54 protein-coding genes and 3 tRNA genes (1 of these 57 running past the window's edge) are annotated in these 55,618 nt (G+C 73.0%); 23 read left to right on the top strand and 34 right to left on the bottom strand.

The window, feature by feature from the left end; translation table 11 throughout:
- The 3 genes in view from BLQ67_RS03705 to BLQ67_RS03715 are tightly spaced (each overlapping or abutting the next) and all read left to right on the top strand, a layout consistent with a single transcriptional unit that may run on beyond the window.
- Positions 1-1,106, top strand: the 3' portion of a protein-coding gene (locus BLQ67_RS03705; protein ID WP_157674659.1) for an MATE family efflux transporter. It extends 118 nt beyond the left edge of the window; 1,106 of the gene's 1,224 nt are visible here — the last part of the coding sequence; its start codon lies off the left edge, out of view; the stop codon is at positions 1,104-1,106.
- Complete coding sequence (locus tag BLQ67_RS03710; protein WP_092502561.1) at positions 1,103-2,455, top strand: O-antigen ligase family protein; 1,353 nt, start codon at positions 1,103-1,105, stop codon at positions 2,453-2,455. Before BLQ67_RS03705 ends, BLQ67_RS03710 begins: the two co-directional genes overlap by 4 nt.
- On the top strand, positions 2,452-3,603 hold the full coding sequence (locus tag BLQ67_RS03715) for a glycosyltransferase (RefSeq protein ID WP_092502563.1): 1,152 nt from the start codon (positions 2,452-2,454) through the stop codon (positions 3,601-3,603). The genes BLQ67_RS03710 and BLQ67_RS03715 overlap by 4 nt, the downstream gene beginning before the upstream one ends.
- Before the next feature lie 28 nt (positions 3,604-3,631).
- Here the strand turns inward: BLQ67_RS03715 and BLQ67_RS03720 are convergent, their stop codons facing one another.
- From BLQ67_RS03720 to BLQ67_RS03750, 7 genes are all read right to left on the bottom strand, one after another.
- Positions 3,632-5,356, bottom strand: coding sequence for a polysaccharide biosynthesis tyrosine autokinase (locus BLQ67_RS03720; protein ID WP_172802244.1), 1,725 nt, complete (start codon positions 5,354-5,356; stop codon positions 3,632-3,634).
- Between the two features lie 49 nt (positions 5,357-5,405).
- Entirely contained in the window at positions 5,406-6,056 is a 651-nt protein-coding gene (locus tag BLQ67_RS03725; protein WP_092502567.1) for an arsenate-mycothiol transferase ArsC, read from the bottom strand.
- Between the two features lie 58 nt (positions 6,057-6,114).
- The gene (gene galU, locus BLQ67_RS03730; protein ID WP_092502569.1) at positions 6,115-6,999 is read right to left on the bottom strand and encodes a UTP--glucose-1-phosphate uridylyltransferase GalU; all 885 of its coding nucleotides are present in this window, start codon (positions 6,997-6,999) and stop codon (positions 6,115-6,117) included.
- 43 nt (positions 7,000-7,042) lie between these two features.
- Positions 7,043-7,861: a hypothetical protein gene (locus BLQ67_RS03735; RefSeq protein WP_092502571.1), complete on the bottom strand. Its 819-nt coding sequence runs from the start codon at positions 7,859-7,861 to the stop codon at positions 7,043-7,045.
- Between the two features lie 127 nt (positions 7,862-7,988).
- Positions 7,989-8,064, bottom strand: a tRNA-Ala gene (locus tag BLQ67_RS03740).
- 56 nt (positions 8,065-8,120) lie between these two features.
- Positions 8,121-9,107 (bottom strand): hypothetical protein, encoded by a 987-nt coding sequence (locus BLQ67_RS03745; RefSeq protein WP_092502573.1) that lies wholly within the window; start codon positions 9,105-9,107, stop codon positions 8,121-8,123.
- Between the two features lie 93 nt (positions 9,108-9,200).
- Complete coding sequence (locus BLQ67_RS03750; RefSeq protein WP_407922484.1) at positions 9,201-9,854, bottom strand: GNAT family N-acetyltransferase; 654 nt, start codon at positions 9,852-9,854, stop codon at positions 9,201-9,203.
- A gap of 29 nt (positions 9,855-9,883) precedes the next feature.
- Here BLQ67_RS03750 and BLQ67_RS03755 point away from each other — a divergent pair, with 29 nt between their 5' ends.
- Genes BLQ67_RS03755 through mscL form a run of 3 tightly spaced genes read left to right on the top strand, consistent with a single transcriptional unit; the run spans position 9,884 to position 11,243 of the window.
- Complete coding sequence (locus BLQ67_RS03755; protein WP_092502575.1) at positions 9,884-10,456, top strand: 5-formyltetrahydrofolate cyclo-ligase; 573 nt, start codon at positions 9,884-9,886, stop codon at positions 10,454-10,456.
- A gap of 14 nt (positions 10,457-10,470) precedes the next feature.
- Positions 10,471-10,782, top strand: a complete 312-nt coding sequence (locus BLQ67_RS03760) for an FmdB family zinc ribbon protein (RefSeq protein ID WP_092502577.1) — start codon at positions 10,471-10,473, stop codon at positions 10,780-10,782.
- A 44-nt stretch (positions 10,783-10,826) separates the two neighbouring features.
- A complete protein-coding gene (gene mscL / locus BLQ67_RS03765; protein ID WP_092506760.1) occupies positions 10,827-11,243 on the top strand; it encodes a large conductance mechanosensitive channel protein MscL in 417 nt (138 codons plus the stop codon).
- 113 nt (positions 11,244-11,356) lie between these two features.
- Here mscL and BLQ67_RS03770 read toward each other — a convergent pair whose 3' ends face one another.
- The 6 genes from BLQ67_RS03770 to BLQ67_RS03795 all read right to left on the bottom strand — a co-directional run bounded on the left by BLQ67_RS03770 (position 11,357) and on the right by BLQ67_RS03795 (position 19,597).
- Entirely contained in the window at positions 11,357-12,286 is a 930-nt protein-coding gene (locus BLQ67_RS03770; RefSeq protein WP_157674660.1) for an endonuclease domain-containing protein, read from the bottom strand.
- A gap of 81 nt (positions 12,287-12,367) precedes the next feature.
- Complete coding sequence (locus BLQ67_RS03775; protein ID WP_092502581.1) at positions 12,368-13,387, bottom strand: LLM class flavin-dependent oxidoreductase; 1,020 nt, start codon at positions 13,385-13,387, stop codon at positions 12,368-12,370.
- Positions 13,388-13,442: 55 nt separating this feature from the next.
- Positions 13,443-13,622 (bottom strand): hypothetical protein, encoded by a 180-nt coding sequence (locus BLQ67_RS03780; protein ID WP_157674661.1) that lies wholly within the window; start codon positions 13,620-13,622, stop codon positions 13,443-13,445.
- Between the two features lie 35 nt (positions 13,623-13,657).
- On the bottom strand, positions 13,658-17,590 hold the full coding sequence (locus tag BLQ67_RS03785) for a hypothetical protein (RefSeq protein ID WP_092502585.1): 3,933 nt from the start codon (positions 17,588-17,590) through the stop codon (positions 13,658-13,660).
- An 85-nt stretch (positions 17,591-17,675) separates the two neighbouring features.
- Positions 17,676-18,557 (bottom strand): aldo/keto reductase, encoded by an 882-nt coding sequence (locus BLQ67_RS03790; protein WP_092502587.1) that lies wholly within the window; start codon positions 18,555-18,557, stop codon positions 17,676-17,678.
- Positions 18,557-19,597 (bottom strand): lipid II:glycine glycyltransferase FemX, encoded by a 1,041-nt coding sequence (locus tag BLQ67_RS03795; RefSeq protein WP_092502589.1) that lies wholly within the window; start codon positions 19,595-19,597, stop codon positions 18,557-18,559. Before BLQ67_RS03795 ends, BLQ67_RS03790 begins: the two co-directional genes overlap by 1 nt.
- Positions 19,598-19,715: 118 nt before the next feature.
- Here BLQ67_RS03795 and BLQ67_RS03800 point away from each other — a divergent pair, with 118 nt between their 5' ends.
- Complete coding sequence (locus tag BLQ67_RS03800) at positions 19,716-20,525, top strand: DeoR/GlpR family DNA-binding transcription regulator (RefSeq protein WP_172802245.1); 810 nt, start codon at positions 19,716-19,718, stop codon at positions 20,523-20,525.
- A 45-nt stretch (positions 20,526-20,570) separates the two neighbouring features.
- On the opposite strand, the gene BLQ67_RS03805 is transcribed toward BLQ67_RS03800, so the two are convergent.
- On the bottom strand, positions 20,571-21,440 hold the full coding sequence (locus BLQ67_RS03805; protein ID WP_092502593.1) for an aldo/keto reductase: 870 nt from the start codon (positions 21,438-21,440) through the stop codon (positions 20,571-20,573).
- 128 nt (positions 21,441-21,568) lie between these two features.
- Between BLQ67_RS03805 and BLQ67_RS03810 the strand changes: the two genes are divergently transcribed.
- The 4 genes from BLQ67_RS03810 (at position 21,569) to BLQ67_RS03825 (ending at position 26,406) form a co-directional block, all read left to right on the top strand.
- Positions 21,569-22,360, top strand: coding sequence for a class I fructose-bisphosphate aldolase (locus tag BLQ67_RS03810; protein WP_092506761.1), 792 nt, complete (start codon positions 21,569-21,571; stop codon positions 22,358-22,360).
- Entirely contained in the window at positions 22,357-23,397 is a 1,041-nt protein-coding gene (locus tag BLQ67_RS03815; protein ID WP_092502595.1) for a zinc-dependent dehydrogenase, read from the top strand. The genes BLQ67_RS03810 and BLQ67_RS03815 overlap by 4 nt, the downstream gene beginning before the upstream one ends.
- 65 nt (positions 23,398-23,462) lie before the next feature.
- Positions 23,463-25,028: an FGGY-family carbohydrate kinase gene (locus BLQ67_RS03820; protein WP_092502597.1), complete on the top strand. Its 1,566-nt coding sequence runs from the start codon at positions 23,463-23,465 to the stop codon at positions 25,026-25,028.
- Between the two features lie 19 nt (positions 25,029-25,047).
- Positions 25,048-26,406 (top strand): sn-glycerol-1-phosphate dehydrogenase, encoded by a 1,359-nt coding sequence (locus tag BLQ67_RS03825; protein WP_092502599.1) that lies wholly within the window; start codon positions 25,048-25,050, stop codon positions 26,404-26,406.
- Positions 26,407-26,410: 4 nt separating this feature from the next.
- On the opposite strand, the gene BLQ67_RS03830 is transcribed toward BLQ67_RS03825, so the two are convergent.
- From BLQ67_RS03830 to BLQ67_RS03855, 6 genes are all read right to left on the bottom strand, one after another.
- On the bottom strand, positions 26,411-27,118 hold the full coding sequence (locus BLQ67_RS03830; RefSeq protein WP_092502601.1) for a hypothetical protein: 708 nt from the start codon (positions 27,116-27,118) through the stop codon (positions 26,411-26,413).
- A gap of 83 nt (positions 27,119-27,201) precedes the next feature.
- Entirely contained in the window at positions 27,202-28,497 is a 1,296-nt protein-coding gene (locus BLQ67_RS16805; RefSeq protein ID WP_231945154.1) for a helix-turn-helix transcriptional regulator, read from the bottom strand.
- A gap of 53 nt (positions 28,498-28,550) precedes the next feature.
- A tRNA-Arg gene (locus tag BLQ67_RS03840) sits at positions 28,551-28,622 on the bottom strand.
- Positions 28,623-28,724: 102 nt separating this feature from the next.
- Complete coding sequence (locus tag BLQ67_RS03845; protein WP_197674628.1) at positions 28,725-29,480, bottom strand: NlpC/P60 family protein; 756 nt, start codon at positions 29,478-29,480, stop codon at positions 28,725-28,727.
- Positions 29,481-29,596: 116 nt separating this feature from the next.
- Positions 29,597-30,367 (bottom strand): C40 family peptidase, encoded by a 771-nt coding sequence (locus tag BLQ67_RS03850; RefSeq protein ID WP_092502603.1) that lies wholly within the window; start codon positions 30,365-30,367, stop codon positions 29,597-29,599.
- Between the two features lie 179 nt (positions 30,368-30,546).
- Positions 30,547-31,221: a metal-dependent transcriptional regulator gene (locus tag BLQ67_RS03855; protein WP_092502605.1), complete on the bottom strand. Its 675-nt coding sequence runs from the start codon at positions 31,219-31,221 to the stop codon at positions 30,547-30,549.
- A 91-nt stretch (positions 31,222-31,312) separates the two neighbouring features.
- Here BLQ67_RS03855 and serC point away from each other — a divergent pair, with 91 nt between their 5' ends.
- A complete protein-coding gene (serC, locus tag BLQ67_RS03860) occupies positions 31,313-32,410 on the top strand; it encodes a phosphoserine transaminase (protein ID WP_092502607.1) in 1,098 nt (365 codons plus the stop codon).
- A gap of 49 nt (positions 32,411-32,459) precedes the next feature.
- On the opposite strand, the gene BLQ67_RS03865 is transcribed toward serC, so the two are convergent.
- Together BLQ67_RS03865 and BLQ67_RS03870 are read right to left on the bottom strand one after the other, a co-directional pair.
- Positions 32,460-32,978 (bottom strand): DUF3027 domain-containing protein, encoded by a 519-nt coding sequence (locus BLQ67_RS03865; RefSeq protein ID WP_092502609.1) that lies wholly within the window; start codon positions 32,976-32,978, stop codon positions 32,460-32,462.
- On the bottom strand, positions 32,978-33,361 hold the full coding sequence (locus BLQ67_RS03870) for a cold-shock protein (RefSeq protein WP_092502611.1): 384 nt from the start codon (positions 33,359-33,361) through the stop codon (positions 32,978-32,980). The genes BLQ67_RS03865 and BLQ67_RS03870 overlap by 1 nt, the downstream gene beginning before the upstream one ends.
- A gap of 64 nt (positions 33,362-33,425) precedes the next feature.
- Between BLQ67_RS03870 and BLQ67_RS03875 the strand changes: the two genes are divergently transcribed.
- The 6 genes from BLQ67_RS03875 to BLQ67_RS03900 all read left to right on the top strand — a co-directional run bounded on the left by BLQ67_RS03875 (position 33,426) and on the right by BLQ67_RS03900 (position 39,719).
- Positions 33,426-33,701: a hypothetical protein gene (locus tag BLQ67_RS03875; protein ID WP_092502612.1), complete on the top strand. Its 276-nt coding sequence runs from the start codon at positions 33,426-33,428 to the stop codon at positions 33,699-33,701.
- Position 33,702: 1 nt separating this feature from the next.
- Positions 33,703-35,319 (top strand): helicase-associated domain-containing protein, encoded by a 1,617-nt coding sequence (locus BLQ67_RS03880; protein ID WP_092502614.1) that lies wholly within the window; start codon positions 33,703-33,705, stop codon positions 35,317-35,319.
- A gap of 31 nt (positions 35,320-35,350) precedes the next feature.
- On the top strand, positions 35,351-36,979 hold the full coding sequence (locus tag BLQ67_RS03885; protein WP_092502616.1) for a DNA repair helicase XPB: 1,629 nt from the start codon (positions 35,351-35,353) through the stop codon (positions 36,977-36,979).
- A gap of 81 nt (positions 36,980-37,060) precedes the next feature.
- Positions 37,061-37,759: a response regulator transcription factor gene (locus tag BLQ67_RS03890; protein ID WP_092502618.1), complete on the top strand. Its 699-nt coding sequence runs from the start codon at positions 37,061-37,063 to the stop codon at positions 37,757-37,759.
- A 76-nt stretch (positions 37,760-37,835) separates the two neighbouring features.
- A complete protein-coding gene (locus BLQ67_RS03895; RefSeq protein WP_157674662.1) occupies positions 37,836-39,386 on the top strand; it encodes a sensor histidine kinase in 1,551 nt (516 codons plus the stop codon).
- A 42-nt stretch (positions 39,387-39,428) separates the two neighbouring features.
- Positions 39,429-39,719: a WXG100 family type VII secretion target gene (locus BLQ67_RS03900; protein WP_092502622.1), complete on the top strand. Its 291-nt coding sequence runs from the start codon at positions 39,429-39,431 to the stop codon at positions 39,717-39,719.
- Positions 39,720-39,914: 195 nt separating this feature from the next.
- On the opposite strand, the gene groL is transcribed toward BLQ67_RS03900, so the two are convergent.
- The 5 genes from groL to BLQ67_RS03925 all read right to left on the bottom strand — a co-directional run bounded on the left by groL (position 39,915) and on the right by BLQ67_RS03925 (position 43,803).
- The gene (gene groL / locus BLQ67_RS03905) at positions 39,915-41,534 is read right to left on the bottom strand and encodes a chaperonin GroEL (protein WP_092502624.1); all 1,620 of its coding nucleotides are present in this window, start codon (positions 41,532-41,534) and stop codon (positions 39,915-39,917) included.
- Positions 41,535-41,669: 135 nt separating this feature from the next.
- Entirely contained in the window at positions 41,670-42,713 is a 1,044-nt protein-coding gene (locus BLQ67_RS03910) for a DUF3048 domain-containing protein (RefSeq protein ID WP_092502626.1), read from the bottom strand.
- A gap of 30 nt (positions 42,714-42,743) precedes the next feature.
- Entirely contained in the window at positions 42,744-42,956 is a 213-nt protein-coding gene (locus tag BLQ67_RS03915) for a cold-shock protein (RefSeq protein WP_092502628.1), read from the bottom strand.
- Between the two features lie 92 nt (positions 42,957-43,048).
- Complete coding sequence (locus BLQ67_RS03920) at positions 43,049-43,564, bottom strand: LytR C-terminal domain-containing protein (RefSeq protein ID WP_092502630.1); 516 nt, start codon at positions 43,562-43,564, stop codon at positions 43,049-43,051.
- Positions 43,561-43,803 carry a DUF3263 domain-containing protein gene (locus tag BLQ67_RS03925; RefSeq protein WP_092502632.1) on the bottom strand — a complete coding sequence of 81 codons (243 nt, stop codon included), beginning with the start codon at positions 43,801-43,803 and terminating at the stop codon, positions 43,561-43,563. Before BLQ67_RS03925 ends, BLQ67_RS03920 begins: the two co-directional genes overlap by 4 nt.
- A 76-nt stretch (positions 43,804-43,879) precedes the next feature.
- Here BLQ67_RS03925 and msrB point away from each other — a divergent pair, with 76 nt between their 5' ends.
- Positions 43,880-44,278, top strand: coding sequence for a peptide-methionine (R)-S-oxide reductase MsrB (gene msrB, locus BLQ67_RS03930; RefSeq protein WP_092502634.1), 399 nt, complete (start codon positions 43,880-43,882; stop codon positions 44,276-44,278).
- Positions 44,279-44,291: 13 nt separating this feature from the next.
- Here msrB and BLQ67_RS03935 read toward each other — a convergent pair whose 3' ends face one another.
- Positions 44,292-45,221, bottom strand: coding sequence for a DMT family transporter (locus BLQ67_RS03935; RefSeq protein ID WP_092502636.1), 930 nt, complete (start codon positions 45,219-45,221; stop codon positions 44,292-44,294).
- Positions 45,222-45,304: 83 nt separating this feature from the next.
- Between BLQ67_RS03935 and BLQ67_RS03940 the strand changes: the two genes are divergently transcribed.
- Positions 45,305-45,377, top strand: a tRNA-Thr gene (locus tag BLQ67_RS03940).
- 240 nt (positions 45,378-45,617) lie between these two features.
- Here the strand turns inward: BLQ67_RS03940 and BLQ67_RS03945 are convergent.
- Together BLQ67_RS03945 and BLQ67_RS03950 are read right to left on the bottom strand one after the other, a co-directional pair.
- On the bottom strand, positions 45,618-46,598 hold the full coding sequence (locus BLQ67_RS03945; RefSeq protein WP_092502638.1) for a DsbA family protein: 981 nt from the start codon (positions 46,596-46,598) through the stop codon (positions 45,618-45,620).
- Positions 46,598-47,518, bottom strand: a complete 921-nt coding sequence (locus tag BLQ67_RS03950; protein ID WP_092502640.1) for a DsbA family protein — start codon at positions 47,516-47,518, stop codon at positions 46,598-46,600. Before BLQ67_RS03950 ends, BLQ67_RS03945 begins: the two co-directional genes overlap by 1 nt.
- Before the next feature lie 160 nt (positions 47,519-47,678).
- Here BLQ67_RS03950 and BLQ67_RS03955 point away from each other — a divergent pair, with 160 nt between their 5' ends.
- The gene (locus BLQ67_RS03955; RefSeq protein WP_092506764.1) at positions 47,679-48,794 is read left to right on the top strand and encodes an ABC transporter ATP-binding protein; all 1,116 of its coding nucleotides are present in this window, start codon (positions 47,679-47,681) and stop codon (positions 48,792-48,794) included.
- Between the two features lie 69 nt (positions 48,795-48,863).
- On the opposite strand, the gene BLQ67_RS03960 is transcribed toward BLQ67_RS03955, so the two are convergent.
- Positions 48,864-49,628, bottom strand: coding sequence for a DsbA family protein (locus tag BLQ67_RS03960; protein WP_157674663.1), 765 nt, complete (start codon positions 49,626-49,628; stop codon positions 48,864-48,866).
- Positions 49,629-49,680: 52 nt separating this feature from the next.
- Between BLQ67_RS03960 and BLQ67_RS03965 the strand changes: the two genes are divergently transcribed.
- On the top strand, positions 49,681-50,994 hold the full coding sequence (locus BLQ67_RS03965; protein WP_092502644.1) for a DUF4032 domain-containing protein: 1,314 nt from the start codon (positions 49,681-49,683) through the stop codon (positions 50,992-50,994).
- Positions 50,995-50,997: 3 nt separating this feature from the next.
- On the opposite strand, the gene rlmB is transcribed toward BLQ67_RS03965, so the two are convergent.
- Both rlmB and cysS read right to left on the bottom strand, forming a co-directional pair.
- Entirely contained in the window at positions 50,998-51,981 is a 984-nt protein-coding gene (gene rlmB / locus BLQ67_RS03970) for a 23S rRNA (guanosine(2251)-2'-O)-methyltransferase RlmB (RefSeq protein WP_092502646.1), read from the bottom strand.
- Positions 51,978-53,393 carry a cysteine--tRNA ligase gene (cysS, locus tag BLQ67_RS03975; protein WP_092502648.1) on the bottom strand — a complete coding sequence of 472 codons (1,416 nt, stop codon included), beginning with the start codon at positions 53,391-53,393 and terminating at the stop codon, positions 51,978-51,980. The genes rlmB and cysS overlap by 4 nt, the downstream gene beginning before the upstream one ends.
- A 122-nt stretch (positions 53,394-53,515) precedes the next feature.
- Between cysS and BLQ67_RS03980 the strand changes: the two genes are divergently transcribed.
- On the top strand, positions 53,516-54,430 hold the full coding sequence (locus BLQ67_RS03980; RefSeq protein ID WP_197674629.1) for a sugar-binding transcriptional regulator: 915 nt from the start codon (positions 53,516-53,518) through the stop codon (positions 54,428-54,430).
- A 104-nt stretch (positions 54,431-54,534) separates the two neighbouring features.
- Here the strand turns inward: BLQ67_RS03980 and BLQ67_RS03985 are convergent, their stop codons facing one another.
- Positions 54,535-55,575, bottom strand: a complete 1,041-nt coding sequence (locus BLQ67_RS03985) for a PIN domain-containing protein (RefSeq protein ID WP_092502650.1) — start codon at positions 55,573-55,575, stop codon at positions 54,535-54,537.
- Positions 55,576-55,618: the final 43 nt, after the last annotated feature.

The following is a 55,618-nucleotide window of genomic DNA, read 5'->3' on the forward strand; positions in this document are numbered from 1 at the left end:
GCCTCGTGCTCGTGCTCGCGTGCTGCCGCGCGTGGCTGGGCCTGCCGCTCGCGCTGTCGACGGCGGCGGATGCGGTCGAGCGGCGCAGGCTGCTGGGTGGCGCGTGCCTGCTGGTGCTCGCGGCGGCGCCGCTCGTCGTCGGCGGCATCGGGTTCGCGCTGCCCGGCGTGCTCGCGCTCGTCGGCACGGCGACGTCGCCGTCGACGTCGCTCGCGGTCGCCGTCGCGGCGGTGCTCGCGTGCCTGCAGGACCTCGCGCGCTACGCGGCGGTCGCCGACGACCGGCCAGGGCGCGCGCTCGCCTCCGACCTCGTGTGGCTCGGGGGCATCGCCGTGCTGCTCGTCGCGCCGATCGCGCTCGACGAGCGTGCGGTGATGCTCGCGTGGTTCGCGGTGATCGCGGCGAGCGCCGCGACGGGGCTCGTGCTGACGCGGCCGATCCTCTCGCTGCGGCACGCGAGCGCGCTCGTCGAGCGCGGCGGCGGCGCCCGCGGCGGCTCGACGGTCGTGGCGCTGCTGTCGACGGGCACGGCGCTCGCGCTGTCGACGCTCGTCGCCGCGACCTTCGGGGCGGCCGCGAGCGGCAGCCTGCTGGGCGCGGGCACGCTGCTGGGGCCGGTGAACCTGCTGCTCGCGCTGCTCGACCTCGCGGTGCTCGGACGCATCGTGGGGCTGCCGCCGCCGCATCGCCGGCACGTGCTCGTGCGCGTGCTCGCCGCGCTGTGGGTCGTGCAGCTCGCGTGGACGCTCGTGCTGCTCGCGCTGCCGACCGCCGTCGGCGAGGCGGTGCTCGGCGCGACGTGGCCCGGGGCGCACGCGCTCGTGGGGCTCGTGAGCGTCGAGTACGCCGTCGCCGCGGCCGTCGCGGTCGTGTCGCTCGATCTCAAGGTGCGCGACGTCGGAGGCGCCATGGTGCTCGCGCGCATCGCGGCAGGGGTCGTCGTGCTCGGCGGCACGGCGCTGCTCGCGGCGCTCGCCGCACCCCTCGTCGCCGTGCCGTTCGCGATGCTCGCGGGCACCGTCGCCGCCCTGGCGATCGTGCTCGCGGGCGTCGCGCGCCCGCCCGTGCGCATCCATCGGCGCACGTTCGAGGAGGTCGCGGCATGAGCGTCGACCGCAGGATCGTGGTGGAGGCGAGCGCCGTCGGCGTCGTCGGAGCCGTGCTGGCAGCCGTGGGCCTCGGCCCCATCGCGCTCGCCATCGCCGGCGCCGTCGCCGCGTGCGCGTGGCTCGCCCGGCAGGGGGTCTTCCGACTCGCGCTCGGCCTCGTCGTCGTGACGACGCTCGGCGCCGCCTCGTCGGTCGAGGTCTGGGCATCCGTCTCGACCTACGGCAGGCTCGCCGCCCTCGGCCTGCTCGCGATCGCCGTGCTGCGCGAGCCCACCGCATCCGACGCCCCCACGGCGTCGCAGCGGTCGGTGCTCGGCGCGCTCGTCGCGATCGCGGGCGTCGCGACGGCGACGACGCTGTGGACGATCGACGTGTCGACGACGCTCGAGCAGATCGTGCTGCTGTGGACGATGGTCGTCATCGCCGCCGTCGCCTCGCGCCGTCGGTGGCGCACGGTCGAGGTCGTCGTCGGCGACGTGCGCGTCATGGTCGCGGTCATCGCGATCGTGCTGGTCGCCGGCCTCGTCGGCCACTGGCTCGGCGTCGTGCCGCTGCCCTACGGCGGCCGGTTCCAAGGCCTCATGGCCAACCCGAACATGGCCGCGCAGGTGGGCACGCTCGCGATCTTCCTCGCCCTCGCCGTGCTGCGCCTGCGGCGATCGTGGATCGCGCTCGCCTGCATCGCCACCTCGGCCGCGACCATCCTGCTGTCGGAGTCGCGCACGGCCATCGTCGCCGTCGTCATCGGCGTCGTCTGGATGGCGGTGCTCGCCGGGGCGCGCGGGCTCGTCGCCGTCGTGGGCCTGGGCATCGCTGGCCTGTGCGCGGCGACGCTGCTGGGGCCGAGTCCGCTGCAGCTCGCGCTGGGACGCTTCGGCGAGGTCACGGCCGGCGACGGCCTCTCGGGCCGCAGCTTCATCTGGTCGGCAGGCCTCGACGCCGTCGCCGACCGCGCGCACGGCTGGGGCTGGGGCACGAGCGACCTCGTGCTCGCCGACGCCTACCGCGCGGGTGCCACACGCGAGCTCGCGCTCACCTTCCACAACAGCCTGCTGCAGGTCGCCGTCGAGGGCGGCGTGCTCGCCGCCGTGCTGCTGCTCGTCGCCTACGCGGGCATCGTCGTGCCGATGCTGCGCACGCGGCGCTCGAGCGTCGCCGCAGCGTTGTCGGGCCTCGCGGTCGCGGGCATCGTCGCGCAGATGTCGGAGTCGGGCGTCTTCGGCACCGGCCAGGTCTTCCCGTACCTCTTCTGGTTCGGCGTCTGCGCGCTGCTCGGCCTGCACGCGGCCGCGCGCAGCGAACCCGGGCTCCCCGCCGAGGCGGGCGTGCGGATGGTGAGGCGATGAGCGGGGCGGCGCACGTGCGCCTGCGCGTGCTCGTCTCCGCCCCGCTGTTCCCGCCCGCGTTCCGCGGCGGCGGACCCATCCGCACGCTCGCGGCGCTCGTCGCGACCGCGCCGCACGACGTCGCCGTCGCCGTCGTGTGCGGCGACCGCGACCTCGGCGCCCCCGAGCCGCTGCCCGTGCCGCGGCGCGACTGGCTGCCGCAGGGCCGCGCGCGCATCCGCTACGTCGACCGCCGCCGCCCCGACGCGGTGCTGCGCGCCCTCGCGAGCGCGCCGCCGCCCGACGTCGTCTACGTCAACGGGCTGTTCGATCCGATCTTCTCGATGCTCGTGCGCGCATGGGCTCGGCAGCGTCGCGTGCAGGTGCTGCTCGCGCCGCGCGGCGAGCTCGCTGCCGGTGCGCTGGCGATCCGCGGCGGCCGCAAGCGCGCGTTCCTGCGCGTCGCCGCCGCCTCCGGTCTCGACGCGGGCGTCGTGTGGCATGCGTCGTCGGATCGCGAGGCCGACGACATCCGTGCGGCGATCGGCGACGACGTCGCCGTCGTCGTGCGCGAGGACGACCACGCCCTGCCGCGGCACGCATCGCGGTCGGCGTCGCCGCCGGGCCCGCTGCGGCTCGTGTTCGTGAGCAGGCTCGTGCCCAACAAGGGCCTCGACGTGCTGCTCGAGGCGCTCGCGCTCGTCGACGAGCCCTGGACGCTCGACGTGCACGGCATCGCCGAGGACGCCGAGCATGCCGAGCGCTGCCGCGCGCTCGCCGAGGCACCGGGGATGCGCGACCGCGTCGCGTTCCACGGGCCGCTCGAGCCGCACGCCGTGCGCGACGTCTTCGCCGAGCACGACCTGTTCGCGTTCCCCACCGCCTTCGAGAACTTCGGCCACGTCATCGCCGAGGCGCTGTCGGTCGGCTGCCCCGTGCTCGCACCCGACACGACGCCGTGGACGCCGCGGCTCGCCGACGGCGCCGGCGGCGTCGTCGAGTCGCTCGAGCCCGCGGCATGGGCCGAGCGCATCCGCGAGTGGGCGCTGGCGGATGCCGACGAGCGTACCGCGCGCCGTGAGGCCGCCGCCGACGCCTACGACCGCTGGCGCGACGAGGCGGCGCCGCACGTGCTCGCGATGCTGCGCGACCGCGTCGGCGGCGGCTGACCGGGTCGGCGATCCGCCGCGACGTCGCTCAGCGGTCGCGCGCGGGACGCTCGCGCTTGGGACGGGGTGCGCGGCGCGGCCTGGCCTTCGCGGGCGCGGTCGTGCGACCCCGTGCCGGCGTGGGCTCGGGGTCCGGATCGCTGGCGGCGGACTCGGGCTCCGGCTCGGCCTCGGGCTCGGGCTCCGACTCGGCCTCGGCCTCGGACGCGACGGGCTCCGGCTCCGGCTCCGGCTCCGCCGCCTCGGGCTCGTCGATGGTGAGCTCGTCGACCTCGGTCGCAGCGGGCTCGTCGGGCTCGCCCGGATCCAGCACGTCAGCCGACGCATCCACGCCATCCCGCTCGTCAACGGCGTCGTCCGCGGCGCGCGCGACGGCGGGCGGCTCGTCGTCGGCGGGCACCCCCGGCCCATATCCGTAGCCGTAGGCGTACGCGTAGGCGTGGCTCGCCGACGTCGGCAGCATCGTGAGCAGGATGCCCGCGACGTTGACGTCGACGGTGCCGAGGCGCGCGAGCGCGCCGTCGAGCTGGCCGCGCGTCGTCTTGCCCGACGCGGCGACCACGATGGCGCCCGCCGTGCGCGTGCCGAGCACCGCGGCGTCGGTCACGGGCAGCAGCGGCGGCGCGTCGACGAGGATCCAGTCGAACTCGCCCTCGAGCCTGCGCAGCAACGACTCCATGGCGCGCGAGCCGAGCAGCTCGCTCGGGTTCGGGGGCACGCGGCCGGCGGGCAGCACGAACAGGCCCGTGCCGCCCCAGTCCTGCACGGCGTCGTCGATGTCGGCCTCGCCGATGAGCACGGTCGTGAGTCCGACGCGGCCCTCGATCGCGAGCGTCTCGGCGACCTTCGGCTTGCGCAGGTCGGCGTCGATGAGCAGCACGGTCTCGCCCGACTGCGCGAGCGCGATCGCGAGGTTCGCCGTCGCGGTGGTCTTGCCCTCCCCCGCGACCGACGACGTCACGACGAACGTGCGCTTCCCTCCCTCGACCTCGACGAACAGCAGGTTCGTGCGCAGCGAGCGGTACGCCTCCGCGCGGAAGTCGTGCGGGGCGTCGTGCACGACGAGCGGCCGGTCGCTCGCGCGCTCGTCGAACGCGATCGTGCCGATGACGGGGTGGTGCGTCGCGAGCTCGACGTCGTGCGGCGAGCGGATGCGGGTGTCGAGCAGGTCGCGCACGACCACGAAGCCCGTGGCGAGCACGAGCGCGGCGAGGCCGCCGAGCAGCATGTTGAGCGGCCAGCTGGGCGAGCTCGCCGACTCCGGCGGGCGTGCGGCCTCGACGGTCGTGAGCCGCACGGGGCTCGCCTGCGTCGCCGTACCCTCGACGTCGTCGACGACCTCGGCGAGGCTCGTCGCCGTCGCGTTGGCGATGTCGGCGGCCCGCTGGGGGTCGCGGCTCGTCGCCGTGATCTCGATGATCGTCGTCTCGGGCACGGGCGTGGCCGTGACCTGTCTCGCGAGGTCGCGCACGTCGACGTCGAGCCCGAGGTCGGCGACGACGTCGACGAGCACGCGCTCGCTGCTCGCGAGCTCGGCATACGTCAGCACGCGCGACAGCGTGTACGCGTTGCTCTGCGCGAGGTCGTTGCTCGTCTCGCCCGTCTGCGTCGACACGAACACCTGGGTCGTCGATGCGTACGACGGCGCCTGCAGCGCCGAGACCCCGGCGGCGGCGCCCACGCCGACGACGCTCGCGGCGACGATGGGGATCCATCGGCGGCGCAGGATCCTCACGAGATCGGTCAGCTCCATGCGCGTCCCCAGACGTCGTGGCGGGCGTTCGTCGCCCTCGATGGCGAGATCATGACACATCCTCGGATACGAGCGGCTGGCAGCCGCCTGCCAGTTCCAGCAGACGATCCGCCACGCGCGTCGCCGACGCGTCGACGAGATCGGCGACGCCGCGGTGCAGCGTGGGCGACCCGCGGTACGGGTCGGGCAGGTCGATCGAGAGGCCGCGCACCGCCGGGCCGCGGTCGCGGCTCGCCACCCGCACGACCTGCGCGAGGCGCTCGCCGGCGCTCGCGTCGGCATCCACGCTCGCGTCGTCGGCGTCGATGTGGGCGAGCACGGCGTCGAGCTCGAGCAACGTGAACGTGCGCCGCACGATCGATGGGGCGAGCTCGACCGCGAGCGCGCGCTGCCGCCTGGTCGCGACGATCACGAGGTCGGCGGCCGCCGCCTCGTCGGCCGCGAACGCCCGGCCGCGGTGCTCGGACACGTCGACGCCCAGCCGCGCCGCCTCGGCGGCGACGGGCGGATCGATCGGCTCGCCCTCGAGGGCCCGCAGCCCCGCGCTGGCGATCGCGAAGTCGGCGGTGCACGGCGCGAGGCGCGCGCGCAGCACGGCGGCGGTCAGCGGCGAGCGGCAGACGTTGCCCGTGCAGACGACGAGCACGCGGAAGGGTCCGTCGACGAGCCCCTCGTCGGGAGGACTGCTCGGCAGCGGCATGGCCCGATGCTAGGCGCGCGGGGCTCGCCGCTGCGTCCCCCGTCCCGTCGAGCGTTCCTCAGTCGAGGGTGGCGACGAAGTCGCGCAGCCACGTGCGGAACGCGGGGCCGATGTCGTCGCGCTCGCTCGCGAGCGTCACGGTCGCCTCGAGCATCCCCTGCCGGTCGCCCGTGTCGAACCGGCGACCCGTGAACACGACGCCCACGAGCCCGTGCGCCTCGTGCCCCGCGACGACGCGCAGCGCATCCGTCAGCTGGATCTCGCCGCCGACGCCCGGCTGCGTCTCGTCGAGCACGTCGAAGATCTCGGGGCGCAGCACGTAGCGGCCGATGACGGCGAGGTTCGACGGCGCCGTGCCCTTCGCGGGCTTCTCGACGAGGTCGCGCACGCGCACGACGTCGTCCTCGTCGGTCGCCTCGACCGTCGCGATGCCGTAGCGGTGCGCGTAGGCGGGGTCGACCTCCATGAGCGCCACGACGTGCATGCCCGTGGATGCGTGCACCTCGAGCATGCGCTGCAGCAGCGGCGTCGCCTCGTCGATGATGTCGTCGCCGAGCAGCACCGCGAACGACTGGTCGCCGACGTGCGGGCGAGCACGCAGCACGGCGTGGCCGAGGCCCAACGGGTCGCCCTGGCGCACGTAATGCATCTGCGCGAGGCCCGTCGACTGCCGCACCTGCGCGAGCTGCTCGGCATCGCCCTTCGCGATGAGCGTCGCCTCGAGCTCCGTCGCACGGTCGAAGTAGTTCTCGAGCGCGTTCTTGTTGCGGCCCGTGACCATGAGCACGTCGTGCAGCCCTGCCTCGACGGCCTCCGTGACGACGTACTGGATCGCGGGCCGGTCGACGACGGGCAGCATCTCCTTGGGCAGCGCCTTCGTGGCGGGCAGGAAGCGGGTGCCGAGGCCGGCAGCGGGCACGACGGCCTTGGTCACGCGATGCATGCGCGCATCGTATCGAGCGCAGGTGGCGCGTTCGTGCCGCGCGTCAGTCGGCTTCGACACCTTCGATCTCGTTCTGCCGCCGGGCATCGCGACGCTTCTGCAGCGATTCCAACGACTTGCCCTTCGACTTGAGCAGAGCCCGAGCCGCCCGCTCATCGCGTTCAGCGAGCTCGGTGGCTTCAGGGGCGACCTTCATCGCAGCGAACCGAGCCGCCGATTCGCGCTCGAACTCCGCCACCCGATCCTCGGCGATTGCAAGATCAACCTTCGCGTTGAGCGCACGCGCCCGTTGCTCTCGCCAACTCGCCACGATGCTCGGAAGCGCACCTCCAATCTTCTCGGCGTTCCTGACGACGTAGACGAAAAGCGATGCGGCCGCGATCCCAGCAAGCCCAAAGCCCGGAACGGGCGTGTTGGCCACGGTCACGAGCACATCGAGCGGCGAGCCAGCGCTCATGCGTCGAACTTGGAGTGCTGGTGCCGCCGAAGCTTCCAGGTTCAGGACCTCCTGGCAAAGTCCCCAGAGAGACTCGGTCGCGACGAGGGTTCTCGCGATCTCCTCGACGGTCCACGATTCGGATGGGAATCGGAGCGCAAACTGGACCGAGTCCCTCGGGACTAGTGGACTCGACAGCTGCACGAAGTGCTCGAGCCGTTCGTGCCGCTCGCGGTCCAACGCAAGCAGCAACCATTCTTGCGTGTACACGCGCTCCACTCGACGCCCCAAACTCATCCATTGAGGTTCAGGAAGAGTGCCGAGCTCGATCATGCCTCGGATGGCGTCCTGTCGGAGCCCAAGGATCGACGCGACGATACCTGTCGATAGGAGTGCTGCGTCATCGGGTTGAGGCGTCTTGGCCATGCGGCGACGGTAAGCGTCGAATCTCGGGATTCGCAGTACGGGCGCAGTCCTACGCTCACTGCAGGTGGCGCGTTCGTGCCGCGCACGGGAACGACGAAGGCCCCCGCTGCTGCGGGGGCCTTCTGGATGGTGGACCCGGGGGGAATCGAACCCCCGACCTTCTCATTGCGAACGAGACGCGCTACCAACTGCGCCACGGGCCCGGACCATGGACGAGCATAGCCCCTCCGCAGCGCGCCGACGAAATCGTGTCGCGACGTCAGCCGACGCGGCGGCGGAACGCGGCCGAGACGTCGAACGACGCATCCTCGGCCTCGACCATGCCCATGGCCGCGAAGCGCGACGGCGGCGCGGGCACCGGCACGTGCACGGGCTCCTCCACACGGGCGGCCGGCGCGGATGCGGGTGCCGCCGCGGGCGCCGCGACCGGCGTCGCCTCGGCGACGCGGCGCGGTGCGTCGTCGACCTCGACCTCGCCCGTCACGAGCTGCTCGAACGAGGCGCCGATCGGCGTGATCTCGGCGCCCTCGCCCTCGGCGACGATGCGGCGCGCGTGGTCGCGGAGCACGTCGATCGGGGCGCGCGTCGGGCGCTGCGACGGCACGGGCACGGGCGTCCACGAGCGGGACGCGAGCTCGGCGTCGAGGGCCAGCGACGGCGCGCTGCGCTCGACGACGAGGCGCTCGTGCTCCATCGTGTGGGCGACCTCGCGGATCGACGCGTTGGTGCGGTTCACGGCGACGAGGCCGATGACCGCGAGGGTCGCGACGACGCCTGCGAGCGCGAGCAGCAGGATCGCCTGCGGCAGCAGCGCCCCGGCGACGCCGACGCCGACGGAGGCGAGCAGCATGAGCGTGCAGGCGAGGCGCGTGCGACGCAGGCGCTGGTTGCGCGAGACGCTCGTCGCGACGGCGGCGCGCACCTCGCGCTCGATGCGCTTGATCTGCTCGTCGAGCTCGCGCGCCTTCGACACGGCAGCGGCGCGGGCGATGGCCTGCTGCAGACGCGCCTCCTTCGCCACGACCTTCTGCTGCCTCGCGATGTCGCGCGCGTTCGCGGCGATCGCGACCTCGGGCGGCGCCTCCGCCGTCTCGGCCATGATGCGCAGCGTCTGCTGCAGGCGCACGGCGTTGCGCTCGGTCGCGAGGTACTCGCGACGGCGCACCCACACGGGTACGAGGTAGGCGAGCCAGACGAGGGCGGCGAGCGCGAACACCACCGTGGTGCCGAGTCCCGCGAGCTGCATGCGTGCGACGCTACGGCCGCTGTCCCCCGACCGGCGTGAGCCGCGCGGCGATTCGCCGCAGAAGTCGAGCGATCGTCTCACTCGACCCGCGCATCAGGCCGTGCGCGCCTCCGGCGGACCGATGCGCACGGGATACACCGACCGGTCGAACTCGGGCACGCGGCCGTGCCGCCAGCGCGACAGCACGCCCTCGGCGAGCTCCTCGCGCACGAGCGCGAAGCACAGGTGGTCGCGCCAGTCGCCGTCGATGTGGATGTACCGCACGCGGAGCCCCTCGAAGCGGAAGCCGAGCTTCTCGACGACGCGCAGCGACGCGACGTTCTCGGGGCGGATGCAGATCTCCATGCGGTGCAGGCCGAGGCCGAAGAGGCAGTGGTCGGTCGCGAGCGCCACCGCCGCCGGCGTCACGCCGCGGCCGGCGAACCGCTCGGCCACCCAGTACCCGAGGGTCGCGCTCGACAGCGCTCCCCCGGCGATGCCCGACACGTTCAGCTGGCCGGCGAGCTCGCCGTCGACGTCGATCGCGAACGGGATGCCCGTGCCGTCGCGCTCGGAGTCGAGCAGGCTGCGGATGCTCGAGCGCGTGTCGAACCTGCCGGTCGGCGCACGGCCCGGCAGCGTGGCCTCCCACCGCTGCAGCCAGCCACGATTGTCGACGAGCTCCCGCTCGAGCGCGCGCGCATCGCGCATCCGGATGCCGCGGATGACGACGCCTGCGTCCTCGAGCCGAGGCGTGCTGCCGATCACGCGCCCGAGCCTATGCCTACGATGGGCGCATGGTGGACGCGCAGGGCGAGAAGCGGGCGATCCGCGCCCAGGTGCGCGCATCGCGCCTCGCGCGCACCGCCGACGAGCGGCGCATCGCCGACGACGCGATCGCCGCTGCGGCCATCGCGTACCTGCAGGAGATCGGCGCTCGCGAGGTCGCCGCCTACCTCGCGCTGCCCGAGGAGCCCGGCACCGACGGCATCCTCACGTGGGCGAAGGAGCACGGCGTGCGCGTGCTGCTGCCGATCGTGCGACAGGACGGCCTGCTCGACTGGGCCGAGCAGGGCGACACGATCGCCGAGGGCGCCTTCGGGCTGCCCGAGCCGACGGGCGAGGTGCTGCCGCCCACCGCGCTCTGCGACGTCGACGCCATCCTCGCGCCCGCATCCGCCGTCGACCGCCGCGGCATGCGCCTCGGCTGGGGCCGCGGCTACTTCGACAAGGCGCTCGGCGCCCTCGGGCGCCGACCCCCTGTGCACGCTCTCGTCTTCGACGATGAGATCCTGGATGCCGTGCCCGCCGAGGCGCACGACCAGCCCGTCGACGGAGCCATCGCGCCGTCCGGGCGACTGACCTTCTGAACGGAACCGAACGCATGCCCGTCTACGCCTACCAGTGCACCGCCTGCGGCACCGCCATCGAGGTGCGCCAGTCGTTCACCGACGACGCCCTCACCGTCTGCGAGGCGTGCGGCGGCCGCCTGCGCAAGCGCTTCGACACCATCGGCGTCACGTTCAAGGGCTCGGGGTTCTACCGCACCGACTCGCGCGCGGGCGCGTCGGGCGGCTCCGCATCGAAGGACTCGGGCTCGTCGTCGAGCTCGTCGTCGTCGAAGTCCTCGTCGTCGAAGTCGGAAGGATCCTCGTCGTCGTCCGGCGGATCCTCCGTATCCTCGTCGTCGAGCTGACCAGACGCGTCCGCCGGGCGCACCCCCTACGAATGGAGCAGGCCATGCAGGGATTCAAGGAGTTCATCCTCCGCGGCAACGTGATCGAGCTGGCGACGGCCGTCATCATCGGCACCGCGTTCACCGCGATCGTCAACGCGCTGGTGAACAGCATCTTCACGCCCATCATCGCGGCGCTGTTCGACACCTCCGACATCGCCGAGGCGACCTGGAACATCACCGACAACCTGCAGATCGGCACGGGCGCGGTCATCGCGGCCGTCATCAACTTCCTGCTCATCGCGGCGGTCGTGTACTTCGCGCTCATCTTCCCGATGGCCAAGTTCAAGGAGCGTCAGGCGAAGCGCCGCGGCACGACCGAGGAGGCCGCGAAGGAGACCGACGTCGACGTGCTGCAGGACATCCGCGAGCTCCTGCGCCAGCAGGCGCAGGCGACGCCCCCGGCGACGACCCAGCAGTAGTCCGCGTACGAAGGCCCGCGCACCTCGGTGCGCGGGCCTTCGCCGTGCGACCGGCAGGAAGTGACGCTGAGCGGAGCGTCGAGGGCGATCTTCCCTCGGCGTACCGCTCAGCGTCACGTCGTGCCACGACGACGGTGCCGATCGGCGCGGACGAACGCCATGAGGTCGGCTTCCACCGCCTCCCAGTCGTGCACGATCTGGCCGTAGGTGAGGCGCACCACGACGTAGCCGGCGAGCGAGAGCTCGCGATCCCGCGCACGGTCGGCGGTCTGGGCGGCCCAGCCTGCGTGATGCTCCCCGCCGTCGCACTCGACGATCAAGCGGTCGCCGACCAGCAGGTCGACGCGGTGACGGCCGATCTGCACCTGCGTGCGCACCGAGACACCCTTGGCGCGCAGCCGCACGCGCACGATCGTCTCGAGCCCCGACTCCGCGCGATCGATCCTTGCGAGCGCGCGGCGCAGCCGGCGAGGTGCCGACGTGCTCCACCCCTCCAGCTCGTGCTGCGTGGTGAGCCGCAGGTGCAGCAACGAGTCCGCGACGACGACGAGGTCCTCGTCCTCCGCGCAGCGCAGCAGGCACCGGAACGCGGTCTCGACGTCGTCGATCGCCGATCGAATGGAGGGAACGGGGCCGTAGGGGGCGCATCCGGCCGCGCGCCTGTCGGCGACACGAGTCATGCGCACGTGCACGCCCCGCAAGCGCTCCGGGATCCATGCTCCATGGCGCGCGAGGGCGCTCGCGCACGACAGACAGCCGTGGGCTCGCACGGCAGCAACGACGTCGACGTCGGCATCCTGACGTGCGTACCAGCCCGCACGCACGAGCGTGAGCTGGCCAGCTGCCAGGGCTCGTCGGCGGTCGTTGCGCCGCCACCCCTCGGCCTCGAGCTGCGCGGCCGAGACCACGCCCATCCGCTGCACCATCGGGTCGATCACGCAGGCGATGGTGGCGTGCGCGGCGGCCGGCCGAGACGAGTCGACGGGCGACCGGGGATGTCTTCGCCATCTGCCGTGCTGTGAGGGACGCGCCGTCCGCGGCACGGCGTGACGCTGAGCGGCGCCCCGAGGGCGATCTTCCCTCGGCGCGCCGCTCAGCGTCGCATCCGGACGGAGCGGCCGGCGTCAGTCCGCGTGCCACCCCAGCGCCGGCGCCACGTGGGTCGCGAACGACTCGACGATGCGCAGGTTGAGCTCGACGCCGAGCTGCGACGGGATCGTGAGCAGCAGCGTGTCCGACTCCATGACGGCGCGGTCGGCGCGCAGCTGCTCGATCAGCACGTCGGGCTCGGCCGCGTACGTGCGGCCGAACGTCGAGCGGAAGCCGTCGATGACGCCCACCTGGTCGCGCCCCGCGGCGCCGCCGAACAGCAGCGCATCCTGCTGCGACGTGATGGGGAAGACGCTGCGCGACACCGACGTCTGCGGCGTGCCCGCGTGGCCCGCAGCGGTCCACGCGGCGCGGTAGGCGGCGAGCTGCTCGGCCTGCAGGTCGCCGAACGGCATCCCGCGGTCCTCGGTGAGCAGCGTCGACGACATGAGGTGCATCCCCTGCTGTCCCGTGCGGATGGCGGTCTCGGTCGAGCCGGCACCCCACCACACGTTGCCGCGCAGCGTGGGCGAGTGCGGCTCGATGCGCTGCATGCCGCGACCGCCGCCGAACGGGCTGTTCGGGTCGCGCTCGGCGATCCCCTCCCCCTCGATCGCGCGCAGGAAGAGGTCGAGGTTGCGAGCGGCCAGGTCGGCGCCGCGCTCGTCGTCGCCGTGGTAGCCGAAGTGCTCGTAGCCGCGCACGACGGTCTCGGGGCTGCCGCGCGAGATGCCGAGCATGAGCCTGCCGTCGGCGATGAGGTCGAGCGCCGCGGCCTCCTCGGCGAGGTACAGCGGGTTCTCGTACCGCATGTCGATGACGCCGGTGCCGACGTGGATGCGCTTCGTGCGCGCCGCCATCGCCGTGAGCAGCGGCATGGGTGCCGCGTGCTGGCGGGCGAAGTGGTGCACGCGCAGCGCCGTGACGTCGACGCCGAGCTCGTCCATGCCGACGGCGAGGTCGATGGCCTGCAGCAGGTTGTCCTGCGCGGTCAGCTCGCGGCCGCCGCCGAGGGGTCCGTAGTGGCCGAAGGAGAGGGTGCCGAAGCGTCGCACGATCGCAGCCTAGACCGCATCCGTCGCGCGCCGAGCGGGCGTTCGCCGAGGGCGCTCAGCCCCAGTGCGGGGGCTTGTCGCCGCGCAGGCGGTCGTCGTTCTCGGTCGTCTGCCGCGGCTCGGGCGCGGGCTCGGCCGTCGTGCCCTCCACCGGGTCGGTCGACACGCGTCGGCCGCGCCGACGCACGACGAGCGGCTCGGAGGCCGAGCCGTCGACGAGGCCGTCGTCGCGCACGCGCGGCTCGTCGGCCGCGCCATCCTTCGGTTCGGTCACTCGTCGCCGTCGGCGCCGACGAGCGTCGCGATGCGGGTCGCGACGGCCTCGGGGTCGGTGAAGAGCTCGAACGCGTGCACGCGCATCGTGTGCCAGCCGAGGCGGCGCAGGTGCTCGGGACGCACGCGCAGGCTCTCGCGCAGCGGCCGGTCGTCGTCGTGGTCGGTCTCGATCGCCGCGCAGACGCCGCCGTTGGCGACGACGAGCGGCAGCCCGGCGTGGTCGACGGCCGTGCGCAGGCCGCGCGCCTCGAGGCGACGCGCGAGGTCGACGAGCAGCGGGTCGCCGCCGGTCGTCGAGCGCGGCCGCGCGGGGCGCTCGGCCTCGAGCAGCACGTCGCGCAGCACGGCGGCACCGTGCTCGAGCTGCTGCCCGTCGAGGTCGGATGCCTGGAAGCCCGACACGAGCGTCATGGCCTTGCGTGCACGCGTCATGGCGACGGCGAGCATGCGGTCGCCGCCCGGGTCGGCGAGGCGACCGAGGTCGAGCGCGCGCCCGTAGCGGGTGCGGGCGTAGCCGATCGAGAAGATGACGCGGTCGCGGCTCAGCGCGTTGGCGTGCGCGACGTCGGCGACGACGAACGGCTCGTCGCCCTCGGCGACGACGAAGTCGGTGAACGGCCCGGGCTGGCCCAGCGCCTGCACGACGGCCTGCTGCACGCGCACCTCGTGGCGCTCGTTGCCGGTGACGACCATGAGCGACTCGTGCGGACGCGACCGGGCGTGGTGCGTCACGAGCGCGATGACGCGCTCGACCTCGGCGTCCGGGCTCTCGACGAGCGCCGACTGCTGGTCGGGCAGGCCGAACGCATCCTGCACCGTCGACACCGTGAGGGATGCGTGGCCGAGGAACGTGCCCGCCCACGGCAGCGTCTCGATGCCGCCGTCGTAGAAGCGGCGCGAGACGGTCTCGATGAGGTCGGCGCCGCCGGTGCGGTACGTGCGGGCGAGGCGGTGCACCGGCAGCACCTCCGCGAGGCGCGCGAGCGCGGATTCGCCGTGCAGCTCGTCGGGGCTGCCGAGCTCGTACGAGGGGCGCACGCCGAGCGCCGAGATGCCGACGTCGAACGGCGACGGGATCTGCGTGGCGGGGTCGCCGATCGCGACGACCTGCGGCGCACGCGTGAGGGCGCTGACGGCCTCGGCGAGCGTCACGGCTCCCGCGTCGAGCACGATGACGACGTCGAACGGGATCGAGCGGGCGACGCGGTGCACGTCGTACGGGCTCGCGACCCACACGGGCGCGATCGCACGCGACACGTGCGGCGCGCGGCCCTGCAGCGTCGCGGGGTCGAGACCGCCGGAGCGCAGCAGCGAGCGCAGCGCCTCGGCCTCGTCGGCGTGGTCGGCGATCGCGAGGCGCCACGACTGCGCGAGCTGCCACGCGAGGCGGGCGGATGCGGCGTCGACGTGCGCCTCGTCGACGAGCGCGAAGTCGGACTCGAGGCGCTCGAGCACCGTCGTGTTGCCGCGCAGCAGCGCACGCTCGCGCTGCAGCAGCTGCTCGAGGGCCGACTGCCACCACGCGAGGTCGAGCTCGTGCGCGACCTCGTCGTGCTCCACGTGCCGCGTCGCGAGGTCGGCGACGAGCGGCTCGAGCTCGAGCTCGGCGAGCGTCGACATGAGCACCGCGCGCTCCTGGATGCTGTCGAGCGCCTCCGACGGCGCGGCGAGCTCGTCGAGGCGCTGCTGCAGCGCGTCGAGCGGCAGGTCGACGAGGCTCGGCGCGTCGGTGCCCACGAGGGCGGCGTCGATGCGCTCGAGCGCCGTCAGCGCATCCCGGTGCAGCGCCTCGAGGGCGCCGAGGCCCGTCGGCACGCTCGGCACGGCGCCGTCGGGCGCCCAGCGGGTCCACTGCTTGCGCTGCCGCTGCACGCCCTCGAGGGCAGCGTGGAGGTCGGGGATGACGGCGCCGGCGCGCACGTACTCGAGCGCGTGCTTCTTGAGGCGTCGGCGCTGCATGCCGCCGAGCGCCGCGTTCGCCTCGCGGCGCGGACCCGTGGCGGTGATGAGCTCGCCGAGCGGCCGGTCGAAGACCGACGGCACGAAGCGGTCGAGGGTGTCGCGGATGTCGGCGAGCAGGCGCAGCTGCGCGCCGAGCTCGGCGATGGAGGCGAAGGGGCGCAGCTTCGTGCCGCCCAGCACCGTGCGGCCCTCGGCGACGACGTCGTCGAGGCCACCCGACGAGAGGCGCTCGGCGTCGGCGCGCGCGGTGGCGGCGTCGCCGTCGTTCGTGAAGTTCGCGCCGTACCAGGGCGTGTCCTCGGGGCCGAAGCGGAACTGGCCGAGCGACGCGGCCTGCACCATGGTCGCAGCGGTGCGCGGACGGTCCTGCGCGAGCGCGGCGACCGTGTCGGCCGACAGGCGCGCCTGCGTCTGCGGCGGCGTCGGCAGCATTGCGAGGCGCGAGAGCTCCTTGAGGCAGTCGAGCACCGAGACGCCGAGCACGTCGTCGACGCGGCGCAGCGCGCGACGGTAGTCGAGCAGCACCTTGCGGAGGCGCTCGAGGGCGTCGTCGATCTCGCCCGTGTCGGGCTTCTGCGCCTGCTCGGAGCGCGTGATGGCCGCGATGAGGTCGCGGCGCAGCGTCTGCGGTCGCACGGCGAGGCCCGGCAGGCCCGTCGCGGCGAGGCGGTCGACGATGCCCTGCGTCGTCGCGCGGCGCGGGCTCACCACGAGCACGCGGCGGTCGTCGTCGACGAGCGCGCCGATCGCGTTCACGACGGTCTGCGTCACGCCCGTGCCGGGCAGCGCCTCGACGACGATCGAGTTGCCCGCCACGATCTCGCCGACGACGGCATCCTGCTCGGCGTCGGCGTCGAGCACGAGGCGGTCGGCCTGCGGCGAGCGCTCGTCGAGCGGCAGCTGCGACACGGCCGAGCGGCCCTCGCGCAGGCGCCAGCGGGCGGCCTCGTCGCCGGCGACGGCGTCGAGCACCGTGTGCGGCACGGGGCGCAGGTCGGCGGCCATCGCGGGTCCGACCTCCGCGAACGTCGACACGACGAGCCGCGGCAGCACCTGGAAGCCGGGCACGTGCGCGGCGGCGAGGCGGATGCGGTCGAGCACGGGGTTGGGCGTGAACGTGCCCTCGTGATCGGCGAGCGACACGAGCGCGAGCTCGTCGAGCTCGACGCCGTGCACGGTGCGCAGCACGTGCGCGAGCCGCGGGTTCAGGAAGGGGCGGCCCTGCAGCTGCAGCTCGAAGTCGCGGCCGCGGCGACGCACCACGAGGGGGCGCAGCAGCACGGGGCCGTGGATCTCGCCGTGCTCGTGCGGGAAGCGCGCGATGCCGATGCCGAGGTGCACGGCGTCGATCGAGCGCGCCGCGGCGAGGTCGATGCCCTTCGACGCGATCGCCGCGGCGGCGTTGCGCGCAGCGCGCAGCGCGAGGTCGTCGCGGATGAGGCTCGAGAGCGCCGTCGGACGTCCGGTGATGAACTGCGCGAGGCCGCCGGGATGCGTCGTCGACAGCTCGATGCGCGTCGCCGTCGTGTCGACGAACGACGCGAGCGGCGAGCGGCCGCCGATGCGCTCGACCTCGAGGCGCCACGACTGCCAGTCGCGACGACGCGTGCCCGCCTCGGTGGATGCGGCCGGCGGGGCGGGCGGCGCGACGTGCTCGGGTGCGGGCTCGGCGGATGCCTCGGCGGCGGGCGTCTCGGCGGGCTCGTCGGCATCTGCGGGCGTCTCGGGCGCAGAGGGCGCAGGCGCGGACGGTGACGGCGTCGACGGCGCGGGCGCCGACGCGCCCATGAGCTCGTGCCCGGCATGCTGCGGCGCCGCGACGGGCGCGTCGCCGTCGACCGACGGCTCGGGAGCATCGGGCGTCACGCCCTCGTGCTCCATCGTCCAGAAGGGCTGCTCGGCGTCCGCTGCGCGCGCGCCGGCGTCGTCGCCGGGTCCGCCCGCGCTGTCGTTCTCTCGCCGCACAGCCTCACGATACGAGCGGATGCGCGCCGATCCGGGGAGGCGGGCGGGGTGTTCCGGGTTTCCGTCGACGCGCGAGCGACGCGACTCAGCGCCAGGAGCGGGCTCCGCGAGCGCCCCAGTAGGCGTCCGGGGTCTGCACGAGCGCCGTCGTGCCGCGTGCGACGGCAGCGCCGTCGACGTCGACGGCGCGCAGGTTGGCCGCGAGCTGCTCGACGGTGACGGCGCCCGAGAGCACGACCGCCCGCTCGTCGACCGCGAGCGCCGCCGCGATCGCGTCGGCATCCGCGTGCGGCCCCGGCAGCGCGTCGAGCACGGCGCCGTTCGCGAGCGCCTCCTTCACGACCACGAGCCATCCGGCGTCCGCAGCCCGCACGAGCGCGTCGCCCGCCGAGCGCTCGAGCACGTTCCACGTCGCCTGCACCGCGGCGAACGGCGCGACCTCGAGCGCGTGCAGCAGCACCTCCGCCTGCCGCGGTCCCGACGTGGACAGGCCCACGCGCACGCCCGCATCCGACAGCTGTCGCAGCCTGGCGAGCACGGCGCCGTCGCCCAGCACGGGGCTGTCGGGCGTCACGGAGTGCACGAGGTACGCGTCGGGCACGGTGCCGAGCGCCTCGCACGTCTCATCCCACTGCTGCTCGAGCATCGCGAGCGAGTGGTCCTTGCGCTCGTGCTCGTCGGCGTCGATGCGCCAGCCCGCCGTGTACGCGTAGCCCCACTTCGACTCGATCGTCAGCTGCTCGCGGCGACCGGGATGCGCGGCGAGCCACTCCCCCAGGAAGCGCTCGGCGAGCCCGTAGCCGCGCGCGGCGTCGACGAACCGCACGCCCGCATCCCACGCCGCGTCGAGCATCGCGTGCGTGCGCGCCCGCATGCCATCGACCGTGCGGTCGGGCAGGTCGACGTCGTGGCCGCGCGTGATGTAGCCCGGCCGGCCGAGGGCCGCGAGGCCGAGCCCGATGCGCATCAGTACCAGGCGTCCTTCGTGCGGCGCGTGTAGAGCGCGCGCAGGTAGCGGCCGGCGCGCTGCCAGAGCGCGTAGCGGCCGTTCAGCGGCAGCTCGAACGACGGCATGTACCGCACGGGCTCGGGCGCCCACGCGGTCTTGAACACGTAGAGGCCGCGGATGTCGCTGTCCTCCCACGACGCCGGGTCGGGGATGTTCGCGAGCTCGTAGCCCGTGACGCCCTCCTCGTGCAGGCGCTGCATGATCGCCCACTGCATCGCGTAGGGCGCGAACAGCTTCGGGTTCTCGCGCTGCGAGCCCGCATCCTTGTACCAGGCGGTGTCGCCGAAGCGGATGACGAAGGCGCTCGCCACCGACTCGCCCTCGTGCATCGCATAGAAGAAGCGGCCCTGGCCCTCGGCGTCGTAGACGTCCCAGATGCGCTGGAAGTAGGAGTGCGGCCGGAAGTAGCCGCCCGTGCGCTCGCGCACCTCGTCGATGAGCACGTGCATGCGCGCGATCGACTCGGGCGTCATCGGCACCTCGTCGATCGTCACGCCCTGCTTCGCCGCCGAGCGGTACGAGTTGCGGGCGCGCTTCTTGAAGCGCGCCGACACCTCGTCGAGCGATCCCGACAGGTCGACCATGACGGCGTGCTCGTACTGGCTCGACACCGTGCGCACCCAGCCCGCCGCCTCGAACGCGTCGACGAGCGTCTGGTCGTACTCCTGGAAGACCTCGGCCTTCACGGCGAACACGCCCTTCGGGTACGAGCGGGCGCGCTCGGTGAGCGCGGCGACGTGCGCTGGCGTCACGCCGGCGATGCGCGCCGCGTGGTAGATCGTGCCGGCGAGCGGCGCCTTCCGCGCGAACAGCTGCACGGGGTAGTCGGTGCCGTCGACCGGGATCCGGTCGCGCAGCGCCGTCCACGGGGATCCGGCACGCGTGCGCGCCCACGCGGACGACTGCATGTAGTGCGCGCGGGCCTGCGCTGCGAGCACCTCGGCGTCCCACGCCTCGGCGTCGTCGGGGCGGGCCGGGGCGGGCTCGATGACGGTCATGCAGTCCTCGCGGTCGGGTGCCGGCCAGCGCGACGGCGGCCGTGGCCGCCTGGCTCGGCGACGGCATCCAGGCTACCCGGCGCGGCCCGGCGGCGACGGGTCGCTAGGCTCCACCCTCGTGAGCACCGACGAGCCAGGCGACGCCGGCACCGCACCGCGCGGCGCCGCCCGCAGCGAGCGGCTGCACCAGCTCGCCGAGGCCGTGCTCGAGGCGGGCTCGCTGCCGGTCGACGCCATCGTCGAGCGCTTCGGCGTCTCGACCATGACCGCGTACCGCGACGTCGCCGAGCTCGAGCGGCAGGGCGTCGTCGTGCGGTCGAAGGGCATCGTCGTGGCGGCGGCGTCGTCGCTCAACGAGACGACCGCGCGCTTCCGACTCACGCAGCAGGTGGAAGCGAAGGCCGCGATCGCGCAGGCGGCGCGCGAGCTCGTGCGGCCGGGCATGTCGCTGCTGCTCGACGACTCCTCCTCGGGCCTCGCGCTGCTGCGCGCCGTCGCCGACCGCGTGCCGCTCACGATCGCGACGCACTCGCAGGTGACGGCGCGCGAGGTCGAGGCGCATCCCGCGCTCGAGCTCTTCGTCGCCGGCGGCTCGTACCGGCGCGCGACGGAGTCGTTCTACGGGCCGGCGACGACCGCCGCGATCCGCGCGCTGCACGCCGACGTGTCGTTCATGTCGGTCACGGCCATCCGCGGCGACACGGCCTACCACCCGTACGAGGAGGTCGCCGAGGTGAAGCGGGCGATGCTCGCGTCGGCGCAGCTGCGCGTGCTGCTCGCCGACCACTCGAAGTTCGGCAGGCACGCCCTGCACGTCATCGGCCCGGTGTCGGGCTGGGACGTCCTGGTCACCGACGAGGCGACGCGTCCCGAGCACCTCGCGCCGTTCCGCGACGCGGGCGTGCGCGTCATCACCGCCCCGAGTTGAGGATCTCGGCCCGATGCGAGGTCACATCGGGCCGAGACCCTCGACTCAGAACTCCTCGTCGATCGACGGGTCCTTGCCGGCGCGCTCGCCCGTCGCCAGCGTCGCGATGGATGCGCGCTCGGCGGGCGTGAGCGCGAACGCGAAGACGTCGAGGTTCTGGCGTCGGCGTGCGGCGTCGCCCGACTTCGGCACGGGCGGGGCGCCGACCTCGACGAGCCAGCGCAGCGCGACCTGCGCGGGCGTCACGCCGTGCGCGCGGGCTGCGGCGACGATGGGCTCGGCGTCGAGCAGCCCCTTGCCGCGACCGAGCGGCCCCCACGCCTGCGCGACGATGCCGCGCTCGGCGAGCCCGGCGCGCAGCGCCTCCTGCGGCAGCCGCGGGTGCAGCTCGACCTGGTCGACGACGGGCGCGACGCCCGTCTCGGCGACGAGCCGATCGACCTGCTCGAGCGAGAAGTTCGAGACGCCGATCGACCGCACGACGCCGTCGGCCTGCAGCCGCACGAGCGCGCGCCACGTGTCGACGTACCGGTCGAGGCGCGGCAGCGGCCAGTGCACGAGGCACAGGTCGATGGCGTCGACCCCGAGGATGCGGCGCGACGACTCGACGGCGCGCAGCGTCTCGTCGTGGCCCTGGTCGCCGCCGCGCACCTTCGTCGTCACCTGCACCTCGCCGGGCGCGAGCCCCGCATCCCGGATGCCCTGCCCCACGCCGAGCTCGTTGTGGTACCTCGCGGCGGTGTCGATCTGCCGGTAGCCGGCGCGGATCGACTCGGCGACGGCCGCGCGGGCGGCGTCGTGGTCGAGCTTCCAGGTGCCGAGCGCGATGCCCGAGAGCCAGCCACCGTCGGCGAGCGGGATGCGCGGGGGCACGAGCGACGCATCGGGCGACGATCTCGTCGACTCGGTTGACATCGTGTGATCGGGATGGGGATGATTCACACCAAGAGTTGTTACCAGAACCACTCCCCCATGGCCACGTCGACGTGCCGAACACGCCGACGCGCGACCCGTGCGGAGTGGTCCGACGCGAGAGGACCGCCGTGCACGGCACCGACATCCGACTGGCCCGCCTGTTCGACGACGAGAGCGGCCGCTCGCTCATCACGGCGTACGACCACGGCCAGTCGTTCCCGCTCGGTGCCCGCTCCGGCTCCCCGAGGCGCACGCTCGAGCAGATCGTCGCCGGTGGCCCGGAGGGCGTGCTGCTCACGCCCGGCATGCTCGCCCAGCACGCCGACCTCTTCGCCCGCCGCGGCGCCCCGAGCGTCGTGCTGCGCGCCGACTGGACGCTGCTCGACGAGCCAGACAAGCACGAGCTCGGCGAGCGGTACCGCGTGCTCGTCGACCCCGCCGAGGCCGTCGCGCTCGGCGCCGACGCCATCGTGATGTACCTCATCGCCCGCCCGACCGACGGCGGCATGTTCGCCGACAACGTCGCCGCTGTCGCACGCGCGGCGCAGCAGGCGAGCCGCGCCGGCATCCCCCTCATCGTCGAGACGACGCTGTGGGGCCTGCGCAACGAGGACCGCAAGGATCCCGAGCGGCTCGCGACCGTGTCGCGCATCGCCGCCGAGATCGGCGCCCACGCGATCAAGACCGAGTACGTCGGCGACCCCGAGGTGCAGCGCGGCATCGTCGAGACCGTCGGCGACATCCCCGTGCTCACGCTCGGAGGCGCCCGCGGCGACGACGACGCCGTGATCACGGCCGCCCAGGGGGCGATCGACGGCGGCGCGAGCGGCCTCATCTTCGGCCGCAACATCTGGATGGCCGACGACGTCGTGGGCACGACGCAGCGCCTGTCGGCCGTGACGCACGGACGCGTGCGATGAGGGCGCTCGTCTTCGCCGGCCCCGGCGAGGTGCGCGTCGAGGAGGTGCCGACGCCGACCGCCGGCGCCGGCGAGCTGCTGCTCGACGTCGGCGCCAACACGGTGTGCGGCACCGACGTGCGCATCATCCGCGGCGAGAAGACCGCGGGCATCGATCGGGGAGTCGTGCTGGGCCACGAGGTCGCGGGGCGCATCGCCGAGGTCGGCGACGGCGTCGAGGGCTTCGCCGTCGGCGACCTCGTGGGCCTCGCCCCCGTCGTGACGTGCGGCACGTGCCACGCGTGCACGCGCGGCATGGAGCAGGTCTGCCCCAACGCCTCGATCGTGGGCTACCGCATCGACGGCGGCCTCGCCGAGCGCATGGTCGTGCCCGCCCACGCCGTCGCGCGCGGCAACGTCGTGAAGGCGCCGAGGGAGGTGCCGGTCGAGCACCTGTCGCTCGCCGAGCCGCTGTCGTGCTGCCTCTCGGCGCACCGCACGTACCGGGTCGAGCTGGGCGACACCGTCGTGATCCTCGGCGCCGGGCCCATCGGCCTCATCCACACGCAGCTCGCGCTGCGCGCCGGTGCCCGTCGGGTGATCGTCTCCGACCCCTCCGCCCCGCGCCGCGCCGTCGCCGAGTCGTTCGGCGCCACGACGGTCGACCCCACCGCGACCGACCTCGGCGAGCACGTGCGGGATGCGACGGGCGGCCTCGGCGCCGACGTCGCGGTCGTGTGCATCGGCATGCCCAGGCTGCTCGCCGACGCGCTCGGCATCGTGCGGCTCGGCGGCCGCGTCAACGCGTTCGCGGGCTTCCCGTCGGGCGCGACGGCCGAGATCGACCCGAACCTCATCCACTACCGCGAGCTCACCGTGACGGGCGCGGCGAACTCGCGCCGCAGCGACTACCGCGACGCCGTGCAGCTCATCGCCGACGGCGCGATCGACGTCGCGAGGCTCGTGACGCACCGCTTCCCCCTCGAGCAGGCGGTCGAGGCGATCGAGGCATCCGCCTCGGGGGATGGCATCAAGATCGCGGTCATGCCTACCCTCTGAATCACCCCTGGCCGGCGCAGCGGCCACCACGCAGGACTCGCAATTCGATGAAGAAGGAGCGACCAATGTCCGCAACCCGTCCACCGCAGGGGCCCTACGTCCTGGGCATCGACTTCGGCACCGAGAGCTGTCGCGTGTCGATCGTCGACGTCGCAGGCAGCGTCGTCACGTTCGCCGCGACGCCCTACGCCACCACGCATGAGCGGTCCGGCTGGGCCGAGCAGAGCCCCGAGGACTGGTGGGATGCGCTCGAGGCCTCGACCGCGCGCGTGCTGCAGCAGTCGGGCATCCCGGCCCACGCCATCGAGGGCATCTCGTACGACGCGACGTCGATGACCGTCGTCGCGCTCAAGGACGACGGCCGCCACCTCGCGCCGGCGATCATGTGGATGGACGTGCGCGCCGTCGAGCAGGCGAAGCGCGCGTCGACCTCGACCTCGGTCGCGCTGCGCTACAACGGCGACGGCGCCGCGCCCGCGAGCCCCGAGTGGTACCCGTTCAAGGCGGCGTGGCTCAAGGAGCACCAGCCCGACGTGTACCGCGACGCCGACTACCTCGTCGACGCCGCCGACTGGCTCACGAAGCGCCTCACGGGCGAGTGGACGCTCAACATCAACTCGGCCGCGCACCGCATGTACTACAACCGCGACGAGGGCGGCTGGCCGACGGACTTCTACGAGCACGTCGGCGCCGGCGACGTCTTCGACAAGATCCCCACGAACGTCGTCGACCTCGGCGTGCCCGTCGGCGGCCTCTCGCAGAAGGCGGCGCGCGCGCTGGGCCTCAAGCCGGGCACGCCCGTCGCGCAGGGCTGCGTCGACGCGTGGGCGGGGCAGATCGGCCTCGGCGTCGTCGAGCCCGGCACGTTCGCGCTCATCACGGGCTCGAGCCACGTGCTCACGGGCCAGAGCGCCGAGGCCGTGAGCGGCAAGGGCTTCTTCGGCGGCTACACCGACGGCGTCATCCCCGGCCAGTACACCGTCGAGGGCGGCCAGGTGTCGACGGGCTCGGTGCTGAAGTGGTTCAAGGACAACTTCGCCCGCGACGTCGTGCAGGCCGCCGAGCGCACGGGCCTCAACGCGTACGACGTGCTCAACCAGCAGTCGCGGCACCTGCCTCCGGGCTCCGAGGGCCTCGTCGTCAACGAGTACTTCCAGGGCAACCGCACGCCGTACACCGACGGCCAGGCCCGCGGCATCCTGTGGGGGCTCAGCCTGCGCCACGGGCCCGAGCACATCTACCACGCCATCCAGGAGTCGGTCTGCTACGGCACCGAGCACAACCTGCGGGCGATGCGGGATGCGGGCATCGACGTGCAGAAGATCGTCGCGTGCGGCGGGGCGACGAACAGTCCCGAGTGGATGCAGATGCACGCGGACGTCACGGGCGTGCCGATCACGCTCACCGAGGTGGGCGACGCCGTGGTGCTGGGCTCGGCGATCCTCGCCGCGACCGGCGCTGGCCTGTTCGACTCGGTGCCGGAGGCGGCGCGGGCGATGGTGACGGAGACCGAGACGATCGAGCCCGACGCCCAGCGGCACGAGGAGTACCGCTACTTCGTCGACGCGTACATCGACACGTATCCGCGGCTGCGCGAGCGCATCCACGACATGCAGGACCACATCGCCTGATCGGGCGGAGGAGCACACCGTGACCACCCTCATCGAGCGTGCCGTGGCGCGCGCCTCCGACACCCGGGCGATCGTCGTCGGGGCCGACGTGCTGGCGCGCGTCGGCCCCCTCGTCGCCGAGCTGCTGCCCGGCCGCACGGCCATCGTGGTCGCCGACGAGACGACGTGGGCCGTCGCCGGCGAGGCGACGACTGCGGCGCTGCGCGACGCGGGCGTGGCGCTCGCCGAGCCGTTCGTGTTCGACGGCACCCCGCCCCCGTACGCGGGCTACGAGAACGTCGAGCGGCTGCGCGATCACCTCGCGCGGCTCGACGCCATCGTGGTCGTGGTCGGCGCCGGCACGCTGAACGACGTGGCGAAGCGCGCCTCGAGCGAGCTCGACCGGCCGTACGTGTGCGTCGCGACGGCGCCGTCGATGGATGGCTACGCCGCGTTCGGCGCGTCGATCGCGAAGGACGGCTACAAGCAGACCCTCTCGTGCCCCGCGCCCATCGCGGTCGTGGCCGACCACCGCATCCTCGCTGCCGCACCGGGCCGCATGGTCGCCTCGGGCGTCGGCGACCTCGTCGAGAAGCTGCCGGGCGGCGCCGACTGGATCCTCGCCGACGCACTCGGCGTCGAGCAGCTCGACGAGGACGTGTGGACGCTCGTGCAGGAGCCGCTGCGCGACGCGCTCGCCGATCCCGAGGGCATCCGCGACGGCGTGGTCGAGGCCACGGTCGGGCTCGCCGACGGCCTCGTGCTGTCGGGCCTCGCGATGCAGGCGCACGCATCGTCGCGCCCCGCGTCGGGTGCGGGTCACCAGTGCTCGCACCTGTGGGAGATGGAGGGCCTCGGCGTGCACGACGACCCGCCGCTCAGCCACGGCCTCAAGGTGGGCCTCGGCACGATCATGCTCACGGCCCTCTACGAGGAGGCGCTGCGGCACGACCTCGGCGCGCTCGACGTGGATGCGGCGGTCGCCGCGTTCCCCGAGTGGCCCGACCTCGAGCCCCGCATCCGTGCGGAGGGCTTCTCGCCCGAGCTGCTCGCGGCGGCCCTCGCGCAGTCGAAGGCGAAGCATCCGACGCCCGGCGGCCTGCGCCGCCGGCTCGAGACGCTGCGCGACGAGTGGCCGGCGATCGCCGAGCGGCTGCGCGCGCAGCTGCTGCCCGCCGTCGAGGTCGAGCGCATCCTCGCGACGGTCGGCGCCGTGACGCATCCGTCGCAGATCGGGCTCGCGCCCGAGCGCTTCCGCGCCACGTACACGCGCGCCATGCGCATCCGCAGCCGCTACACGCTGCTCGACGTGCTGCACGAGGCGGGGCTGCTCGACCGCTGCATCGACCGCCTCTTCGCGCCTGGCGGCTTCTGGGCAGAGCGCCCCTTCCCCTCCTGACGACTCAACGCCGAGCGACGGTCGCGCGCAGCCCGCACCAGCCGATGCTCGCCACGAGCAACGTCTGCACGAGGTCGCTCGCGATCGTCGCGGCGCGCGGCAGCAGCTCGAACGGCACGGCCGCGAACACGACGAGGTACGCGAGCCCTGCGATCGCCAGCCAGCGTGGCAGTGCGCGCGTCACGAGGCTCACGACGAGCAGCACGAGCATGCCGACCGCCACGGCCGCCTGCGAGCCGACGATGCCGGGCGCGACGACGTCGAGGTGCGCGTTGAGCACGTCGAACGCCGCGCGTCCCTCGGCCTCCGACAGCACTTCCGGGTTCGCCGCGAGCGCGAACGGCAGCACCTCGGCCGTCACGACGAGGGCGAACAGGATGCCGCCGACGCCGATGACGACCGACGCCGCGATCGTCACGAGGGCGCTGCGACCGTGCGCGAGGCGTGCGGCGAGGATCGCGACCGCGACCCACGAGATGGCGAACGACGGCCCGCCCACGAGCAGGTTCATGCCCCAGTAGGCATCGCCGAGCGGCGCGACAGCGTCGTAGTGCACGGCGCCGTCGAACGGCGGCTCCCAGAGCAGGAACGCCGTGCGGGCGACGAGCGCCACGACGAGCAGGGCGAAGACGACGACCGCGGCGAGCGTCGCGGGATGCGAGCCCGACGGTCGGGCTGCGACGTCGAGGGTGGGCGAGGTGGATGCGGTCACGAGGGCCTCCGTGGGTCGGGACGTCGGGCGACGTCGACCCCACGGTCGCCCCGATGCCCTGCATCGGGCATCGGTGCTGGCACCTATCCCGGCGTCGGGCGCCCCTCGAGCCACCGCCGAGCCGCCTGCACGCGCCGGTTGACGCCCGCGTCGACCTCGAGGCCGAGCTTCGTGAAGATGGCCCGCATGTGCGCGTCGACGGTGCGCTCGCTCACGACGAGCTGCGCCGCGATGCCCGCGTTGCTCGCGCCGTCGGCGAGCAGCGCGAGCACGTCGTGCTCGCGCGGCGTGAGCTCGGGCATGCGCACGTCGGCGTCGAGCGCCGGCGCCTCGACGGGCTCCTCGACTCGACCGTCGTCGAGCAGCGCCTCCGCAGCCCTGCGAGCCCCCGTCCAGGCCGCGAGCGTCACGCCGAGCGCGAGCGCGGCGGTGACGAGCGCGGCCACGGTCGGCGGCCAGGTAGCTGCGACGGCGAGCGTGCCCACGGCGGCCACGACGAGTCCGGCGATCGCGAGGGCCACCGCGCGCACGAGCGGCAGCACCAGGCGTCGCTCGGCGTCGCGCGCCAGCACGGCGGCGCACGCAGCCGGCAGCGCGCCCGCCGCCGCGACCGCGACCTGGAACGCGACGGACCCGGCCGTCGGGTCGATCTCACCCGGATCGCGGGCGACGGCGAGCAGCAGGCAGAAGGCCACGACGATCGGCGCGGCGCTCGCGCCCGCGGCGGCGATGCCGAGCCGCACGCGTGCACGGGATCGCGACCGCGCCGCGGCGCGCACGAGCGTGACGGGCAGCGTGAGCAGCACGAGCGTCGCCGCCGAGGCGGCGACGTCGCCCACGACCGCCCACCGCTCCGGCCACGCATCCGGCGCGATGGGCGCGACGCCCGCGAACGGGTCGCTCGGCATCCACAGCACGATGCCCGCGAGCATCGCGGCGGCGCTCGTCGCGACGACCAGCACGTGCGTGCGCGCCACCCGTCCGCCGCGGCGGATCGCCGACGACGCGAGCACCTGCCCGAGCGCGAGCGGCGCGATCCACGTCACGCTCCAGAGCGAGACGGCGAGGGAGGCGAGCGGGTGGTCGACGCCGACGAGCGCGACGGCCAGCCACGCCGTGCCGAGCATCGCCAGCAGCGCGACGATCAGCGCTGCGGCGATCGCCGCCGAGCGTCGGTCGCCGATCGCTGCGAGAGAGCGCCGCGCCCCGTCGACCACGAGCGCGGCCGCGGCGATCGCCACGGTGCCGACGGGATGCGTCGGGAACCCATCCGCCCCGCCCGCGCGGGCGACGAGCAGCGCGACGACGGCGACGACGCCCACGACGGCGACGACGACCGTCGAGACGGGGAGGCGGTGCGGCACCGCGAGGGTCGACACGGCGACACCGTAGCCCTCGCGCACCCGCGGCCACCAGGCCCGAACGCCATCGGTGCCCCTGGAGGGACTCGAACCCCCAACCCTCTCCTTAGGACGGAGCTGCTCTTCCATTGAGCTACAGAGGCGGAGCCGCGCATCGCGCGCGACCCCTCCAGCCTACCGAAGGGGCACGAACGCGACGACGCCCGCGACCGGAAGGTCGCGGGCGTCGTCGAGGAGGTCTGGCGTCAGCCGACGTCGATGAACACGGGTGCCGAGGCGCCCGGGATGTTCACGCCGGAGACGACGGTCTGGTTGCCGTTCCAGCCACCGTGCACGGCCTGGCCGTTGCCGATGTAGACGGCGACGTGGGCCGAGCCGAAGCCGCCGTTCGAGTAGTAGACGATGTCGCCGGGCGTCGCCTGCGAGCCCGGGATGGTCGGGCCGAGGTTGAAGAGGTTGCCCATGCCCGTGTACTGGATGCCCACGGCTGCCAGCGCGTCGGCGACGAGCTGCGTGCAGGTCTGGATCTCGCCGATCTGCGCGAGCGCTGCGCTGGCGATCGTGCTGCCGCCCGCACCGACCGACACGGCCGTGCTCGTGGCGGCCGACGTGCCGGACTGCGACGCTGCAGCCTCCTCGGCGGCTGCCTGCTCGGCGGCCTCGGCCTCGGCGTCGGCCTGCGCCTGCAGGTCGGCCTGCAGCTGCTGGAGCTCGGCGGGCGTCGTCGCGTAGAGCTCGGCGCGCTCGGCCTCCTGCTCGGGCGAGCCTGCGGTCGACGTCGCGGTCACGGACTGCGAGTTGGCTGCGGTCGCCGCGAATCCGGGCTCCTGCGTCTCGCCCTGGTTGCCTGCGAACGCGGGCAGCGCGAGCGGCGTCACGAGGGCGACGGCGACGCCGGCGACGCCGATGCGACGGATGAGGGTGGCGCGAGAGGTGCGGGTCGCCTTGGGGGTCTCGTCGGGGTTGCCGGCGGGCTGGGCGATCTCGTTGCTTCGGGTCACGAATCAGTCTCCTGGGGTCCTACGGCATGCGCCTGTACGGCAGCATGACGGACCAATGTTACCAAATCGTTACGACGATGGCCAGCGAACGGCCACATCGGTCCAGATCGGTGGTCTTAGAAGCGGCGCACCTGCGGCGTGCCCATGGCTGCGACCATCGCCGAGAAGCTCGAGTACTTCACGGGCTTGCCGGCGGTGGCTGCGTGGATGATCGAGTCGTTGCCGACGTAGATCGCGGTGTGGCCGTTCCAGATGACGAGGTCTCCCGGCTGGATCGCCGAGACGGCGACCGGGGTGCCGTAGCCGAGCTGGCCGCGGTCCGAGTGCGGGAGGTAGACGCCGACCTGGCCGTAGACCCACTGCGTGAAGCCGGAGCAGTCGAAGCCCTCCGACGGGCTCGCGCCGCCCCAGACGTAGGGCACGCCGAGCTGCGACTGGGCGATGCCGACGATCGAGCCGGATGCCGCGGAGGGCACCGACGACGACGACGCGGCCGCAGGGGCGGCGGCCGTCGCGGTGGTAGCAGCAGCGGCTGCTGCGGCCTCCTGGCGCTCGGCCTCGGCGGCTGCGGCCTCTGCCTGGGCCTGCGCGAGCTCCTCCGGAGTCGTGGCGGCGAGGCCGTTCTCGGCGATCGCGTCGACGAGCGGGGACTGCTGCACCTCGACCTGCTGCTGCGTCTGCGCGAGCAGCTCGGCGATCGAGCCATCGAGCACCGCGGGCTGCGCCTGCGCGGTCTGCAGCGCTGCTGCCGGCAGGGCGACCGTGCCGAAGAGGGCGACGGCGACCGCCGCGACCCCGACTCGCTTGGCCATCGAACGACGGGCACCGATGGTGGTGCGCGGAGTCGGCTGCGCGACGATCTCGGTGCTGGTCGTGGAGTGCTGCATGCGGTGAGGATTCCTGCTCGTTGGGCGCGCGAGGGCGCTTCGTGCTCCGGCGAGCGTACGACACCGTTGCACGATTGTCACCTTCTCCACGCCGTCACCCTCAGGTGCGACGCGAACCCTGGACGTCCCCCGAACGCCACCTGACCGCGATCGCGGGCGAATCGGCGGGAGCGGTCGGATCAGACGGCAGCGACGTAGACGTGCTGCGCGAGCTCCGTCGGCAGCGCGACCTCGGCGCCGCCCTCGACCGTGAGCGTGCGGCCGCGATCCGCCGCGGCGATCGCGACCGTCGCGCCGGGCACGAGCCCCGCATCCCGCAGCTGCTCGAGCGTCGCGACCTCGAACTGGATGGGCTCGCCGAGGCGGCGCACGACGAACGTGCCCTCGACCTCCGTCGCGCGGCGCACGCCGTCGAGGAAGCCGTCGGCTCGGGCGAGGCCCAGCTCGTCGAGGCCCGGGATGGGCGTGCCGTACGGCGACTCCGTCGGGCGATCGAGGATGTCGAGCAGCCTGCGCTCGACCTGCTCGCTCATGACGTGCTCCCAGCGGCAGGCCTCGTCGTGCGCGAGCGTCCAGTCGAGGCCGATGACGTCGGTGAGCAGGCGCTCGGCGAGGCGGTGCTTGCGCAGCACGCGGGTCGCGAGCGCGCGTCCCTCGTCGGTGAGCTGCAGGTGGCGGTCCTCGGCCACGACGACGAGGCCGTCGCGCTCCATGCGGGCGACGGTCTGCGAGACCGTGGGGCCCGAGTGGCCGATGCGCTCGGAGATGCGGGCGCGCATGGGCACGAAGCCCTCCTCCTCGAGGTCGAGGATCGTACGCAGGTACATCTCCGTCGTGTCGACGAGATCGGTCATGCGCACACCTCCTCTCCCCGTGCGGATGGACACAACCCTAGTGAGCAAAGGTGGACGCGGGCGACGCGACAGGCGCTCGTAGACTGACGCGGTGAGCGACCTCGTCATCCCCGCCTCCCTCCTGCCCGCCGACGGCCGCTTCGGCTGCGGTCCCGCCAAGGTGCGTCCCGCCCAGGTGGAGGCGCTCGCCGCCTCGCGCCTGCTGGGCACGAGCCACCGCCAGGCGCCCGTGCGCGGCCTCGTCGGCTCGGTGCGCTCGCGCCTCGCCGACCTCTTCTCGGCACCCGACGGCTACGAGGTCATCCTCGGCAACGGCGGCTCGACGACGTTCTGGGACGCCGCGGCCTTCGGCCTCGTCGAGCGTCGCGCCCACCACCTCGCGTTCGGCGAGTTCGGCGCGAAGTTCTCGAAGGCGACCGGTGCCCCGTGGCTCGAGGCGCCGAGCGTCGCGAGCGCCCCCGCAGGCTCGCGGCCCGTGCTCGAGCCCGTCGACGGCGTCGACGTCGTCGCCTACCCGCACAACGAGACCTCGACCGGCGTCATGCACCCCGTCGTGCGTGCCGAGCACGGCCTCACGGTCGTCGACGCGACGAGCGCGGCCGGCGGCATCGACTTCGACGCGAGCGCCGCCGACGTCTACTACTTCGCGCCGCAGAAGAACCTCGGCTCCGACGGCGGACTGTGGTTCGCGCTCGTGTCGCCCGCGGCGATCGAGCGCATCGAGGCGATCGCGGCATCCGACCGCTACATCCCCGAGTCGCTGAGCCTCAAGCAGGCGCTCGACAACTCGCGCCTGCAGCAGACGCTCAACACGCCGGCGATCGCGACGCTCGTGCTGCTCGACGAGCAGCTCGGATGGATGCTCGAGCAGGGCGGGCTGCCCGCGATGGCCGCGCGCACGCGCACGTCGTCCGACACGCTCTACGCGTGGGCGGAGGCCCGCACGGATGCGCAGCCGTTCGTGGCCGACGCCGAGCACCGCTCGCAGGTCGTCGTCACGATCGACTTCGACGACGCCGTCGACGCGACGGCCATCACGAAGGCGCTGCGCGCGAACGGCATCGTCGACACCGAGCCGTACCGCAAGCTCGGCCGCAACCAGATCCGCGTCGCGACGTTCGCGGGCATCGAGCCCAGCGACGTCGAGGCGCTGGCCGCGAGCCTCGACTACGTGCTCGAGCGCCTCTAGCGGCAGCGCCGCGGGCGCGAGCCCGGCTCGGCCGAGACGGTCGGATGCGTCAGCGTCCGGCCGTCTCGTCGTCTGCGTCGTCGTGCGACGCGTCGCCGTGGTCGTCGACGTCGAGGCCGTCGTCGGCGTCGTCGTCGCTCGCCAGGTCGGCCTCGTCGAAGTCGTCGAAGCCGTGGTCGTCGTCCGACTCGTCCGAGTCGTCGTCGTCCTCGTCGTCGTCCGACGCGTCGTCGCCGTCCTCGTCCTCGTCGTCGGCGGCAGCCGACTCCTTGGCCGCGAGGTAGTCGGCGAGCCGGTCGGCCCACGGCACCCACTCGGGCGCGACGAGCGAGCCCTCGCCGGGCAGCAGCGCGACCTCGAGCACCGTCTGGGCGCCCTCGTCATCGGTGGCGAGGGTCACGGTCCACAGCCAGTCGGGGTAGCCGCCCAGCTGCGAGCGGTAGCGCAGCGCGAGCACGCCCTGCTCGTCGATGGCGTCGACGACCTCGCCGACCGCACCGGCAGGTGCGACCTCGTCGAGGGCGGACTCGGCCAGTCGCAGCGCCTCGGCGCTCGGCACGGTCGTCATCACGCCTCCAGGTCGTCGGCGACGCGACGCAGCACCGTGGCCACCTTGCGCGCCTGGTCGGGGCTCGGCTGGCGTCCGTGGCGCAGGGCCTCGCCGACGCCGTCGAGCAGCTTCACGAGGTCCTCGACGATCACGGCCATGTCCTCGCTCGAGCGGCGCGACTGGCGCACGGCCGAGACGCGGGGCGCCTCGAGCACGCGCAGCGAGAGGGCCTGCGCACCGCGCTGGCCCTCGGCGACGCCGTACTCGACGCGCGTGCCGCCCTTGAGCGTCGCGCCGTCGGGCACGGCGGAGGCGTGCACGAAGACCTCGACGCCGTCGTCTCCGGCGATGAAGCCGAAGCCCTTGTCCTCGTCGAAGAACTTGACCTTGCCAGTGGGCACGATGCTCCTTGGGGTGCGCGGGTGGTGCAGCGTCCAGGCTACCGTCCGCTGATAGTCTCGACGGATGCCCACCACGCGTGCAGGCGAGCACCACGCCGATCCGATCGGCGTGATCGAGCGCATCCTGGCCACGGCGGCGGCCGTGCTCGTGGGCGTCGCGCTGCTCGGCTTCGTGCTGACGCTCGTGCAGATCGGGCTCCGCGACACGTGGCCGTGGCTCGCCGACGGCGTGTGGCCCTACGCATTCCTCGTGCCGACGTTCGCGCTGCCGGCCGGCCTCCTGTGCGTCATCGCGCTGCTCGTGCTCTCCGCGGTGCGCAAGGGACGCGGACGGGCCTGACGTGCCGACCACGGTCGAGCTCGCGGGCGCGCTGCAGGCGCTGACCGACGACGCCCTCGACCACCTCGTGCGCGCACGCCACGTGCCGCAGCACGCGGCCACGTACTTCGACGTCGCCGAGCAGCTGCTGCGGCCCGAGTCGATCGCCGCGGCGCTCGAGACGGTCGACGCGGACGCGCTCGCCGGGCTCGCGACGGGCGCGACGACGCCGGCGCTCGACGCCCTGGGCCTCGGCGTCGCGGGCGTCGCGTTCGACGATGTGCGCAGGCACGCCGCGACGGCGCCGGTGCGCGACGCCGCTCCCGCATCGGAGCCCGACGACGCCCGGGCGGCCGAGCGCGCGTTCGCGACGACGCTGCTCGTGGGCGAGGTCGTGCGCGGCGCGGCCACGCAGCCCGTGCAGGTGCTCGCGCGCGGGGCCGTGGCGATGTCGGATGCGCGCAGGCTCGCCGAGGCGCTCGGCGCGGAGCCCGAGGCCGTGCTCGACGCCATCGCGATCGCGCGCGGCGCCCGCCTGCTCGCGACCCGCGACGCGACGCTCGTCGCCGCGACCGGCGCCGCCGCGTGGCTCGACGCTCCCCTGCCGCAGCGCTGGGCTGCCATGCGCGACGCGTGGCTCGCATCCCTCGACGTCGCCGAGCGCTCCGTCGCGATCGAGGCGGGCGACGCCGCGGCACGCTTCCCCCTCGCGGCCGCCGCGACGCTCGAGCGCCTCGGGGTCGCCGGGCGCCGCGCGACGCAGCTGGGGCTGCTCGACGGCGGCACGACGACGCTCGCGGGCGACGACGGCGCGGCGCGGCTCGCAGCCCTCGTCCCCGGCGAGGTCGACAAGGCGTACGTGCAGCCCGACCTGTCGATCGTCGTGCCGGGTCCGCTCGTGCCGGCACTCGAGACCCGACTGCGACTCGTCGCCGACCTCGAGCAGCGCGGCACGGCCTCGACGTACCGCATGTCGCTCGCATCCCTCTCGCGCGGCCTCGCCGCCGGCGAGGACGAGGCCGGCATCCTCGCGCTGCTCGGCGCGCTGTCGCTCACGGGCGTGCCGCAGCCGGTCGCGTACCTCGTGCGCGACGCCGCCGCCCGCTTCGGCTCGGTGCGCGTGCTCGCGCTCGCCGACGGCCCCGATCGCACGGCCGTGCGGGGCGAGCCCGGCGTCGTCGCCGAGCTCGCCGTCGACCACGGCCTCGCGCCGCTGCGCATGCGCGAGGAGTCGCCGCGCAGGCTCGTGACGCGCGCCGAGCCCACGACGGTGCTCGCCGCGCTTCGCGCCCGCCGCTACCCCGCCGCGATGGAGGACGTCGACGGCGTGCTGCTGGTGCCCGTGCGGCACGAGGCCGACGTGCTCGCGCCGCCGCCCACGCCGCTCGTGCAGCGCCTGCGCGGCTCGGGGTTCGACGTCGGCGGCGAGGAGCGCGCCTGGCTCGAGCGGCGGCTGCAGGTCGCGGCGCGCGACCGCGTGAGCGTGCAGGTGCGCATCGAGGTCGGCGGCGAGGAGCGCGAGCTCTCGCTGCTGCCGCTCGGCGTCGCCAACGGCAGGCTGCGCGCCCGTGACCTCGGCAGCGACGTCGAGCGCACGCTGCCCGTCACCGCCATCACCCATCTGGCGGGCGTGCCGTGACGCACAGCGAGCGGGGCTAGGCTCGAACGTCGTGAACGACGGCCCGCTGATCGTCCAGAGCGATCGAACCGTGCTGCTCGAGGTCGCGCATCCCGCTGCTGCGGATGCCCGCCACGAGCTCGCGGTCTTCGCGGAGCTCGAGCGCGCGCCCGAGCACATCCACACGTACCGCATCACGCAGCTGGGCCTGTGGAACGCCCGCGCCGCCGGCCACACGGCCGACGAGATGCTCGGCACGCTCGAGCGCCACGCCCGCTTCCCCGTGCCCTCCGCGGTCGCGCTCGACGTGCGCGAGACCGTGGGCCGCTACGGCAGGCTCACGATCGATCGCGACGACGAGGGCCTGCGCCTGCGCAGCGAGGACCGGCCCGTGCTCATGGAGGTGCGGCGCTCGAAGCGCATCGCTCCCCTGCTCGCCGAGGACGTCGAGGGCGGCATCCGCGTCGTCGACTGGGCGCGCGGGCAGCTGAAGCAGGAGCTCGTGAAGATCGGCTGGCCCGCCGAGGACCTCGCGGGCTTCACGCCGGGCACGCCGTTCGACATCGACCTCGTCGAGGACGGCTGGGTGCTGCGGCCGTACCAGCAGGATGCCGTGCGGCACTTCGCCGACGCGGGCTCTGGCGTCGTCGTGCTGCCCTGCGGCGCCGGCAAGACGCTCGTCGGCGCTGCGGCGATGGCCGCGACCGACACGACGACGCTCATCCTCGTGACGAACACGGTCTCGGCGCGGCAGTGGCGTGCCGAGCTGCTGGCGCGCACGACGCTGACCGAGGACGACATCGGCGAGTACTCGGGCCAGTCGAAGGAGATCAAGCCCGTCACGATCGCGACGTACCAGATCCTCACGGCGAAGCGCAGCGGCGAGCTCGCGCACCTGCGCGTGCTCGACGCGCTCGACTGGGGCCTCGTCGTGTACGACGAGGTGCACCTGCTGCCCGCGCCCGTCTTCAAGCTCACGGCCGACCTGCAGGCCAGGCGTCGCCTGGGTCTCACGGCGACGCTCGTGCGCGAGGACGGCCGCGAGTCCGACGTCTTCAGCCTCATCGGTCCGAAGCGCTTCGACGCGCCCTGGAAGGAGATTGAGGCCCAGGGCTTCATCTCGCCCGCCGAGTGCTTCGAGGTGCGCATCGACCTCACCGAGGGCGAGCGGCTCGAGTACGCCGCGAGCGCCGATCGCGAGCGGTACCGCATCGCGGCGTCCAGCCCTGCGAAGGTCACGGTGGCGAAGCGCATCCTGCGCCGGCACGAGGGCGAGCAGACGCTCGTGATCGGCCAGTACCTCGACCAGCTCGACGTGCTCGCCGAGGCGCTCGACGCACCGCTCATCACGGGCCAGACGCCCGTCGACGAGCGCGAGTCGCTGTTCCAGGCGTTCCGCGAGGGCACGATCGGCACGCTCGTCGTGTCGAAGGTCGCGAACTTCTCGGTCGACCTGCCGGATGCGTCGGTCGCGATCCAGGTGTCGGGCTCGTTCGGGTCGCGGCAGGAGGAGGCGCAGCGCCTCGGTCGCCTGCTGCGACCGAAGTCGGGTGGCCGCAGCGCGTCGTTCTACACGCTCGTCGCGCGCGACACGATCGACCAGGACTTCGCCCTCGGGCGCCAGCGCTTCCTGGCGGAGCAGGGCTACTCGTACGAGATCCTCGACGCCGCCGACCTGTAGGGCGAGGCGACCTCGGGCGCATCCGTACCCCGAACGCCTGGCGTCCAGGATTCGATCAGGATACGGTCAGAGACTGTGGCCATGACCGACCAGTCCCCCAAGATCCTCGTCGTCGACGACGAGCCCCACATCCGCGACCTGCTCACCACGAGCCTGCGCTTCAGCGGATTCGACGTGCGCTCCGTCGGCGCCGGCGCCGCAGCCATCTCCGCGGTGCTGGAGGAGGAGCCCGACCTCATCCTGCTCGACGTCATGCTGCCCGACATCAACGGGTTCGGGGTCACGAAGCGCCTGCGCGCCTCGGGCTTCACGTCGCCCATCCTCTTCCTCACGGCGAAGGACGACACCGACGACAAGGTCACGGGCCTCACGGTCGGCGGCGACGACTACGTCACGAAGCCGTTCTCGCTCGACGAGATCATCGCCCGCATCAAGGCCATCCTGCGCCGCACGCGCGCCGAGGACGACGACGCGACGCTGCGCATCGGCGAGGTCGTCATGAACCAGGACACGCACGAGGTCACGGTCGGCGACGAGGAGATCGAGCTCTCCCCCACCGAGTTCAAGCTGCTGCGCTACCTCATGCTCAACCCCAACCGCGTGCTGTCGAAGACCCAGATCCTCGACCACGTCTGGGAGTACGACTTCAACGGCGACGTGGGCATCGTCGAGTCGTACATCTCGTACCTGCGCCGCAAGGTCGACGGGCACACGAGCGAGCCGATGATCATCACGAAGCGCGGCTTCGGGTACATGCTCAAGGCCCCGAAGTCCGCGTAGACGCGTGCGTTCGCTGCGCGCGCGGCTGGGCAGCGTCTCGCTGGCAGCCAGGATCACCGTCCTGATCGTCGTCGTCATGACGATCGGACTGCTCATCGCCGGCGTCGGCACCATGACGGTCGTGCGGCAGTCGCTGCTCGACGGCACCGACCGCGACCTGCAGTACGCCCTCGCGACGTACGACGACCTCGAGGTCAGCGGGCTCGACCTGCGATCCGGCGAGTGCCAGCTCGACGGGATCCCCGCCACGTACTACCTCGCGGTGCTCGACGCCAACGGCGAGGTGCTGTGCCGCACGAGCCCGGGCGGCGAGCTCGCGCCCGGGCTGCCCCGGCTCGAGGGCGTGACGCTCGCCTACGTCGCGAGCACGACCGAGCCGTTCAGCGCGCCCTCGCACAACGGCGAGAGCAGCTGGCGCGTCGACGTGCTTCCCGTGCTCAGCGACGACGAGGGGCGCCTCGCGACGCTCGTCGTCGCGGTCGGCCTCGACCGCGTCGAGAACACGTGGCGCGGCTTCGTCATCGTCTTCGCGGGCTTCGCGCTGCTCGCCATCCTGCTCGGCGCCGCCTTCACGCGCGTGCTCGTCGACACCGCGCTGCGCCAGCTGCGCACGGTCGCCCAGGTCGCCGAGCGGTTCGCCGACGGCGACTACGAGACGCGCCTCGACGCCGGCGACCCCCGCACGGAGGTCGGCAGCCTGCGCCAGTCGCTCAACGGCATGCTGTCGCGCGTCGAGACGGCGCTCGAGGAGCGCGACGAGTCGGTCACGCAGATGCGCCAGTTCGTCGGCGACGCGAGCCACGAGCTGCGCACGCCGCTCGTCTCGGTGCGCGGCTATGCCGAGCTGTACCGCATGGGCGCCATCCAGCGGCCCGAGGACGTGGCGAGCGCCATGGATCGCATCGAGCGCGAGGCGAAGCGCATGGGCTCGCTCGTCGAGGACCTGCTGACGCTCGCACGCCTCGACGAGCGGCGCCCGCTGCAGCTGAAGCCGCTCGACCTCGTGCCGCTCGTCAACGACGCCGTCAACGACGCCCGCGTCTCGGCGCAGGACCGCACGTTCCAGACCCTCGCGATCGACCCCGACGCGCAGACGGCCGTCGACCCGTCCGCAGCCCCCGCGGAGCTCTTCGCCCCACCGCCCGTCGCGCCGCCCGCCGTCGTGCTCGCCGACGAGAACTCGATGCGCCAGGTCATCGCCAACATCGTCGGCAACGCGCTGCGCTACACCGACGAGGGCTCGCCCATCGAGCTCGGTGTCGGCGTCTCGTGGCGCCGCCGCGAGGCGATCGTGCACGTCATCGACCACGGCGAGGGCGTGCCGCCGTCGCTGCGCCGCAAGATCTTCCAGCGCTTCTACCGCGCCGACAAGTCTCGGGCCCGCGACACGGGCGGCTCGGGCCTCGGCCTCGCGATCGTGCAGGGCATCGTCGCGGCCCACGGCGGCCGCATCGACGTCATCGAGACGCCGGGCGGCGGCGCGACGTTCCGCATCGCCATTCCGCTCGCCGACGACCACGCGCTCCTGGAGCTGACGGAGCGCATCCGTCCCGACCAACCCGTGTCGACCACGACTCCTCCACAGCGGCAGCGTCGCGACCGCGGCGCCTCCACCCCCGACGCCTAGCCTCGCCACACCCCGGCTCGACCGGGACAGCGAGGAGGACCGATGAGCAGGTACGTCGTCGACAGCGACGCCATCGACAGCGCACGGGCGGCGGCGCACGCCACCGTCGGGCGCATCCAGACCGACGTCGCGGCGCTGCTGGGGCAGCTGCAGGCGCTCGAGGGATCGTGGACGGGCGGCGCGTCCGTCGCCTTCCAGGGCGTCGTCGTCACCTGGCGCGGCACGCAGATGAACGTCGAGGAGTCGCTGCGGCAGATCACGATCGCGCTGCAGCAGGCCGGTCGGCAGTACGCCGACGTCGAGTCGGCGAACACGAGGCTGTTCGCCGCGTGAGACCTCCGGCGCGCGCGGCGCGCACAGGAGGGAGCGGCCGCCGCAGCCGGACATGCGGGAAGGGCCCCGAGCGGATGCTCGGGGCCCTTCCTCTGTGGACGCCTGGGTCTCGTGACGCGTGCTCGCTTCGCTCGCGCGCTCCTCGACCCTGAGTCCTCCGCGCGGAGATCGCTTCGCGATCTCAGCGCTCCGGACTCAGAAGTCCATGCCACCCGTGGGGTCGCCAGCGGGCATCGGGTTCTTCTCGGGCTTGTCCGCCACGACCGCCTCGGTCGTGAGGAACAGGCCGGCGATCGACGAGGCGTTCTGCAGCGCCGAGCGCGTGACCTTCACGGGGTCGGCGATGCCGGCCGCGAGCATGTCGACGTACTCGCCGGTCGCGGCGTTGAGGCCCCAACCGGGCTCGAGCGAGCGCACCTTCTCGGCCACGACGCCCGGCTCGAGGCCGGCGTTGAGGGCGATCTGCTTCAGCGGAGCGTCGATCGCGACGCGCACGATGTTCGCACCCGTCGCCTCGTCGCCCTGCAGCTCGAGCGTCTCGAACGCGGCCTTGCCGGCCTGGATGAGCGCGACGCCACCACCGGCGACGATGCCCTCCTCGACGGCAGCCTTGGCGTTGCGCACGGCGTCCTCGATGCGGTGCTTGCGCTCCTTGAGCTCGACCTCGGTCGCGGCGCCGGCCTTGATGACGGCGACGCCACCGGCGAGCTTCGCCAGGCGCTCCTGCAGCTTCTCGCGGTCGTAGTCCGAGTCGGTCGCCTCGATCTCCGAGCGGATCTGGCGCACGCGGCCGGCGATGGCCTCGGCGTCGCCGGCACCCTCGACGATCGTGGTCTCGTCCTTCGTGATGACGACCTTGCGGGCACGGCCGAGCTGCGCGAGCTGCACGCCCTCGAGCTTGAGGCCGAGCTCCTCGGAGATGACCTCGCCGCCCGTGAGGATGGCGATGTCGGCCAGCTGCGCCTTGCGGCGGTCGCCGAAGCCGGGAGCCTTGACGGCGACCGACTTGAAGATGCCGCGGATCTTGTTCACGACGAGCGTCGCGAGCGCCTCGCCGTCGACGTCCTCGGCGATGATGACGAGCTGCTTGCCCGCCTGGATCACCTGGTCGACGATCGGGAGCAGGTCCTTGATCGCCGAGATCTTCTGGTTGGCGATGAGGACGTACGCGTCCTCGAACACCGTCTCCTGGCGGTCGGGGTCCGTCACGAAGTACTGCGACAGGAAGCCCTTGTCGAAGCGCATGCCCTCGGTGAGCTCGAGCTCGGTGCCGTAGGTGTTCGACTCCTCGACGGTGACGACGCCCTCCTTGCCGACCTTGTCGATCGCCTCGGCGATCAGACGGCCGATCTCGGGGTCCGCGGCCGAGATGGATGCCGTGGCGGCGATCTCGTCGGTCGTCTCGATCTCCTTGGCGTGGTTCACGAGCTGCTCGGAGACCGCTGCGGTTGCCTTCTCGATGCCGCGCTTGAGGCTGATGGGGTCGGCGCCTGCCGCCACGTTGCGGAGACCCTCGCGCACGAGCGCCTGGGCGAGCACCGTCGCGGTCGTCGTGCCGTCGCCGGCGACGTCGTCGGTCTTCTTCGCGACCTCCTTGACGAGCTCCGCGCCGATCTTCTCGAACGGGTCGTCGAGCTCGATCTCCTTCGCGATCGACACACCGTCGTTCGTGATGGTGGGGGCGCCCCACTTCTTCTCGAGCACGACGTTGCGGCCACGGGGACCGAGGGTGACGCGCACGGCGTCGGCGAGCGTGTTGAGACCACGCTCGAGGCCGCGTCGGGCCTCCTCGTCGAATGCGATCATCTTTGCCATTGCTGTCTCGTCCCTCCTGGAACACGTCGACACGTCTGTTGGCACTCGGCGGTCCTGAGTGCCAGGGAGAGTCTGGCACTCAGGGCACGCGAGTGCAAGCGAGCGCGACGCGCAGCGCCGGCGTTCGCCGAGGGCCTACGAGACGCTCGCGGAGCCCTCGTTCGGCACGAGCTCGACCCACGTGTTGCCCGGCGTCAGCACGACCGGCTGGCCCGCAGCATCCACGATCTGGATGGGGGTCGCGATGTCGGGCTTCGACCACGTCACGGGCACCCACGAGCAGCCGCTCGCGACGAACCCCTCGCCCGAGTAGCCCTCGAGCATGGTCTGCGGGATGTTGCCGTTGGGGATGACCTGCACGCGCAGGACGACGACGTTGGCGGCGGTGAGCTGGTTGCCGTTCGCGTCGAGGTCGGCGACGCCCTGCTGGCCGCGGGCCCAGCGGCCCGTGCCGGCGTCGCAGCCCCACTGGCGCGACTGCCCCTGCGAGAACGCGAGGGCGAGCTGCGACGCGGGGCCGCCCGTCGTCTGCGACGTCGGCGTGGTCTCGTCGTCGGAGTAGGCGAACTGCGGCTGCGGCGGGGCGAGCTGCGCGTTGTCGGCCTGCAGCTGCGCGGCCTGCAGGATCACGTTGTGCGGTGCCGCGTGGGGGCCGCCGCGCGAGTAGTACGCGTCGTAGGTGCCGCCGCCGTGGATGACGCTCGTCGACGTGCTCACCGCCTGCATCGCTGCGACGAAGTGGGGCTGGCCGCCCGAGAACGCGATCATGCCGCCGAACGGGCCGGCGATGCCCGGATCCATCGGGCGGATCGAGCGCACGGGGCCGATCTGCTGCGGCACGTTCGAGTGCCACACGGCGACGTAGCGGGTGAGGCCGCCCTCGACGAGCTCCTCGTAGACGATGTCGGTGGCCTCGAGGCCGAACTGCGCGCGCGCGTCGGGGTGGTCGTCGATCTTCGCGAGGATCGCGGGCAGCTGGATCTCGGCGGCGACCTCGACGCCCGTGAGCGGCGCCGTGATGGGCTCGGGCTCCGGCGTCGGCGTGGGGGTGGGGGTCGGCGTCTCGCTGTCGCTGGGGCTCGGCGATGCCGACGGCTCCGGATCGCCGCCGCAGGCCGTCAGGAGACCGGCAGCGACCATGAGGATCGCGACGGTGCGGGTGGCTCGAGATGCTCGCATGCGCGACAGACTAGAGGCCGCCGTGCGCGCTCAGCGGCGTGGCTCGCCGGGCACGACCTCACGCGCCTGCGGCCGCTCGCCGCCGTCGAGGTCGAAGTCGACTCGCTGGCCCTCGGCGAGCACGCGGAACCCGTCCATGCGGATGTCGCGGTAGTGCACGAAGACCTCGGCGGCGGACTCGTCGACGACGATGAACCCGAAGCCCTTCTCGCGATCGAACCACTTCACCGTGCCGCTAGGCATCCGCCGTCTCCTCCACCTCGCCGAGTCGTCCGGGGAGACTACAAGGCGCCCCTGGGGGACAGATGGGGGTGGCTGAGGACGGCTCAGCCGCGCTAGGGCGTCGAGGACGGCTCGGGCTCGACGCCCGTGCCGACGATGACCGTGATGGTCGAGCCCGACAGCGGCTGGTCGGTGACCTCGGTCGCCTCGACGCCGATCGCCTGCGCGATGCCGAGGGCGGCCGCCTCGAGGTCGGCGCCCTGGTAGTAGACGGTCGTCGCATCGCGCTGCTCGCTCGCGTCGGCGACGGCTGCGACGGGCCAGCCGCCGCCCTGCAGCGTCGCGGCGACGGCGTCGGCCGCGCCGGCGCCGGAGGCGTCGAGCACCGTGATCGTCGTGCCTTCGGGCAGCGCCGCGGGGTCGGTGATCGGCTCGGGACCCGTCGGCACGCTCGTGTCGACGCTGCCGACCTGCAGCAGCTGCAGGGCGCCGAGGCCGCCCACCACGAGCAGGACGCATGCGGCGGCCGCGACGATGGCCGTCATCCACCACCGCCACCAGCTGCGCTCGGTGGAGCGGTGCACGCCCACGCGGCCCATGCGCGGAGCGCCGTCGAAGCGGTCGGTCACGAGGCCTCCCCACGATCGCGGATGCGCTGGAGCCTGCGCACGAGCATGGCGTCGTATCGCAGGGCGGCCTCCGTGTCGATGAGCGCGTTGAGCAGCTGGTAGTAGCGGGTCGTGGACCATCCGAACCGTGCGCGGATCGCGCTCGCCTTCGCTCCCGCGTGCGTGCGTGCCGAACCCTCGAAGTCGAGGATCGACCGTTGCAGCGCCGTGAGATCGTCGGCGTCCTCCGGCTCGGACATGACCACCGATCATACCTTCGCCGACGGCGTAGGCCGTGCCGCGTCATGCGGGCTGCACGGCGCGTAGCATCGAGGCATGAGCGACTTCCAGGCCCCGTCCGACGACCAGTGGCGCGAGCGCCTCTCGCCGGAGGCGTACCAGGTGCTGCGCGAGGCAGGCACCGAGCGCCCCTGGACCGGTGCGCTGCTCGACGAGAACCGCCACGGCGTGTACTCGTGCGGCGCGTGCGGCCAGGAGCTCTTCAGCGACGAGGTGAAGTTCGACTCCGGCTGCGGCTGGCCGAGCTTCTACCAGGCCGACCCCGGCGCCGTGACGCTCATCGAGGACACGTCGCTCGGCATGACGCGCACCGAGGTGCGCTGCTCGCGCTGCGGCAGCCACCTGGGCCACGTCTTCGACGACGCCCCGCAGACGCCGACGGGCGACCGGTTCTGCATGAACTCGATCGCGCTCGACTTCACGCCGAAGGCCTGACGCCTCCGCGCCGTCAGGCCGCTGCGGGCGGCCGACGGCGCACGGTCGACACCGCGACGCCCGCGATCGCGAGGCCGGCGCCGACGTACGACAGCACCGACACGGGATGCCCCGACGTCGGAGCGACGAGGTCGAGCGCGAGCGCCATGACGACCTGGCCCGCGATCGACGCGAGCCCGAGCGCGAGCACGCCGATGCGATGCACCGCCACGGCTGCGATCGCGATGAAGACGCAGCCGAGCGGACCGCCGAGGTAGAGCCACCACTCGGCAGGCAGCGGCTGCAGCTCGACGCCGGATGCGAGCCGCACGGCCACGACGACCGCGAGGGCGAGCGTGCCGACGAGGAAGTTCGACGTCGTCTGCGTGAGCGCCGACTGCGTGTGGTGGTGCACCTGGCCCGCGAACGCCTGCTGCAGCGCGATGAGCATGCCCGCGACGAGCGGCAGCAGCACGAGCAGCATCGACGACGACTGGAAGCCGCCGGCCGCGGCGCCGACGCCGACGGCGGCGATCGTCACGAGCGCGCCGAGCACGCGCTGCGGCGTGATGCGCTTCGCCGCGAGCACGCCGATGCCCATGCGATCGACCGCGAGGCCCGAGAGCGTCTGACCGGCGACGATGCCGACCGTGAACAGCGCGACGCCGAGCGTCGGCACCGCGAGGCCCTGCGACGCGACGACGACGGCGCCGAAGAGGCCCGTGAGCGCGTACCACCAGCGCAGCCGCCCCTCGCGCAGCGCGACGACCATGCGGCGCGCGCCCGCGCGGCCGGCGGGCAGCACGAGTGACAGCAGGCCGACGAGCGTCAGACCGAGGCCGAACGAGATGAGCGCAGCGGTGGTGCCGTCGCCGATCCGCACGGCGAGCTCGCCGTTGACGCGGCTCTGCGCCGCCATGGCGAGGCCGCCCACGAAGGCGGCGAGGATCCACACGAGACGCACCGACCCAGCCTACGCGCGGCACGTGCCCGCACCGGCACCCCGCGCGCTCGGCGGGGCCGCGAGCGTGCGAGGATGCTGCGAGCGCCTCCTTAGCTCATCAGGTAGAGCACCGCACTTGTAATGCGAAGGTGGCCGGTTCGAGTCCGGCAGGAGGCTCGACATCGCTGACGCGGTCTTGGAATCACCTCGCTCCCCCACCCGCTGGTCGAGGAGGCCCCGAGCGCAGCGAGGAGCCGTCACGAGACCACGCGACGTGCCCGCTCGACGCGACCATGCGCGTGACCGAGCAGGAGCGGCGCTCACGTGGTCTCGTGACGCGTGCTCGCTGCGCTCGCGCGCTCCTCGACCAGCTGGCGGGAAGCCTCGCCGCGCCGCGCCAGCGACGGGCGCCGAGCGTCAGCCCTCGGCGACGAACGCCGCGAAGGCCGCCGCGTCGGCGACGTCGCCCGAGTACAGGCGGTCGCCCACGTAGACGCTCGGCACGCCGCCGAGGGGCTGTCCGCCGGGCAGCGCACCCTCGAGCGCGCGCTCGGTCGCCTGCCGCGTCCACCACGCGAACGTGCCCTGCGTCACGCAGTCGCCCGCGCCGTCGACCGCCTCGTCGGCGAGCTCGACGACGCCGGCCGCGTCGAGGTCGACGTTGCGCTCGAGCATCGCCTGCAGGAACGGCAGCGCCGCACCGGCATCCTCGTCGGCGACGCACGCGAGCGCGGCGACGCCGATCGACGACGCGTAGCCCGACTCGACGGTGTCGCCGATCGCCACGGGCACGTATGCGATCGTCGCGGTGCCGTCGGCCGCCCACGCGTCGAGCTGGTCGCCGTTCGCCTCGAGGAAGCGCGCGCAGTACTCGCACGTCGGGTCGACGACGACCGTCACGACCGTGCCGTCGCTCGGCAGCGCGTCGGGCTCGCCATCGGCGGGCACGGCATCCTGCGCCACGACGCCGTCGGCGTCGACGACGAGCGCGTCGGCGAGGTTCGCCGGGCCGTCGGCCGCCTCGAGGCGGGCGATCTGGCCGCCGATCGTCTCCTGCAGCGACTCGACGTCGGCGTCCTGCACCATCCACCGCCCCGACCACAGCACGGGCACGTCGTGCAGCAGGGCGCCGGTGCGCAGCCGCGACGCCTGCGCGTCGTCGGCCGCGAGGGTCAGCACCGTGTCGGTGCCGCACGTCGCGACCGCGGGGTCGTCGGCGGATGCGCGGTACTGCTCCACGAGATCGGTGCACGTGCCGCCGGCGTCGACGTACGCCGCCGACAGCTCGCCGAGCGACTCGGGCCCGATGGGCTCGACGCCCTGCGCGCAGCCGGCGACGAGCAGCAGCGCCGCGCACCCGACCAGGCCGGCGCCGGCCCGTCGGGTGCGCAGGCGCATCAGCCCTCGCTCGGAGCGGGCGTGGCCTCGCTGGGCGCCGGGGTCTCCTCGGTCGAGGAGCCGCCGCTGACCTGGCCGAGCGCCGCCTGCACGAACGCGGTGAACGAGGCGCCGTCGCCGGGCTGGCCGCGGTACTGCTCACCGTTCACGAGCACCGTCGGGGTGCCGGTGATCTGCACGCCGTCCTCACCCGACGGGCCGGGCTCGAGCTGCGCATCCTGCGTGGCCCGCTCGACCCACGACTCGAACTGCACCGACTCGACGCACTCCGTGAAGGCGGCGTTCGTGTCGACGCCCGCCTGCTCGGCGAGGCCGATGAGCTCGTCGTCGGTGAGGCCCTCGGTGTTCTCGCCCGGCTGGTTCTCGTACATGAGCGTGTTCCACGCGTAGAAGCTGTCGGGCGACGCCTCGGCGACGCACGCGGCGGCGTTCGCGGCGCGCGTCGAGTACTCCTCGCCGAGCGACAGCCGGTCGAGGAACGACACGGGGTGGTACTCGACCGTCGCGACCCCATCCGAGATCAGCTGGTCGATCGTCTCGCCGTTCGTGGTCTCGAAGAGGCCGCAGTACGGGCAGAGGTAGTCCTGGTAGATGACGATCTGCACGACGTCGTCGCGCTCGTCGGTCGCCACGGGCGCCTCGTCGGCGGCGAGCGCCGGCGTCGTCTCGGCGACGTAGCCCTGGCCGACGACGATGCCGTCGGACGCCATGTTCTCGGGGCCGGGCCCCGGCGGGCGGATGGCGTTGACGATCACGAGCGTGACGATCGCCACGATCGCGACCGCACCCACGAGGATGCCGCCGATCGTGAGCCCCCTCTTCAGGCGCTCGTCGCGCTGGCGCTTCTGCTGCTGCGCCTTGGCAGCCTCGCGTGCCTGCGTGCGTCGCTCGTTCTTCGTGAGTCGTCGATCGTTCGTCATCGGTCCTCGTCGGTGTCGTGGGGCCGCACACCAGGATACGGGCGAACGCTATGAACTTCCGCCGCGCCTGTGCCAGAGTGTCAGCACACGGGACTACGAGGTCCCGCTTCCATTCACGAAGGATCGTCCGGCACGTACCTGCCGGTGAAGGAGGATGACGATGGCGTCTGTCACGTTCGACAAGGCAACCCGTCTCTACCCGGGTGGCACCCGTCCCGCAGTCGATGCGATCGACCTGGAGGTGGCAGACGGCGAGTTCCTCGTCCTCGTCGGCCCCTCCGGCTGCGGCAAGTCCACGACCCTGCGCATGCTCGCAGGGCTCGAGGAGGTGAACGACGGTCGCATCCTCATCGGCGACCGCGACGTCACCGACATGCCTCCCAAGGACCGGGACATCGCGATGGTGTTCCAGAACTACGCCCTCTACCCCCACATGACCGTGGCGGAGAACATGGGCTTCGCGCTCAAGATCGCGGGCGTCGGCAAGGACGAGCGCGCCGAGCGCGTGCTCGAGGCTGCGAAGCTGCTCGACCTCGAGCCGTACCTGTCGCGCAAGCCGAAGGCCCTCTCGGGTGGTCAGCGTCAGCGCGTCGCCATGGGTCGCGCCATCGTGCGCCAGCCCCAGGTGTTCCTCATGGACGAGCCGCTGTCGAACCTCGACGCGAAGCTGCGCGTGCAGACGCGCACGCAGATCGCGTCGCTGCAGCGTCGCCTGGGCGTCACGACGGTCTACGTCACGCACGACCAGACCGAGGCCCTCACGATGGGCGACCGCATCGCGGTGCTCAAGGACGGCATCCTGCAGCAGGTCGGCTCGCCGCGCGACCTGTACGCGAGCCCCGCGAACGTGTTCGTGGCCGGCTTCATCGGCAGCCCGGCGATGAACCTGCTGCAGCTGCCGACGAACGACCAGGGCGTGCTGTTCGGCGACCACGTCGTGCCGATCCCCCGCGAGACGCTCGCGAAGGCGAAGCAGATCACGGTCGGCATCCGCCCCGAGGACCTCACGATCTCGACGTCGGGCCCCGGCCTGCCGCTCAAGGTCGACCTCGTCGAGGAGCTCGGCGCCGACGGCTACCTGTACGGCACGGCGCAGTCGTCGAAGATCGTCGACGTCTCCGAGGCGGTCGACACCGAGGCGGAGGCGACGGAGGGCGTGAGCCTCGTCGCCCGCGTCGACGGCCGCAACCACCCGCACATCGGCGACCAGGTGTTCGCGGTGCCCGACGCGTCGCACCTGCACCTGTTCGACGCGGAGTCGGGCGAGCGCCTCTAGCGCGCAGCATCCACGCACGAGCGGGGCGGGACCGGATGGTCCCGCCCCGCTTCGTCGTGTCGGGGCCAGTCAGTCGCGCGCGGCCTCGACGGCGGCCTCGAAGGTCGCCTCGTCGGTGGCGTCCTGCACGATCTGCCCATCGACGATGACCGTGGGCGTGCCCGTGAGCGGCACCGTCTGCCCGGGCAGCGACGTGTCGGTCGCCGCATCGGTCGACGCCTCGACGAACGGCGCGAAGGCGATGGTCGTGACGGCGACCGTCAGCGCCTCCGACTGCGCGCCGGCCTCGGCGGCGATCGCGAGCAGCTCGTCGTCGGAGTGCCCCGTCGTCTGCTCCCCCGGCTGGTCGGCGAAGAGCGCGCGGATGACGGCGGGCGTCGCCTCGGGGTGCAGGGACGCGACGGCGGCGACGAGGTTCGCGGCGCGCGTCGAGTACTGCGTGCCCTGCGACTGGCCGTCGAGGAACGACACGGGATGGATCTCGAGCGCGACGTCGCCGGCCGCGACCGCATCCTCGAGGTATCGGCCGTTCGCCGCGAAGAAGAGGCCGCAGTACGGGCACAGCAGGTCGACGTAGGCGACGACGTGCACGCGGTCGCCGACGTCGGTCGCGGCGACCGGCGTCGGCGTCGGGCCCGCCTGCGACGTCGACGCGACGCCCTCGTCGGTCTGCAGCACGCCATGGCTCGCCATGTTCGCGGGGAAGCCCGCCGCGAGCACCGGTGCGGGGTCGGAGGCCGAGGGCACGGGCGCGACGGCGGGCGGCAGCACGACGCAGCCCGCGAGCACGAGCGCGGCGAGGGATGCGGTGACGACGGCGGCGAGTCTGCGCATGCTCGGCACGATAGGCCACGCGCATCCACGCGTCCTCAGTAGGCTCGGGGGCATGAGCGGCAACCTCCGCATCACGTCCGCGCTCATGGACGCGACCCTGCTCGAGATGCCCTGGCACCTCCCCCTCGACCAATGGCCCGACGACGTCGTCGTGACGCTGCCGAAGGGCATCTCCAGGCACCTCGTGCGCTTCGCCCACCTCTCGGGGCGCGTCGTCGCGCTCAAGGAGACGAGCGACGAGATGGCGCGCGGCGAGTACGACATGCTGCGCAGGCTCGGGCGGCTGCAGGTGCCGTGCGTCGAGCCGCTCGCGGTCGTCGCCGGTCGCGTCGACGAGCACGGCGAGCCGCTCGAGACGATCCTCGCGACGCGGCACCTGAAGTTCTCGATGCCGTACCGCGCGCTGTACTCGGGCTCGCTCAAGGTCGCGACGGCGCAGCGCCTCGTCGACGCGCTGGCGCTGCTGCTCGTGCGCCTGCACCTCGTGGGCTTCTTCTGGGGCGACGTCTCGCTGTCGAACACGCTCTTCCGGCGCGACGCCGGCGCGTTCGCGGCATACCTCGTCGACGCCGAGACCGGCAAGCTCTACCCCGGCGGCCTCTCGCGCGGCCAGCGCGAGAACGACCTCGAGATCGCGCGCGTGAACATCGCGGGCGAGCTGCTCGACCTGCAGGCGGGCGGCAGGCTGGACGAGGGCCAGGACCCCGTCGACGTCGCGGGCTCGATCGTGGCGCAGTACCGCGAGCTCTGGGCGCAGCTCACCGAGGTCGAGCAGTTCGACCAGGCCGAGCGGTGGCGCATCAACGAGCGCGTCGAGCGCCTCAACGCGCTCGGCTTCGACATCGACGAGCTGCAGATCCGCACGGATGCCGACGGCACGAGCGTGCGCATCCAGCCGAAGGTCGTCGACGCCGGCCACCACCACCGGCGCCTGCTGGGGCTCACGGGCCTCGACGCCGAGGAGAACCAGGCGCGGCGCATGCTCAACGACCTCGATCAGTACGCGGCGGCGCAGCGGCGACGCGGCGACGACGCCGACGACGAGCAGCTCGCGCACGACTGGCTCGTGTCGCGCTTCGAGCCCATCGTGCAGGCGGTGCCGCGGCACCTGCGCGGACGCCTCGAGCCCGCGGAGGTGTTCCACCAGGTGCTCGAGCACCGCTGGTACATCGCCGAGCGCGAGTCGCGCGGCGTGCCGCTCGCCGAGGCCGTGCAGTCGTACATCGTCGACGTGCTCGAGCACCGGCGCGACGAGGCGGCGGTGCTCGAGGTGTCGACGCAGACCGTGCCCATCCCGATCATCGGCCCCAACGGGCAGCCGATCGGCGACGAGGACCTCGAGGTCGACTGGCGCGACCTCGTCTGAGGCTCAGCCCTTGCGGCGCTTCGCGACCTCGTAGAGCGTCACGGAGGCGGCGATGCCGGCGTTGAGCGACTCGGTCGCTGCCGAGATCGGGATCGACACGATCGCGTCGCACGTCTCGGCGACGAGGCGCGACAGGCCCTTGCCCTCGCTGCCGACGACGATCGCGAGCGGGCCGTCGGCCAGCTCGAGCTCGTGCAGGTCGACGTCGCCGCCGCCGTCGAGGCCGATGACGAAGACGCCCTCGGACTTCAGCTCCTCGAGCGTGCGCGTGAGGTTCGCGGCCATGGCGACGGGCGTGCGCGCCGCGGCACCCGCCGACGTGCGCCATGCCGACGCCGTCACGCCGACCGAGCGACGCTGCGGCACGACGACGCCGTGGGCGCCGAACGCGGCGGCCGAGCGGATGATCGCGCCCAGGTTGCGCGGGTCCGTGATGCCGTCGAGCGCGACGATGAGCGCCGGCTCCTTCGCCTTCGCGGCACGGTCGAGCAGGTCGCCGGGGTGCGCATACTCGTACGCGGGCACCTTGATCGCGATGCCCTGGTGCACGGTGTCGGGGCCCGACATGCGATCGAGCTCGGGGCGCATGACCTCGAGGATCGGGATCTGGCGCGACGTCGCGATCTTCAGGATCTCCTGCACGCGCTCGTCGACCTCGATGCGCGCGGCGACGTAGAGCGCCGTCGCGGGGATGCGGGTGCGCAGCGCCTCGAGCACGGCGTTGCGGCCCGTGACGAGCTCGGAGTCGTCCTTCGCGCTCGACGGCTTGCGGTGCCGCGGCGGCTGCGGCGAGCCGCCGCCGCGCGCCTTCGCGGCGGCGAGGCGCTCCTGCGCGATCTTGCGCTTGCCCGCCGGGTGCCAGGCGCGGTCCTCGGCCTTCGGCGTCGGGCCCTTGCCCTCGAGCGAGCGACGGCCCTTGCCGCCGGTGCCCTTCGTGGCGCCCTTCTTGCCTCGGGGCCGCTGCGGCTTGTTGTTGCTGCTGCTCATGCGATGCTCCAGATGGTGTCGTCCTTGCCGTCCGCCACGGCGATGCCCGATGCTGCGAGGGCGTCGCGGATGCGGTCGGCGGCTGCGAAGTCTCGTGCGTCGCGCGCGGCGCGACGGTCGGCGATGAGCGTCTCGACGAGGCGGCCGAGCGCGGCATCCGCCGCTCCCCCGCCCGTCGGGCCCCATGCCGGGTCTGCGGGGTCGAGGCCCAGCACGCCCAGCATGCCGCGCACCGACGACGCGGCGGCGAGCGCCGCATCCGTCTCGCCCGCGTCGATCGCGGCGTTGCCTGCGCGCACGGCGTCGTGCAGCGCGGCGACGGCCTGCGGGGTCGAGAGGTCGTCGTCCATGGCGGCGGCGAACGCATCCGGCACCGCGCCGACCGCGACGTCGCCGAGGCGCCCCGCGCGCTCGAGGAAGCCCTCGATGCGCGTGAACGCGGCCTCGGCCTCGGCGAGCGAGCCGTCGGCGAGCACGCCCTCGACGGTGCGGATGTCGATGGCCGAGCGGTAGTGCGGCGTGGCGAGGAAGTAGCGCACGACGATGGGCCTGGCGGATGCGAGCAGGTCGTGGGCGAAGATCGAGTTGCCGAGCGACTTCGACATCTTCTCGCCGTCGACGTTCACGGTGCCGTTGTGGCTCCACACGCTCGCGAAGTCGAGGCCCGCGGCGGTCGACTGGGCGAGCTCGTTCTCGTGGTGCGGGAAGCGCAGGTCGAGGCCGCCGCCGTGCACGTCGAACGCGTCGCCGAGGTAGCGGCGCGCCATCGCCGAGCACTCGATGTGCCAGCCGGGCCGGCCGTCGCCCCACGGCGAGGCCCACGAGGCCGTCGTCGGCTCGTCGGCCTTCGACGCCTTCCAGAGGGCGAAGTCGCGGGTGTCGCGCTTGCCGCGCGGGTCGGCGTCGCCCGCGGGCTCGAGGTCCTCGAGGCGCTGGCGCGTCAGGGCGCCGTACTCGGGCCACGAGCGCACGTCGAAGTAGACGTCGGCCGAGCCGTCGAGCGCCGCGTACGCGTGCCCGCGCTCGATGAGCGTCTGGATGAGCTCCTGCATCTGCGGGATCGACGCCGTCGCGCGCGGCTCGTACGTGGGCGGCAGGATGCCGATCGCCCGGTACGCAGCCGTGAACTCGAGCTCGATGCGGTACGCGAGGGCGAACCACGACTCGTCGTCGGTCGCGTTCGCGAGCACCTTGTCGTCGATGTCGGTGACGTTGCGCACCAACGTGGTGCGCAGCCCGCGGTGCTCGAGCCAGCGACGCCACACGTCGTACGCGAGCGCGCTGCGCAGGTGCCCGACGTGGGGGCTCGACTGCACCGTCGGCCCGCACACGTAGAACGACACCTCGCCCGCGCGCACGGGCGCGAGGTCGACGGTGCGCTGCGCGCGCGAGTCGTGGATGCGGATGGTCACCGTGAGAGCCTACGGTGCGCACGGCGTCGCTGCGCTCGCACGGGCGCCGCGGGACGTAGGATCGGCGCACGCCGTCTCGATGAGGGAGTCCGATGCCGTCCGCCCGCTCGCAGGAGATGCTCGTGCGAGCAGCGACCCTGTACTACGTCGACGGGCTGTCGCAGGCGGAGGTCGCCGATGCGATCGGCGTCTCGCGCTCCAACGTCTCGCGCGTGCTCGCGGAGGCGCGCAAGGCGGGCATCGTCACGATCACGATCACGGATCCCTTCGGTCGCGCCTCCGACCTCGAGACGCTGCTGCAGCAGCGCTTCGGGCTGCGCGAGGTGCGCGTGGCGCGCGGCTCCGACGACGACCTGGGCCGCGTGGGCCTGCTCGGCGCGGAGTGGCTCGAGCGCGAGCTGCCGCACGAGGGCGCGATCGCGCTGTCGTGGGGTGCGAGCGTGCAGGCGGTCGTGGATGCGGTCGAGCCGGGCCGCTCGCGGCCGCGCCTCGAGGTGCTGCCGCTCGTGGGCGGCCTGTCGATCGTCGACTCCGCGCAGGACGGCAACGTGCTCGTGCGCTCGCTCGCGACGAGGCTCGGCGCGAACCACCGTCGCCTCTACGCCCCCGCCGTCGTCGAGTCGGCGACGCTGCGCGACGGCCTGCTGCGCGAGTCGACCATCGGCTCGGTGCTCGAGTCGGCGGCCGCGGCGCAGATCGCGATCGTCGGCATCGGCGTCGTCGGCTCCGGCGCCTCCGCGGCGATCGTCGAGTCGACGAACCTGTCGGCCGACGAGCAGGCGTCGTTCGAGGCGTCCGGCGCCGTCGGCGACTGCTGCACGCGCTTCTTCGACGCCGCGGGCCACCACGTCGACTCCCCCGTCGATCGCCGCGTCGTCGCGATCGAGCTCGACGCGCTGCAGGGGGTCGAGACCGTCGTCGCCGTCGCGGTCGGCGGCCGCAAGGCACCCGCGGTGCGCGCGGCCCTCGCAGGCGGTCTCGTCGACGTGCTCGTGATCGACGAGCCGCTCGCGACCGCGCTGCTCGCCGAGGCGTAGGCGCCCGGCCGACAGCGTCCGACCGTCGCCAGACGCCGCGAACCCATGCGCGAACGGCTCGGACACCGGGCAGCGCGCCTACAGCCGTCAAGGCCGCAGGTTCGCTAGTCCACCCAGTGCAGCGTTTCGTCGTCGATCCAGGCCTCGTCGCCGTCGAGTACAACCTCGGCTTCGAACTGAACTGTTGAAGTGAAGTCGACTTCGATCATCGGATCGTCAAGGTCGCCATTGACCCAATCGACCTCGCTCGCGTTGTCCAGCAAGAACTCTTCGGACCGCATGTACCCAGAAATGGAGATCTCAGCCGTGGCTTCGACCCTGGGAGAAGTCGGATCAACGACCCCCTCAATGGCGATCGAGTCGACCGCGACTACTTGCCCTTCCTCGATCCCAAACCGCATGGGAGCTTCACCCGAGATATCGACGTCGCTCCATCGCATTCCGTCGAAGGAAGAAAGGTGGTCGATCACGGCACGTCGCATCGACGCTTCCTGCCTCGTCAGCAGATCCAGGCGTTCCTCGGCCATGACGGTGGCGTGTTCAAGGCGCGTCTTCACAATCAGCTGCTCGGGATTGCCGAGGACATCATCGATCTCGCTGATCAAACTCGCCGCCAACTCCTCGCCTTCGAGGAAGGCTCCATCCGCGGTAACGAAGAGCACCTCGTCGTGCTCGCTGACGGACCGCAATAGGTCCAAGAGACCGTGCCAGATGATCGTGTCGCGCAGCCCAATCGTCTGTGTCCCCTTGAGAGCGGTGGGGCGGCGCTGTTCCAGTTCCCGGACGACGAGTTCTTGGCTAGAGGTCTTCGGCCACGCCTGCACCTTGCAAGCCGCGTGCTCCAGCAGCGGACGCAAGGCGTCGCGTGACGCCTTCTCGACGTGACCCAAGAGTGGATCAAGTAGTGACTGGACGCCGGTCGGGACTTCGTACTTTCGCCGCAAGTCGCTCAAGGCCTTCTGTACCGCGTCCAGCACCTCCTTGCCGTCTCTCTCCGCGCGTCGGCGGGCTTCAGCCACGACGACCGGCGACAGAACAACTTCGACCCGGTCCTGCAGCAGCGCTTCGAGGAACTTCTTGCTGCTGGCCTTTGACATCAAGAAATCGGAGTGCAGGGCGTTCGTGTCCGGATAGATGATCAACACGGCGCAAGTCTGCTCCGTGGGCGAGCGAAAGAGATGCCGCAAC

Source organism: Agrococcus jejuensis, from assembly GCF_900099705.1.
GTDB classification, from domain to species: Bacteria; Actinomycetota; Actinomycetes; order Actinomycetales; family Microbacteriaceae; genus Agrococcus; species Agrococcus jejuensis.

Excerpts from the sequence above, each read along its gene's own strand:
- BLQ67_RS03710 (WP_092502561.1), top strand. The coding sequence starts at position 1,103 with ATGAGCGTCGACCGCAGGATCGTGGTGGAGGCGAGCGCCGTCGGCGTC.
- BLQ67_RS03715 (WP_092502563.1), top strand. The coding sequence starts at position 2,452 with ATGAGCGGGGCGGCGCACGTGCGCCTGCGCGTGCTCGTCTCCGCCCCG.
- BLQ67_RS03720 (WP_172802244.1), bottom strand. The coding sequence starts at position 5,356 with ATGGAGCTGACCGATCTCGTGAGGATCCTGCGCCGCCGATGGATCCCC.
- BLQ67_RS03725 (WP_092502567.1), bottom strand. The coding sequence starts at position 6,056 with ATGCCGCTGCCGAGCAGTCCTCCCGACGAGGGGCTCGTCGACGGACCC.
- galU (WP_092502569.1), bottom strand. The coding sequence starts at position 6,999 with ATGCATCGCGTGACCAAGGCCGTCGTGCCCGCTGCCGGCCTCGGCACC.
- BLQ67_RS03735 (WP_092502571.1), bottom strand. The coding sequence starts at position 7,861 with ATGGCCAAGACGCCTCAACCCGATGACGCAGCACTCCTATCGACAGGT.
- BLQ67_RS03745 (WP_092502573.1), bottom strand. The coding sequence starts at position 9,107 with ATGCAGCTCGCGGGACTCGGCACCACGGTGGTGTTCGCGCTCGCCGCC.
- BLQ67_RS03755 (WP_092502575.1), top strand. The coding sequence starts at position 9,884 with ATGGTGGACGCGCAGGGCGAGAAGCGGGCGATCCGCGCCCAGGTGCGC.
- BLQ67_RS03760 (WP_092502577.1), top strand. The coding sequence starts at position 10,471 with ATGCCCGTCTACGCCTACCAGTGCACCGCCTGCGGCACCGCCATCGAG.
- mscL (WP_092506760.1), top strand. The coding sequence starts at position 10,827 with ATGCAGGGATTCAAGGAGTTCATCCTCCGCGGCAACGTGATCGAGCTG.
- BLQ67_RS03790 (WP_092502587.1), bottom strand. The coding sequence starts at position 18,557 with ATGCGCATCGGGCTCGGCCTCGCGGCCCTCGGCCGGCCGGGCTACATC.
- BLQ67_RS03795 (WP_092502589.1), bottom strand. The coding sequence starts at position 19,597 with ATGACCGTCATCGAGCCCGCCCCGGCCCGCCCCGACGACGCCGAGGCG.
- BLQ67_RS03805 (WP_092502593.1), bottom strand. The coding sequence starts at position 21,440 with ATGTCAACCGAGTCGACGAGATCGTCGCCCGATGCGTCGCTCGTGCCC.
- BLQ67_RS03815 (WP_092502595.1), top strand. The coding sequence starts at position 22,357 with ATGAGGGCGCTCGTCTTCGCCGGCCCCGGCGAGGTGCGCGTCGAGGAG.
- BLQ67_RS03820 (WP_092502597.1), top strand. The coding sequence starts at position 23,463 with ATGTCCGCAACCCGTCCACCGCAGGGGCCCTACGTCCTGGGCATCGAC.
- BLQ67_RS03850 (WP_092502603.1), bottom strand. The coding sequence starts at position 30,367 with ATGCAGCACTCCACGACCAGCACCGAGATCGTCGCGCAGCCGACTCCG.
- BLQ67_RS03855 (WP_092502605.1), bottom strand. The coding sequence starts at position 31,221 with ATGACCGATCTCGTCGACACGACGGAGATGTACCTGCGTACGATCCTC.
- BLQ67_RS03865 (WP_092502609.1), bottom strand. The coding sequence starts at position 32,978 with ATGACGACCGTGCCGAGCGCCGAGGCGCTGCGACTGGCCGAGTCCGCC.
- BLQ67_RS03875 (WP_092502612.1), top strand. The coding sequence starts at position 33,426 with ATGCCCACCACGCGTGCAGGCGAGCACCACGCCGATCCGATCGGCGTG.
- BLQ67_RS03890 (WP_092502618.1), top strand. The coding sequence starts at position 37,061 with ATGACCGACCAGTCCCCCAAGATCCTCGTCGTCGACGACGAGCCCCAC.
- BLQ67_RS03895 (WP_157674662.1), top strand. The coding sequence starts at position 37,836 with ATGACGATCGGACTGCTCATCGCCGGCGTCGGCACCATGACGGTCGTG.
- BLQ67_RS03900 (WP_092502622.1), top strand. The coding sequence starts at position 39,429 with ATGAGCAGGTACGTCGTCGACAGCGACGCCATCGACAGCGCACGGGCG.
- groL (WP_092502624.1), bottom strand. The coding sequence starts at position 41,534 with ATGGCAAAGATGATCGCATTCGACGAGGAGGCCCGACGCGGCCTCGAG.
- BLQ67_RS03910 (WP_092502626.1), bottom strand. The coding sequence starts at position 42,713 with ATGCGAGCATCTCGAGCCACCCGCACCGTCGCGATCCTCATGGTCGCT.
- BLQ67_RS03915 (WP_092502628.1), bottom strand. The coding sequence starts at position 42,956 with ATGCCTAGCGGCACGGTGAAGTGGTTCGATCGCGAGAAGGGCTTCGGG.
- BLQ67_RS03925 (WP_092502632.1), bottom strand. The coding sequence starts at position 43,803 with ATGTCCGAGCCGGAGGACGCCGACGATCTCACGGCGCTGCAACGGTCG.
- msrB (WP_092502634.1), top strand. The coding sequence starts at position 43,880 with ATGAGCGACTTCCAGGCCCCGTCCGACGACCAGTGGCGCGAGCGCCTC.
- BLQ67_RS03945 (WP_092502638.1), bottom strand. The coding sequence starts at position 46,598 with ATGCGCCTGCGCACCCGACGGGCCGGCGCCGGCCTGGTCGGGTGCGCG.
- BLQ67_RS03950 (WP_092502640.1), bottom strand. The coding sequence starts at position 47,518 with ATGACGAACGATCGACGACTCACGAAGAACGAGCGACGCACGCAGGCA.
- BLQ67_RS03955 (WP_092506764.1), top strand. The coding sequence starts at position 47,679 with ATGGCGTCTGTCACGTTCGACAAGGCAACCCGTCTCTACCCGGGTGGC.
- BLQ67_RS03960 (WP_157674663.1), bottom strand. The coding sequence starts at position 49,628 with ATGCGCAGACTCGCCGCCGTCGTCACCGCATCCCTCGCCGCGCTCGTG.
- BLQ67_RS03965 (WP_092502644.1), top strand. The coding sequence starts at position 49,681 with ATGAGCGGCAACCTCCGCATCACGTCCGCGCTCATGGACGCGACCCTG.
- rlmB (WP_092502646.1), bottom strand. The coding sequence starts at position 51,981 with ATGAGCAGCAGCAACAACAAGCCGCAGCGGCCCCGAGGCAAGAAGGGC.